45 protein-coding genes, 1 pseudogene and 1 other annotated feature are annotated in these 57,671 nt (G+C 34.8%); of the genes and pseudogenes, 41 read left to right on the top strand and 5 right to left on the bottom strand.

Translation table 11 applies throughout. From position 1 onward, the window contains the following. Window positions 1-197: 197 nt before the first annotated feature. From ACFQU5_RS04940 to ACFQU5_RS04915, 6 genes are all read left to right on the top strand, one after another. On the top strand, window positions 198-827 hold the full coding sequence (locus ACFQU5_RS04940; RefSeq protein WP_390285348.1) for a TetR/AcrR family transcriptional regulator: 630 nt from the start codon (window positions 198-200) through the stop codon (window positions 825-827). A 125-nt stretch (window positions 828-952) separates the two neighbouring features. Further along, a complete protein-coding gene (locus tag ACFQU5_RS04935; protein WP_390285346.1) occupies window positions 953-3,175 on the top strand; it encodes an EAL domain-containing protein in 2,223 nt (740 codons plus the stop codon). 357 nt (window positions 3,176-3,532) lie between these two features. Continuing rightward, the gene (locus ACFQU5_RS04930; protein WP_390285344.1) at window positions 3,533-4,294 is read left to right on the top strand and encodes a tyrosine-protein phosphatase; all 762 of its coding nucleotides are present in this window, start codon (window positions 3,533-3,535) and stop codon (window positions 4,292-4,294) included. Between the two features lie 487 nt (window positions 4,295-4,781). Beyond that, window positions 4,782-6,074: a glucose-6-phosphate isomerase gene (locus ACFQU5_RS04925; protein WP_390285342.1), complete on the top strand. Its 1,293-nt coding sequence runs from the start codon at window positions 4,782-4,784 to the stop codon at window positions 6,072-6,074. 23 nt (window positions 6,075-6,097) lie between these two features. After that, window positions 6,098-6,982: a UTP--glucose-1-phosphate uridylyltransferase GalU gene (gene galU, locus ACFQU5_RS04920; RefSeq protein WP_390285340.1), complete on the top strand. Its 885-nt coding sequence runs from the start codon at window positions 6,098-6,100 to the stop codon at window positions 6,980-6,982. A 1,088-nt stretch (window positions 6,983-8,070) separates the two neighbouring features. Further along, window positions 8,071-8,220: a hypothetical protein gene (locus ACFQU5_RS04915; RefSeq protein ID WP_390285338.1), complete on the top strand. Its 150-nt coding sequence runs from the start codon at window positions 8,071-8,073 to the stop codon at window positions 8,218-8,220. Window positions 8,221-8,288: 68 nt separating this feature from the next. Here the strand turns inward: ACFQU5_RS04915 and ACFQU5_RS04910 are convergent, their stop codons facing one another. The 3 genes from ACFQU5_RS04910 to ACFQU5_RS04900 all read right to left on the bottom strand — a co-directional run bounded on the left by ACFQU5_RS04910 (window position 8,289) and on the right by ACFQU5_RS04900 (window position 9,948). Then, a complete protein-coding gene (locus tag ACFQU5_RS04910) occupies window positions 8,289-8,672 on the bottom strand; it encodes a hypothetical protein (protein ID WP_390285336.1) in 384 nt (127 codons plus the stop codon). A gap of 333 nt (window positions 8,673-9,005) precedes the next feature. Further along, a complete protein-coding gene (locus tag ACFQU5_RS04905) occupies window positions 9,006-9,353 on the bottom strand; it encodes a hypothetical protein (protein WP_390285334.1) in 348 nt (115 codons plus the stop codon). A 94-nt stretch (window positions 9,354-9,447) separates the two neighbouring features. Beyond that, a complete protein-coding gene (locus ACFQU5_RS04900; RefSeq protein ID WP_390285332.1) occupies window positions 9,448-9,948 on the bottom strand; it encodes a sigma-70 family RNA polymerase sigma factor in 501 nt (166 codons plus the stop codon). 378 nt (window positions 9,949-10,326) lie between these two features. Between ACFQU5_RS04900 and ACFQU5_RS04895 the strand changes: the two genes are divergently transcribed. The 5 genes from ACFQU5_RS04895 to ACFQU5_RS04875 all read left to right on the top strand — a co-directional run bounded on the left by ACFQU5_RS04895 (window position 10,327) and on the right by ACFQU5_RS04875 (window position 16,581). Then, entirely contained in the window at window positions 10,327-10,839 is a 513-nt protein-coding gene (locus ACFQU5_RS04895; RefSeq protein WP_390285330.1) for a competence protein ComK, read from the top strand. Between the two features lie 356 nt (window positions 10,840-11,195). Beyond that, a complete protein-coding gene (locus ACFQU5_RS04890; protein WP_390285328.1) occupies window positions 11,196-13,412 on the top strand; it encodes a YcdB/YcdC domain-containing protein in 2,217 nt (738 codons plus the stop codon). Between the two features lie 322 nt (window positions 13,413-13,734). Then, window positions 13,735-14,235 carry a hypothetical protein gene (locus tag ACFQU5_RS04885; protein ID WP_390285326.1) on the top strand — a complete coding sequence of 167 codons (501 nt, stop codon included), beginning with the start codon at window positions 13,735-13,737 and terminating at the stop codon, window positions 14,233-14,235. A 166-nt stretch (window positions 14,236-14,401) separates the two neighbouring features. Further along, window positions 14,402-15,328: a hypothetical protein gene (locus tag ACFQU5_RS04880; protein WP_390285324.1), complete on the top strand. Its 927-nt coding sequence runs from the start codon at window positions 14,402-14,404 to the stop codon at window positions 15,326-15,328. A 425-nt stretch (window positions 15,329-15,753) separates the two neighbouring features. Beyond that, window positions 15,754-16,581, top strand: coding sequence for a hypothetical protein (locus ACFQU5_RS04875; RefSeq protein WP_390285322.1), 828 nt, complete (start codon window positions 15,754-15,756; stop codon window positions 16,579-16,581). Between the two features lie 1,062 nt (window positions 16,582-17,643). Here the strand turns inward: ACFQU5_RS04875 and ACFQU5_RS04870 are convergent. Next, on the bottom strand, window positions 17,644-19,323 hold the full coding sequence (locus tag ACFQU5_RS04870; RefSeq protein ID WP_390285320.1) for an S-layer homology domain-containing protein: 1,680 nt from the start codon (window positions 19,321-19,323) through the stop codon (window positions 17,644-17,646). A 1,108-nt stretch (window positions 19,324-20,431) separates the two neighbouring features. Here ACFQU5_RS04870 and ACFQU5_RS04865 point away from each other — a divergent pair. From ACFQU5_RS04865 to ACFQU5_RS04840, 6 genes are all read left to right on the top strand, one after another. Continuing rightward, window positions 20,432-24,028, top strand: coding sequence for a family 78 glycoside hydrolase catalytic domain (locus ACFQU5_RS04865; RefSeq protein ID WP_390285318.1), 3,597 nt, complete (start codon window positions 20,432-20,434; stop codon window positions 24,026-24,028). A gap of 548 nt (window positions 24,029-24,576) precedes the next feature. Then, complete coding sequence (locus ACFQU5_RS04860; protein WP_390285316.1) at window positions 24,577-24,804, top strand: hypothetical protein; 228 nt, start codon at window positions 24,577-24,579, stop codon at window positions 24,802-24,804. Window positions 24,805-25,193: 389 nt separating this feature from the next. Beyond that, on the top strand, window positions 25,194-25,691 hold the full coding sequence (locus tag ACFQU5_RS04855; RefSeq protein WP_390285313.1) for a P-loop nucleotide/nucleoside kinase family protein: 498 nt from the start codon (window positions 25,194-25,196) through the stop codon (window positions 25,689-25,691). A gap of 270 nt (window positions 25,692-25,961) precedes the next feature. Further along, on the top strand, window positions 25,962-26,501 hold the full coding sequence (locus ACFQU5_RS04850) for an SF0329 family protein (RefSeq protein ID WP_390285311.1): 540 nt from the start codon (window positions 25,962-25,964) through the stop codon (window positions 26,499-26,501). 186 nt (window positions 26,502-26,687) lie between these two features. Further along, window positions 26,688-26,921: a binding site (T-box leader), on the top strand. A gap of 42 nt (window positions 26,922-26,963) precedes the next feature. After that, complete coding sequence (locus ACFQU5_RS04845; RefSeq protein ID WP_390285309.1) at window positions 26,964-27,509, top strand: GNAT family N-acetyltransferase; 546 nt, start codon at window positions 26,964-26,966, stop codon at window positions 27,507-27,509. Window positions 27,510-27,570: 61 nt separating this feature from the next. Beyond that, window positions 27,571-28,050, top strand: coding sequence for a GNAT family N-acetyltransferase (locus ACFQU5_RS04840; RefSeq protein WP_390285307.1), 480 nt, complete (start codon window positions 27,571-27,573; stop codon window positions 28,048-28,050). A gap of 639 nt (window positions 28,051-28,689) precedes the next feature. Here the strand turns inward: ACFQU5_RS04840 and ACFQU5_RS04835 are convergent. Further along, window positions 28,690-29,106, bottom strand: a complete 417-nt coding sequence (locus tag ACFQU5_RS04835; protein WP_390285305.1) for a DUF3888 domain-containing protein — start codon at window positions 29,104-29,106, stop codon at window positions 28,690-28,692. A gap of 214 nt (window positions 29,107-29,320) precedes the next feature. Between ACFQU5_RS04835 and ACFQU5_RS04830 the strand changes: the two genes are divergently transcribed. From ACFQU5_RS04830 to ACFQU5_RS04715, 24 genes and pseudogenes are all read left to right on the top strand, one after another. Then, window positions 29,321-29,653: an MmcQ/YjbR family DNA-binding protein gene (locus ACFQU5_RS04830; protein ID WP_390285303.1), complete on the top strand. Its 333-nt coding sequence runs from the start codon at window positions 29,321-29,323 to the stop codon at window positions 29,651-29,653. A 357-nt stretch (window positions 29,654-30,010) separates the two neighbouring features. Next, window positions 30,011-30,856, top strand: coding sequence for a hypothetical protein (locus ACFQU5_RS04825; protein ID WP_390285301.1), 846 nt, complete (start codon window positions 30,011-30,013; stop codon window positions 30,854-30,856). 49 nt (window positions 30,857-30,905) lie between these two features. Beyond that, a complete protein-coding gene (locus ACFQU5_RS04820) occupies window positions 30,906-31,526 on the top strand; it encodes a hypothetical protein (protein ID WP_390285299.1) in 621 nt (206 codons plus the stop codon). A 641-nt stretch (window positions 31,527-32,167) separates the two neighbouring features. Further along, on the top strand, window positions 32,168-33,394 hold the full coding sequence (locus ACFQU5_RS04815; RefSeq protein ID WP_390285297.1) for a GNAT family N-acetyltransferase: 1,227 nt from the start codon (window positions 32,168-32,170) through the stop codon (window positions 33,392-33,394). A 180-nt stretch (window positions 33,395-33,574) separates the two neighbouring features. Further along, window positions 33,575-34,534, top strand: a complete 960-nt coding sequence (locus ACFQU5_RS04810; RefSeq protein ID WP_390285295.1) for an LCP family glycopolymer transferase — start codon at window positions 33,575-33,577, stop codon at window positions 34,532-34,534. Between the two features lie 285 nt (window positions 34,535-34,819). After that, window positions 34,820-36,508 carry a phospho-sugar mutase gene (locus ACFQU5_RS04805; protein WP_390285293.1) on the top strand — a complete coding sequence of 563 codons (1,689 nt, stop codon included), beginning with the start codon at window positions 34,820-34,822 and terminating at the stop codon, window positions 36,506-36,508. A gap of 188 nt (window positions 36,509-36,696) precedes the next feature. Further along, window positions 36,697-36,963, top strand: a complete 267-nt coding sequence (locus ACFQU5_RS04800; RefSeq protein ID WP_390285291.1) for a hypothetical protein — start codon at window positions 36,697-36,699, stop codon at window positions 36,961-36,963. 1,337 nt (window positions 36,964-38,300) lie between these two features. After that, window positions 38,301-40,136 (top strand): polysaccharide biosynthesis protein, encoded by a 1,836-nt coding sequence (locus ACFQU5_RS04795; RefSeq protein ID WP_390285289.1) that lies wholly within the window; start codon window positions 38,301-38,303, stop codon window positions 40,134-40,136. 103 nt (window positions 40,137-40,239) lie between these two features. Then, window positions 40,240-41,322, top strand: a complete 1,083-nt coding sequence (locus ACFQU5_RS04790) for a DegT/DnrJ/EryC1/StrS family aminotransferase (protein ID WP_390286513.1) — start codon at window positions 40,240-40,242, stop codon at window positions 41,320-41,322. Next, a pseudogene (locus tag ACFQU5_RS04785) lies at window positions 41,319-41,657 on the top strand (sugar transferase); the annotation flags it as partial. The gene ACFQU5_RS04790 and the pseudogene ACFQU5_RS04785, both read left to right, overlap by 4 nt. 47 nt (window positions 41,658-41,704) lie before the next feature. Continuing rightward, window positions 41,705-42,949 (top strand): carboxylate--amine ligase, encoded by a 1,245-nt coding sequence (locus tag ACFQU5_RS04780; protein WP_390285287.1) that lies wholly within the window; start codon window positions 41,705-41,707, stop codon window positions 42,947-42,949. Window positions 42,950-43,365: 416 nt separating this feature from the next. Beyond that, window positions 43,366-43,995, top strand: a complete 630-nt coding sequence (locus ACFQU5_RS04775; protein ID WP_390285285.1) for a sugar transferase — start codon at window positions 43,366-43,368, stop codon at window positions 43,993-43,995. Window positions 43,996-44,041: 46 nt separating this feature from the next. Further along, the gene (locus tag ACFQU5_RS04770; protein ID WP_390285283.1) at window positions 44,042-45,004 is read left to right on the top strand and encodes an ATP-grasp domain-containing protein; all 963 of its coding nucleotides are present in this window, start codon (window positions 44,042-44,044) and stop codon (window positions 45,002-45,004) included. 18 nt (window positions 45,005-45,022) lie between these two features. Beyond that, on the top strand, window positions 45,023-46,246 hold the full coding sequence (locus tag ACFQU5_RS04765; RefSeq protein WP_390285281.1) for a glycosyltransferase: 1,224 nt from the start codon (window positions 45,023-45,025) through the stop codon (window positions 46,244-46,246). Then, window positions 46,243-47,028, top strand: coding sequence for a glycosyltransferase (locus tag ACFQU5_RS04760; RefSeq protein ID WP_390285279.1), 786 nt, complete (start codon window positions 46,243-46,245; stop codon window positions 47,026-47,028). Before ACFQU5_RS04765 ends, ACFQU5_RS04760 begins: the two co-directional genes overlap by 4 nt. Before the next feature lie 40 nt (window positions 47,029-47,068). Continuing rightward, window positions 47,069-48,256, top strand: coding sequence for a glycosyltransferase (locus ACFQU5_RS04755; protein WP_390285277.1), 1,188 nt, complete (start codon window positions 47,069-47,071; stop codon window positions 48,254-48,256). 1 nt (window position 48,257) lies between these two features. Continuing rightward, a complete protein-coding gene (locus ACFQU5_RS04750) occupies window positions 48,258-49,580 on the top strand; it encodes a hypothetical protein (protein WP_390285275.1) in 1,323 nt (440 codons plus the stop codon). 90 nt (window positions 49,581-49,670) lie between these two features. Beyond that, window positions 49,671-51,134 (top strand): lipopolysaccharide biosynthesis protein, encoded by a 1,464-nt coding sequence (locus ACFQU5_RS04745; protein ID WP_390285273.1) that lies wholly within the window; start codon window positions 49,671-49,673, stop codon window positions 51,132-51,134. A gap of 20 nt (window positions 51,135-51,154) precedes the next feature. Beyond that, on the top strand, window positions 51,155-52,354 hold the full coding sequence (locus ACFQU5_RS04740; protein ID WP_390285271.1) for an ATP-grasp domain-containing protein: 1,200 nt from the start codon (window positions 51,155-51,157) through the stop codon (window positions 52,352-52,354). Between the two features lie 74 nt (window positions 52,355-52,428). Then, window positions 52,429-53,166 (top strand): YveK family protein, encoded by a 738-nt coding sequence (locus ACFQU5_RS04735; protein ID WP_390285269.1) that lies wholly within the window; start codon window positions 52,429-52,431, stop codon window positions 53,164-53,166. Continuing rightward, on the top strand, window positions 53,163-53,849 hold the full coding sequence (locus tag ACFQU5_RS04730; protein ID WP_390285267.1) for a CpsD/CapB family tyrosine-protein kinase: 687 nt from the start codon (window positions 53,163-53,165) through the stop codon (window positions 53,847-53,849). The genes ACFQU5_RS04735 and ACFQU5_RS04730 overlap by 4 nt, the downstream gene beginning before the upstream one ends. 217 nt (window positions 53,850-54,066) lie before the next feature. Then, window positions 54,067-55,062, top strand: a complete 996-nt coding sequence (gene galE / locus ACFQU5_RS04725) for a UDP-glucose 4-epimerase GalE (protein ID WP_390285265.1) — start codon at window positions 54,067-54,069, stop codon at window positions 55,060-55,062. Between the two features lie 557 nt (window positions 55,063-55,619). Next, window positions 55,620-56,417 carry a TIGR00282 family metallophosphoesterase gene (locus tag ACFQU5_RS04720; protein ID WP_390285263.1) on the top strand — a complete coding sequence of 266 codons (798 nt, stop codon included), beginning with the start codon at window positions 55,620-55,622 and terminating at the stop codon, window positions 56,415-56,417. Window positions 56,418-56,524: 107 nt separating this feature from the next. Then, window positions 56,525-57,409, top strand: a complete 885-nt coding sequence (locus tag ACFQU5_RS04715; protein WP_390285261.1) for a DUF4886 domain-containing protein — start codon at window positions 56,525-56,527, stop codon at window positions 57,407-57,409. The last annotated feature ends 262 nt before the right edge of the window (window positions 57,410-57,671 follow it).

The following is a 57,671-nucleotide window of genomic DNA, read 5'->3' as shown; positions in this document are numbered from 1 at the left end:
CGTCAACCCCCTCCCCAAAGTAACGAAAACGTTTTCAACTTGAAAAAAAGTAATTTCATAGACTATAGTCTAAATAATAAAACATCGAGAAATTAAAAGTCAATACTATTCTGAAAATTCGGATAAGTCCAAAACGTAGCCGTATTTTGTACGAAAATTTACCTAATCTAAACACTCTATTGGAAATGGGGGAAGCTATGAGGAAAGGAATTCGACAATTACAGGCAGAGAAAACGAAGCAGCGGATTTTTGAAACGGCCTTGGAGTTATTTCGGAAAAAAGGGTTTGATCAGGTCACGGTAGATGAAATTGTCAGAAAGAGTAAAAGTTCCAAGGGTGCGTTTTATGGTCACTTTGATTCAAAATATGGCATCTTCTTGGAGAAATTTAAGGAAATCGATACTTTTTATGAAACCTTTGTAAAAACAATAGCTGATGAAGACTCGCTGAAAGAGAAAATACTAAAGTTATTTCAAGGTCAGATGCATTATTTGGAGCATGAACTTGGCAAAGATTTAATGAGATCCGTCTATACAAATGGACTCATTGAAAGCGAGGAACATTTTTTTGCCAATACGGAACGTAGCCTCTATAAAATTTTATTTCAATTCATTAACAGAGCGGTTGAAAGAGGAGAATTAGTGCAGGATGCAGACCCGGAAAGAATTGCGATGTACATCACACGGTGTATGCGCGGGAATCTGTATGACTGGATTGCGTTCGGCAAGGACTTTCAGCTTCAAAAGGAGAGCGAACAATTTATCGCTATTTTTATGGACGGCATAAGCATACAGTTTGGAAAAGATGGGGAAAATAGTTCATTATAGTAAGTTATATTTGAAGTATTAAGGGTATTTTAAAATAATAAATATCTGCTAAGAATGTTGCAATACTATTAAGTTAAACTAAACTTTCTGAATGGAATTGTTTGTTTTGAAGGGAGTCCGACAACGTGAATAGTCCAAAAGTTGATTTTCAACTCTATCTTGCAGAATCCCAAAAACGTTGTGAAATGATTGGAATGGACCCAAACGAGTTTCCAGCATCCCAATACATTAGTGATGAAAAATTGAATAAGAAATTACTTGATTTTAATAAGTTATTTGATGTATTGGATTTTTTTGCCAACCAGCTTTTTCAAATGGTAGAGGGCATCCCGTTTCTTCTGCTTGTCACAGATGAGGAAGGGACGCTATTAGAAATAAAAGGTGATGACAAACTCAATAAAAACTTCGAGAAATTAGGAATCAAACCAGGCATCAAATGTACCGAAGAAGATTACGGAACGAACGCCATTACGTCTGCACTCACATTAAACCAACCCGTTCAAGTAGTGGGTATGCAGCATTATAAAACTTTTCTTCAAGGAATCGCGTGCTATACAGTGCCGCTGACATTTGAATCAGAAGGACAAAAAACCGGGACAATGACCATCATCACGTTAGTTGAGTTCCAAAGTCCTCTTCTTTTAACGATGCTGTATTCGGTTGTTCATTCCATTGAACGAGAAATTCTTCTAAAAGAAACCAATACACGATTAAACATACTCAATCAAGTGGTCATCAAATCTTCGAAAAATGGCATTATTGAACTTAATAACAAAGGTGTTATTACAGAAATAAATGGGCTTGCACAATCCCTGACAGGTTGGGGAAGAGGTACTGTAATTGATGAGAAAAGCTATTTTGGCGCTTATTTGAAAGGGATTTTACAAGGAAAAGATTTCTCGAATATTGAAATCAAGATTATGAATGAACAGACTGGGAAGCAAAAGATTACACTATTTGATGGAATTCCTCTCTATAAGCGCACGGGTGAACTAATTGGGGCCTTTGCCCAATTAAGAGATATTACAGAACGACATCATGCAAAGGAACAAATCCGTTATTTAGCCTTTCATGATGAGTTAACGGGTCTTCCAAATCGGAGAAGCTTCCAGCAATCCTTAGATAAAAACTTGAGTCAATTAAATAAAGGAAGCGGGACGTTAGCGCTCTTTTTGCTAGATTTGGATCGTTTCAAATTTATCAACGATACATTAGGCCATGAAAAAGGGGATTGGCTCCTGATTGAAGTGAGCAAGCGGTTACGTGACTTTTTACCCGACAATGCAGAACTTTTCCGTATGGGTGGCGATGAATTTACCATCCTGTTAAGGGATTTTAAGGATCAGGATGAGATTACCTCTATTGCAGAAGGCATCATTGACTTATTGCAACAAAGCTTTGTCATCGAGAGTTATGAATTTCACATGAGTACAAGCATTGGCGTCTCAATCCATCAAGGCAGGGAGAAGGGAACGATTCCTTTGTTCCGAAGAGCAGATACGGCGATGTATCGGGCAAAGGAAAAGGGAAAAAACAATTACGTCATGTATGATTCCAACATGGAGCACCGCTTTTTTGAGAAGTTAACCTTTGAGCAAGAGCTGCGTCAGGCGATACGACAAAATCAACTAGAATTGTTTTATCAACCGCAATTCAATCTTTGCACACAGGAAATTATCGGATTGGAAGCGTTAATCCGCTGGAACCATCCAAAATTCGGTTTGATTATGCCAGGTGATATTATTCCATTAGCGGAGGAACTAGGTATCGCCACGCTACTTGGTGATTTTGTCTTAGACGAAGCTTGTTCCCAGCTAAGGAATTGGACAGAGCGTGGGCTGCCACCAATTAAGGTAGCGATCAATTTATCGCCTCAAGATTTCTTGAGTCATACCATCGTTGAGAAAGTCCAGCAATCCCTAACCCGCTGCAATATCGAACCGAGCAATCTAGAATTGGAAATTACCGAATCGATGGCCATGGATGTGACCAATGCCATTTCGATTATGAAGGAATTAAATCAGCTCGGCGTTCAAATTGCAATTGATGATTTCGGGAAAGGCTTTAGCTCGCTAAACTATTTAAAAAACTTCCCGATTCACCGACTAAAAATTGATCGCTCATTTGTCAATGACATCTTAAAAAATCAAAATGATGCCAAAATTATTAGTGCCATTATCCATCTAGCCCATTCCTTAAACCTGGGAGTGATTGCAGAAGGCGTCGAAACAAAAGAACAAGCAGAGTTCTTAAACAGTTTAAGGTGTGATGAAGCGCAAGGGTTCTACTACGGGAAGCCATTGCCTTTGGGTGAAGTTGAAGCGATGTTGTTTGAAAATAGTAATTAAGCATGGGACAAAGTCAGAAAAACCATTTTTCTTGATGAGAAAAATGGTTTTTTTCGTGAAATGCTGGGATGCTTTCCGGGGCACTGGTCGTACATGTAAATCTCTCTCTTATGCTATTCACTTAGCACTCACCCCTTTACTCCGATCAATTTATATTCTAAATATGATTTTCCTATTTTTCTTTTTATATCTACTAATATTCCACCCTCTTTCTTAATACTTTAGATTAGAAACAAATCTAGTAGATTTTTCGAAAACTAGATGAGGAATGGACTTCCATATCGAAAAAGATCATTATTATGGAACTTCGTGTGAGTAATAGACAATTCCATAAATGAAAGAAAAGGGGGAAAAAGGATGATTGATATGCATAGTCATTTTTTGTGGAATGTCGATGACGGTCCAAAGACATTTGAAGAGTCTATCGAATTACTGAAGCAAGCTGCAAAGGAAGGCATTACAGACCTCATTTCGACCTCTCATAGTCAACATCCTCAATATAATGCAAAATTCGACACCGTGAATGACCAAATACAACAATTACAAATAGAACTGACGAACCGCAATATCCCACTTACCTTATACCGAGGACATGAAGTTCGTTTAAATGAAAAGTTAATTTCCTTACTCCAGGAAGGCCAGATTCATAAATTAGCGAATTCAAATTACGTATTATTAGAATTACCCTCAAGTCATGTCCCGAACTATGCAAAGAACATTATCCATCAATTATCAATCCAAGGATTAACGGCTATCATTGCTCATCCTGAAAGAAATAAAGGAATTGCTGAAAAGCCCGAAAGGTTGGAATGCCTCATACGCGAAGGGGCCGTCGCGCAAATTACGGCGGGTAGTCTGGCAGGACACTTTGGAAAAAGTGTTCAAAAACTATCTCTAGACCTAGTAAGTGCCAATCTTGTCCATACATACGGATCGGATGTGCATAACCTCACAACAAGACCTTTTCTTTTTGAAAAAGGATTAGCCTACTTAGAAAAAAAGAAAAGATTAGATGCGGTGGATTTATTATTGAAAAATAATAAAAGTATAATTAGGAATGAACCGTTAGTACTTTTTGAACCAGAAACGGTCAAGAAACGGAAATGGTTGAGTTTGTAATAAATATTAAATAATTGTTAATATTTATCGTGCCAAATATATAAAAAAGCTACATATGATAAATTTTAGCTATGACAATCCTTGATGCTGCCTCTACTAATCAGAAGCAGGGACTCTTAACGAGGTTGCGAAGTATTTGTTCTCGATAAGGGTGAACCTGTCAAAATTGTGGTCTTAGCACAGAACTGAATACGTCTTTCTAGATTTTCAAAAGAAGAAGTTCAGATTGAATGCTCAGGCATACTCATGGTGAGAAGAATTATTAAAGAAATTCAAGAAGAGCACATCTATCCAAAAATCCATCTAGGCAAAGCTAATGCAGTTAGAACCGAAGCTCTCCAAGAATTACTCGTAAAATTGCAGTCTCATGAAATAGACGACATAAAAGAAGAATAAGATTTCGTAGTCAAGAAAAAATGGCAAATAAATTAGCAACATGCCGTGAAAGTAACGGTCTAACTCTAGAATTTTGAAAAGAGGGAAGAATGTGTCAACGCAATTACTGCAAACAACGATTTTGAATGAACAATTTTTAAAGATTGACTATTCACAATACAATTCTTCTGTAGCAACCATTCACCGACATTTAGAAGAGTCAAAGGATGAATTAACAGGATGGATTAATGCTCCTTTAGAAGACAATCAAGAACTCATCCATTCTATTCAAACGATTGCCGAAGAAATTAAAGCAAATGCAGATTTACTAGTAGTCATAGGAATTGGCGGCTCGTACTTAGGAGCGAAAGCCATTCAAGATTCGTTAACACCTTACTTCGGACAGCAAACGGACGGAATTGAAGTAATTTATGCTGGTCAAAACATGAGTGGCGCCTATATCAATCAACTATTAAACAGTCTTGCAGAAAAAGAGGTTTACATCAACGTCATTTCAAAATCCGGGTCCACCATGGAGCCTGCATTGGCCTTCCGTGTGCTGCGTCAATATATGGAGAAACGCTATGGAGAAGAGGCTAGTGAGCGAATCGTTGTAACGACGGATCCCGAAATCGGCTTATTAAGAGAAATCGCAGCGTTTCATCATTATCGACAATTTGTCATTCCCCCTAATATTGGGGGTAGATATTCAGTGCTAACGCCAGTGGGTCTATTACCAATTGCAGTTGCAGGTGTAGATATCAAGGAACTACTTGAAGGTGCAAAAGAAGCGGCAATGCTATTAAAAGAAGGAAACTTAGAACACAATGAAGCTTATCGCTATGCAGTGATTCGTCACGCACTATATACACTTGGCTATAAAGTGGAATTGCTCGCTTCCTTCGAGCCAGCGCTAGCAAACTTCCATGATTGGTGGAAGCAATTATTTGGTGAAAGTGAAGGAAAAGACCAAAAAGGATTATTCCCGGCTACTGTAAATTATTCAACAGATTTACATGCTATTGGACAATTTATTCAGGATGGAAGCCCCATCCTCTTTGAAACATTGCTTCATTTTCATGAGATAAAGGATGATTACCAAGTACCATACGATGCGAGAGATGAGGATCGATTAAATTATTTAGCCAATCGCAGCTTCAATAAAATTAATACAACCTCCAAACAAGGAACGGCGATTGCTCATGCAGAAGGCGGCGTTCCAGTTATACAACTGGAATTGGCAAAACTAGATGCCTTTCACTTTGGTTATTTAATCTACTTTTTTATGAAGGCATGTGCCATGAGTGCTTATTTAATAGATGTCAATCCATTCGACCAACCGGGTGTGGAAGCGTACAAAACTAAAATGCTCCAATTATTAACTGCAGAAGACATCAAAAAATAGACTAGAGAGGATGACCTTTTCGTATGAAGAAAGTCAAAAAAGCCATTATTCCTGCAGCGGGACTAGGGACGCGATTCCTGCCAGCAACAAAAGCGATGCCAAAGGAAATGCTACCAATTGTAGACCGACCAACAATCGAATATATCGTCGAAGAAGCCATTGCATCTGGAATTGAAGATATTATTATCGTAACAGGTAAAGGGAAGCGTGCCATTGAAGATCATTTCGATCGTAATTTCGAGTTGGAAGCCAATCTAATAGAAAAAGGGAAGCTGGAGCTACTAGAAAAAGTCAATCAATCCTCTAAGGTAGAAATTCACTATATCCGACAAAAGGAACCGAAAGGCTTAGGGCATGCCGTTTGGTGTGCACGTAATTTTATTGGTGATGAACCTTTTGCAGTATTATTGGGTGATGATATTGTTCAAGCACAAAATCCATGTACGAAACAATTGATCGACCAATACAACAAAACAGGTTCATCGGTCATCGGTGTTCAAACGGTTCCAAGTGATGAAACGCACCGTTATGGCATTATTGATCCAATTTCGGCTAATGAAAGGCTGTATGAAGTAAGTAACTTTGTAGAGAAACCAAAACAAGGAACAGCCACATCCAATCTGGCCATTATGGGTCGCTATGTCCTTACATCTGAGATTTTTGAATTCTTAAGCCTACAAGAAACTGGGGCAGGTGGAGAAATCCAACTAACCGATGCCATTCAGAAACTAAACGAAAGCCAAAAAGTATACGCTTATGACTTTGAGGGGAAAAGATATGATGTCGGAGAAAAAATTGGCTTTGTGAAAACTACGATTGATATGGCACTAGAAAATGAAGAAATTCGGGATGAGCTATTGGAGTATCTAATGGAGAAGGTTAATGAAATAAATTTAACGGTAAAATAGATATTCAATTTTAGGATACTGCCGCCTTATCTTTGGAGGCAGTATCTTCGTAAATAAAGGTGAAAACAGATACAATGAAGCGCTAAACCAAATTAATAAGTAAACAAACATGAATATCACCTCTTAGGTGGGGGTTCTTCTTGCCAACTCAATTGAGGGCAATTCCACAGAAATCTTTGAATATAAGTTAACAAAGAAAGTCTTTACTCTAACTTTAAATATCCTCAAGTAACATTGTCATACCCCTTCCTAATGAATTCAACCTATAAGAAATCTGAAGATAGCACACTGGAAACGTAAAAAGGGTTATGAACAGGAGTTGCAACAAAAATTAAGGAAGCTTGATTTGTTTATGCTTATTTTCAGTGCAAATTTCTCCCTTTCATCTCCTCAAGTACAACTTTTAATGCCAAATAAAATAGAATAAATAAGTGAATGTAATTTTCCTATTATTTGGGTTTGGTAGGAGCATATAGATTAATTCTAGAATTTGAGTGAAGCATACCGTTAGTTGTACGATTGTCTCTATCATATGCATGGGGAATAGGTCAGGAGTTTTTCGCATCTTGTAATCCATAACTATTGACTGTAATTATTCTATGTTATTGGTATCCTTTTTAAGTGACTCCATTGGTGATCCTTATGCTGTTGCACCATTGTTAAATATCAGTGATATTCTGTTCGGCCATTGATGGTCAATACGCTAGATAACTAGTTAAATTGAAGTTTGCTGTTATTAAATAATAAGTAAGTTTTCGAACCGCTTTGTTAATCCAGATTCCGCATCATTTCTTACATTCCAATTTTTCAATCTCCTGAAGTTTTATGTGAAAAACTCTTGAGTATGATGGTCTAACTAATTAAATGATTACCTATATACTTAACTCTGTTCGGAAAATGGGAGTCTATGAATTTGAATATAATTCATAATTTTATAAAATATTTAATCCTGTAATAAGATGGTCCGTTACTTTTGAAATAGAAATTTCCAAATATTGTAGTTAAAAGAGTAGAATCTCTCAAGTTTCGCAATATAATAAGGTTGGGTAATTATTTAGAAATAGCAAACTTCTTTGGGAGGTATTGTCTTGGAACGGCCGGAGATACAGGAAGAATTTAAACAAATTTTAGAGTTATCCATTCAACGCGGGAATGAAAATCTCGGAATGACCCTTGATGAATTTATGAGCGAACTTACTAGCCAACTCAGGCTCTTACTAGAAAAAACCAATACTTAGGGATTGTCTCAAATTTTGGACAATCCCTTTACCGTTTAAGGGGTAGGGGGCTAAGATGCTCGTTGTTTTTATATGAGCTGTTCTGTCTTGCCGTAGTCAATTCGGTACCATTTTATTTTATCGTTAAGCGTGTTGTTAAATTTGGTTCTGGAAATGATATAGCCGTTCTTCTCGAGTTTTTTAATGGTCCGTTCGATGGTCTTGGTTGACCAGAAGGGGAAGTGTGCGTGCCAATGCTGATAAGACTGTTTACACCAATTGTGCCCTTCCATTGAAATGGCTGATGTTTGCAGCAGCCTGTCTAATTTAGCTAATACAATCGCTTCGTTGATTCCTATAGCGACTGCTAATGTTGGGTAGAGCTCCAGCGTTGGTTCGTTAATTAGTAGATTGTCCGGATTGCCAACTTTCGAAAAGTTAATAGGCTGTTCAGTAGTGTCCTTCATGTTCATCTTCATCTCCTCCTTTTGGTCATTCTTCTCTCAATCATGGTCCAAATTTATCCTGTCATCCTTTATATATCGTTTAGCCGCCTAAAAAGAGACATTGTATTCTGATCAAACGTTTTTATGGGCATGATTTGGATGGTCTTTTGCTGTTTCTTTTCTTCTCTTTCTGAATCAAAAAAAGAAAAAACACAATATGTTTTATTTTATTCTTTTAAGTAATCTATGTTGTAATCTCTGGTAATGGTTCCTGCATTCTGCTGAAATGGATTTCCGCATTTTGCAGAAATGCTTGTTGACAAATTTGGGGGTAGGATACGTTTAATTTGTCAATTCCATCTAGCCGATTTGGCATGGTTTTTCATGAAGATGGTTTTTGATCATGGCATAATTGACACGATACCATTTCGTGCGGTCGGCTTTCATAAGGTTATACACACCGACGACGATGAGCTGCTGTTCTTCGAGTCTTTTCAATGTCCGTTCAATTGTACTTTTTGACCAAAAAGGAAATTCCACATGCCATTCCTCTACGGTTTTATACACCCATGTATGACCTTCCCGATTGTTTTTGGATATCCCGTTCCAAAAGTGAATTTGCTGCAGGATAATGGCTTCATTTAGCCCTACTTTTTTAGCCAGGGTAGGAAGTATTAAAAGGGGTGATTCGTCGATTAATCGTTTCAATGTAATGTTCTCCTTTTTTAAGTGCCCGGCACACACACAATTGCTAAAAGGTTCAAAATCGTTCCGGAGTATGAATGCCTGGCATTCGTTCAATTTAATAATTCTCTCTTTTTAACTGAATGCGAAGCTTCTTCAGGATGCGGTCGCGCCGTTTCTTTAGTGCGGCCACTGAGGCGATGTATTTGTGCGAGAGCTCCTCGTATTTATACTGGTGGTAGTATAGATCTTTGAGTAATTCAAATTCGTCCTCTGTTAGATATTCGGCTACGGTTTCAAGTGTTGCAAAAGCGCTGGATGGCATGTTTTTCAGGTCGGCATATTGGGCAACGGTTGTGAGCTTGTCTTTTTCATACGGAATTTGACTTTCCGAATACTGGTTATCCTTTCTCATCGCTGTGTACAAGGACGTCAGCATCATCCGATGGGCATAAGGCGTAAAACTGCCCTTTGTTGGGTCGTAGTGTTGCCATGCTTGCCAAAGGGCAATGATAGCTACTTGACGGAAGTGGTCACGGTTTTTATAAATGCGTGCTTTTCTTAAAACACTTGAAATCATGGGTTCATATTGGTCCAAAACTTGTTCAAAATTATCCATATCAATTGCACCTAGCGACCTGTGCACAGATCAATTATTCCCGGGTACCTTTATCGTAAGAGTTTGCTTGGAAGGAATCGAATGGAGGATTTGTATCAAAACCCAGGAGAATGGAGTGAATTTTCCAGTAAAATTCAATGAATTTTATGAGATAATATGTAAAATTTCACCATATTTACACATTTTTCTTCTAGAATGTCTTTCAAAATAATTCACTTTATTTTAGAATATTCTTGAAACAGGGTTTAGGAGTTTTGTAATAGTTAAAATGAATTAGGGAAAGGGTTGATGTGGACAAACAATCCGATTTGTCGTGGTTTTTAATGCTTTTTTAGGATTTGGGAGTTTACCATATACCAATTAACAGGAGAGAACATTATGACAAAATTTGAAGAAATGATTTTCAAGAAGCACCGTATTTTAGCGATTGCCCCTCATTATCATGAAAGCTATGCATCCGTGATCTATACGCCTCAAGAGGAATTCTACTCGATTCATCATGTCAAAAAGAATATGGAAACTTACTGTTTACTCAATGGTTCCAGTTTGGATGGCCGCAAATCTTCCTCGCGTAAACGTTTTAATGATGTTAAAAATCCTTCTATTCTCATATCGGAACTTGATGGCATCGCCGCTTTTCAAGTACCGGGTGCCGAGCGCCTCGATACGATCTGGATTACGGATGTCGTCAATGTATTCATTGAAAGTCTGCCAAACAACCATACAGAAATTACTCTAAGTAATAGGGTAAAGCTGACCACCCCGCTAGCATCGAACTTAGTCGACAAAAGAATCGAAAAAGCCTTGCGTTTACTCCATGAAACTGCCTTCATTTATATTCGCAACAAATTCATCATCAATATTACCAATGACATAAATCCCAAAGAATAAGTGATTACATAATCCAGCAGACTGCATTAGAAGGGTGTTTTTTCAAAATAGAATAAGTGACACAAAAGATAGGGTTGTTCATTTGCTGCGCAGAAGATGGACAATCCTTTTCGCTATTGGCATAAGTATTGGTATTCCAGCTCTATGCAATGTCGCTACAGATGGACGCGCATCCTTCGCTTGAGCCTCCAGTTAGAATGCTAGTGAGATCTCCTGGTAAACAGTAGAGTAAGAAATATCAATGATTTTGTCTTTATAGAATTTGTGAATCAAGATTATTATGGTGAATTTAATACCCAATTCTGTTAAAATTTGGTATAGTATTTACTAGATTACTAAATATTAGGAGTGAGGTATTGAAGAATTTAAGAACGTTAGGGATCTTAACATTGTCTACTGGCCTATCATTTGGAGTACTAGCACCAGCAGTTTCTGCAAATGAGCAAAATGAAATGGTTCAAATTAGAACTGCTTCGGTGGAATCTGTTGTGACAAAGAGTGAGCTCATTAAAAGATTTAAGGAATTGTTCCCGAATAAATTTGATTTCTTAAAAGATGGTGATTTCCATATGGGTAGTGGTCATCACTTTCCTGATGATGATACGATTCGTTATAACTTAAGCTTTCACAAAGAAATAAATGGGAAGCAAGTTCATGGTGGGATTGGATTTGTTGGGGAAGAATTAGAGATTGAGAATTTTTACTATCAACCAGCAAACAGCGTAGATGCTCTATTTCCAGCAAAAATAACAAAAGCCGAGGCTGAAAAGGCTGCCCTTGCCTTTTTAAAAAAATTACCGGGAGTAAGTGAGTATCAATTAGATACTAGTCATGACTATTACCCAGGTAATCAAACTCTTACAGAACCGATCCGTTATTCGTTCACGTTTGTTCGTACGGAAAATCAATTACCTATTTCAGATCAATTTCTACAAGTAACCGTCCTGGGGAATGGGGAAATCGTTGACTTTTATCGCAGTCCAATAAATATGGATGCACATACGTTTGATGATAGTACAAAAGTGATACCCGAGAATGAGATTTTAGCGAAGGTAAAAGAGAATCTTTCCATCGATTTACAGTATAGTATCGATTTCGATTATCAAACAGGTGATAGAACTGTACAACTTGTCTATCAACCAACGAATGCATTTCTTGGAGTCCATGCTCTTTCTGGGGAATGGCAAACAGTAAACGGTTTCTCTCCTGATGTACCTGAAGAACAAGAAATCGAATTCATTACAGCCCAACCGATTCAACCAAAACAAACCGACTTCTCTTTAGAAAAGGCGAAAGCGTTTGCTCAGGAATTTCTATCGATTGATTCGGATAAAGTAAAGCTAACCATAGAATCGATTGATGAAAGAAAAAATCACAATGGGCAGGAAGTCATTGCCATTCAGTATATGTATTATTATGGAAACAGTGGGCATGGCACAGAGCTTCAACTCGATCAACAGACGGGTGAAATTATCCAATATACGGATATCAAGAGTGATGTACTTAGAGAAATGGGCGAAAGCACAGAAAATAGTCAGCCGATTTCCAATGAAGAAGCTCTTAACCTAGCAGTGGAGTATTTAAAAGAGTTCTCGCCCTCCCATATTCATAACTATGCAAAACGATTAGGAGAAGCCCAATTTGATAGGGATAGAGGCGTTTATTATCTTACCTTTCCGAGAGTTGTAGATGGCATTCTTGTAACGGGTGACGCAATTTCTGTGAATGTATCTGCTGATGGTTCTTTACTTGGTCTCAATGTAAATTATCAAGATGTAGAAAATTGGCCATCAGTTGAAGAAGTTATTACCGAAGAAGAAGCAAAAACGAAATTTTTGGAGCAATTAAGCTTGGAGCTGCAATATGTAAAAGCAGGATTTGCAGATGATGACCATTATCAACTTGCTTATGCCCCTGTATTTAATGAAAATCAATTTAGTTTCCTAGATGCAAACACGGGTGAATGGAATAGTCTGATGGAAGAAAGTGAACGCCAGGGTATTGAGCACCCTTGGGCAGAAGATGAGCTTAATTTCTTAATGAATGCTCGAATTTTAGACGTTGAGGATGTAACTACATTTGATGCAGATGTGCAGCTTACAAAAGGCGACGCACTTGCAGTGATCATGAAGTCCCTTACTCATTTCTATGAAGGCGGTTATTATCCAGGTCAAGAGAATACGAGTCAGTCATTTGAAAATATTGATCCGGAGCACCCTTTATATCAAATAGTTGAACGTGCAGTCTCGATGGACATTCTTGATACAGAAAGTGCCATTTTAGATCTGGATGCACACCTTACGAAAGAAGAATTATCCGTTTGGTATATCCGTGCATTAGGACTCGGGCAGGCAGCTAAACAAGGCAGTATCTATCAATTGGACTTTGCGGATGCAGACGATGTACAGGATGAATACATCGGTCATGTTGCCTTAGCAAACTCATTGGGATTATTGACAGCAAATCAAAATCAGTTCAATCCCGACCAAGAAGTAACCTATGCACAATTAGCGGTATCCGTTGTTCGTTTAGCGCATGAAGCATACGAAAGAAACCCGGACATGTATCGCTAAATTTTGAGAAAAGGGGCGTTGCTGACACGCCTTATGTAAAATGGAAAAGTTCTAGTAGAGCCACTAGAACTTTTTTGTTGTTGTGATTATAAACACAACAAGGTTGAAGTAGTTGAACGCCTTTTAGTATGGGCAAACCAGCTAATAGAAGATGATCGCTATTCCACGATTGGGCGCAATTCTAGAATATAATTAGGCCTATTTCAGCGATAGGGTCATATTATTAAATAATCATAATTAATTGGATTTAGCGAAGAAATAGTTTATAAAGGGACAGAACTTTTTAGGGAAAAAAATTAAAAAATTGTTATGGGGGTATTTTTTGAAGCCTACATCTTTGGGACTAATTTTAGTTTGTATGCTTTTTCTGGTTTTGGGTTGCTCTAAAAATGAAACAGATGAAAATAAGTTGAATTTACCTGAAAATCTACCAAAGTTTGTTGAAGAAAGTGATTTTGAGAAAGTTGACTGGAATAAAAAGGCGGTAATGTTTAATGGGAATATGATGGGCAATGAATATAAGTCGGGTGTTATTGGTGCTAATATGCCAAGCTTAAACAACAATCAAAAGTGGATGTGGCATCTTTGGGGGATTGAAAGTATAGGACAAACTAAACTAACGGCAGTTGGTCTTCACAGAGAAAGGAATAGTATCCACCAAATCCTAACATCCGGTTGGACGATTGATCTCGGAGGGGAGAATAATGGGGCAGATGCACACGTACCTTCCAGTGTGAACTTTCCAAATCCGGGAGAATGGGCAATCTTGCTTTATACTGATGAAAAATTATTTGATATATTGGTTTTCCAAATGAATGAATAATGATTTAGTTGAATAGTAATCCTCCGCAATCTGGCGCGTTTCTTTAACAAGGAATGCGTCTTTATTCATTAAAAGGTGATTTAGAAGCAGCTAAACTTAACAGAGATTACTTACAATAAGAATAATGTAAAAAGGTGGGCATACCCTTTTACTAGGAGGCGGTATTTTGAAAAAAATACTAGTATGCTTTGTAGTGTTATTAATAATAGTTATTGCTTTTATGTTAATTAGAAATAATGCAGACGAATCGGCATCTGTACATACGGAAGAAGAAATAGAAAATGCCTTAGTTAAAAGTATGGAAGAAACGAAAAGAGAACAAAAGAAGTTAGAGGAATTCTTGACAAAGACCTCGCAAGAACTAAATGATAATGGATATGAACCAGTTGCATTAAGTTATTCAGACCAGAACTTAACTGTGCAAGTACAGGACAAGGCGTTCTTAGAAGCCAATAAAATGAACATCGAAAAGATTATTCATAACGCTGCAAAAGAGATTGGATTTCCAGATCTTAAAGTAGATTATCTCACTTTGGATAGCCTTCCTGCATTAAGTGAAGAAGAGGAAAAGGAAAGGGAATCCATAGAGAGAGTTTATGAAGAGATTTCGGCTTTACTAAGCGAAAATGGTTACCTTTATTACTCAATCTCGACTAATCCGAACAATGAAGTCATTATCGAGATTGAAGGAACGAAGGAAGAGTTAAAGAAAAGCAAGGAAATTGAACAACTCATCGCTCAAACAATTCTCTCTAAAACAAATCTGGAACTAGACATTAAATTACGGAAAAGAAGCGAAAGTGCAATACTAGACCAAGAATGGGGACCAGTACTTAATGCGATAAGTGTAGAGACCGAAAAGGAATTCGAAGATTATCGAGGATTTGCCTATTCGTTTCACCCCGAACCACTACAAATTATTATTAAAACGAACATCGATTCACCTAAATGGTTCGGCAATTCTGATAGAAAGATAGATCAAATTACAAAGTATGTGGACAAGATTATCGAGTTGAAAAGGGAAGAGCATTCGGTTGAAGAAATTCCATATGAAATTATTATTAGGGATAAAAATGATAAGAAAATTAATTAGTTAGATTGTGGGGCTAGTATTTCCAAACTAGAATGAGGGCTTTAATTTTTTGTTATTCAACTATCAGGCGCAATTTGGTAGTGACCCCTTAAAGTTTTGCAGAAAAGGGAAAAATATGAAAATACTTTATTAATGAACAATATGAACAAATTTAATTTATCCTTCCTAAATACAAGAAAAAGTTTTATATACGAAGAGCAAAAATAATTTAAGGTTTGCGAAGCAGCACGGTGCCATAATGACGAGCACTTTGATAGGCATCACATACTGCTAATCCATATTTTCATCTTATTCCTCGTTTTTTATTAGAATTTCCCATTGTTCTTTAGATAATTACAGTAAGTGATGAATACATCCAAACTATTTTAGGAAAACTTTCTGTATACGAAAGATTTTTCAAAATATAATGAAATTGAGTGAAATACATGCGAACTGTTATTACATTCATTCTTTTAACTACCTTGTTCATTAACTGTTCCACTGTTTTAGCGAAAGATGAAAGTGTGGGCATTCAGATTGAAATGCTCCCTTGGGAAAAAGTGTATGGGATTTTGCCAAAGTACAGCAAGTTTACAGTATTGGATGTGGAAACAGGGAAAAGGTTTAAGGTGCAGAGACGTGCAGGAAACCGCCATGCCGACGTTCAGCCTTTAACTTCGAAAGATACGAAAATAATGAAAGAGATTTATGGCGGCAAATGGAGCTGGAAACGAAGAGCGATTATTGTCATTCATCGCGATCAATGGATTGCGGCTTCAATGCATGGGATGCCACATGGTGCGGGTGCATTAGAAAATAATTTTCCTGGTCATTTTTGCATCCATTTTTACGGAAGTAAGACCCACAGCACAAACTCCATGGATTTATCACATAAACTAATGATTTTAAAAGCTGCAGGCAAACTTCAAGAGTATGTTGCCAGCGCAGACCCGTATGAACTAATTAATGCATATTTAGCTGGATTAAAGCAGCAGGATGCCCGGATACTTTCAACCATTTCCCTTCAGCCAATTGACTGGAAAGAGCATATTCAATCGATTGAAAATATAAATTTGAAACATATCTCTCTTTTTCCTGTTGAAGACCTAGTAACTAATATAAGTCTTCAAGTGCCAGTTGAAATCGAATGGGTAAGTATTAATTCGGAAAAAAAATACTTTAAAGGGGATATTTATTTATTCCGTTTTTCCCCCGCCGATGCATGGAAAATAGATAGTGTCCGTTTTTTAAAAGATAGTCGTATTAAGGATTAAAGTAATTTAAAAATAAAAAAATTTTGGAGCAATCTCTATTGATAAGGATGATTTTTCAAAGATACTTGTTTAAATAGAAAATACGCTGATGAATGTCTCATCCCCAGAGTATTTCCACACTATTATAAACAACAGGAGCTTATTCGAGAATCGAAGCACAATTCTTGAAAAAGAATTGTGCCTTTTTCAGAATCGGGCCAGGAAAGTTAGTCAATATTTATATATAATGTGTTTCTGGTTGTAAAAAATTGCACTTAACTATAAGGAAGAGTTTTGTTGTGAAGGGATTAAAAAATATTTAGAGAATCCACATCATTTTTTTTATTTTTTTTGTACCAGTGTACTAAAATTAAACTATGAGTAAAAAAATAATCCCACTAATCAAAGAGAAATGTCATTTATCGAAAAAGCCTGTAGAACTCAAATTGCAAGGGTAATGGCATTAACAATAGAAATGCTATTGATGGATTTACCATTGAATTAATGAGAAATTCCCATTTTGATTTACAGGAGTATACTACGAACTGGTTCCAATTTTTGAGAGTGCAACTAAAAAGTAATGTGTGATTAGGAGGAGAACTATGTTTACTATGAGATAGTTTGTAGTAGCTGTAGACGGGAATTCAAACTGTATGAAGGTTCACTAAGATATAAACTATTCAAGGAAAGAACGAATTTGATTTTCCGTTGTGAAGCGTGTGAATCCAAGATACGCATGGATGCTATAAAAAACTTCTTAAGATAGTTTTTGGGAGAGTCCTTAATAGATTGCTTAAAAATGCACTTAAAGTAACCGGTTCTTAGTATAATAAAGATGAAGGTACAAATCACTCACTATCTGGATATTCCATTATCGGGCGCGTTTCTTTTAGAAATGTGTCTGTTTTCATTAAGCCAATTATTGGAGGAAGGTTCATGTTAACGTTTAATTAAGTTTGTGGAGTGTTTTTAGTTATTATTTACTTTGATCATTCAACTAAAGCACAATGGAACTTTAAGTACAATCTTTCAGAAGCTTAAATTAAATAAAAACGACCATGTTTTTACATGATCGTTTTCGACTTAATATTTTTTGTCCAACATTCGCTGTAAAAAAGCAGAGAATTGTTCTCTTGTAACAGGATCGTTAGGCATATATTTCCCATATGCTCCAACTGTAATGCCGTTACTTGCTAGGATTTGAATATCATTATAAAAAATATTCGATGACTTTACGTCTTTAAAAGGGATTTCATTTCCGTTCATTTTCAACTTAAACGTATTCACTAAAATTTTTGCTAGTTCTCCTCGCGTTACATTTAGATTTGGACTCATATAGATTCCATAGCCACTGATAATACCCGCTTCATAAAACTTCTTAATCTCCGTGTAAAAAGGATGACTGGTACTCACGTCTGCAAAGGATTTCATATTACGGATTTTAGGAATATTCAGTCCTTCTATACGATTGATGAAGGCAAAAACGTGTTGCCGCTGAACGTAATCTTTCGGGTGAAAGCTTCCATCGGGATAGCCTTTGTTAATACCTATTTGTGCAAGTGCTTCAATTGATTCATAATAGGGATGCATTGCAGGTACGTCTGTAAACCTTTGGATACGTATCGTTAAATCGTATTCTTCATAGCCATCAATGCCATATCTCGGGAGAAAATTCACATAATATGTACCTGCTTTTAACTGTTTTGTTTCTATGATTTGACTTGAATCGCTTGTTACATAGCCACCAGAGAATAATTGTGCACCACTTGCTTCATCTTCAAAGGAGAGTGCTCCAAAACCTTCACGGTAATTGGCGATAAATGTCACTTTTTCATCCTTCTCTAAAGTAAACTTATAATAATCACGTGACTGATCGTAGCTATAGTTCCCCCCAAATAAAAAGCCTCTTACCGTTTTATTATTTTGAATTACATCGGCAGACTTTTTAGCTGTATTTCGGCCACTCTCCCACACATCCTTGTCTAATGGCTCAAGTTGCGTTGATAATGAGTAATTGACAATTGGTGTATTCTCGGCTGCAATACCTATAGTAAAATAGTAAGTACCAGGTTGCATTAACACGTCAATTTCACTTAGCTCATTATAACTTTTAACGGTGAATATTTTTTCCCTTTTTTCATTAACTACTTCTAGTTTTAGATGATCACTTTTACGGACGTCCGTTTGTTGAAATATCACTTTTAATCTACCGAAAGTCGGAACCTCTACTTTGTATATATCAAGATCATAAGAACTCGTTGTACCATAAATCGTACCTTTTAATATTGTACCTATCTTATATGAATTCGCTGCTATATTTTCATTATTGGGCTCAACATCTTGCCCTTCAATAGGACTTATTTCATAGCTAACTTCATAGTTTCCCTTAGATATGAATCCATCAGAAACACTGATCTGATATGTACCCTTTCTTAAATTAATGGACTTAACCGTCTTTTCCTTATCTCCATCTTCTAAATCTGTTATTGCGCTTGCAATTCGATTCCCACTACTATCCTTCAAAAGGAGATGATAATAATTGGGATATTTGTCTTCTGGATTAAGATCAACGCTATCCTTTAATGTAAAGGTCACTTTTGCATCTTCTTTTAGCTCTAAAGTATATTCATCATCCTCGGTGGTAAAAGAATAGAAACCCTTGATCACTTCACCTTCTAGCCAATTGGAGTCAGCTGCATTTGCATTAATGATTGGTATTGAAAGAGAAAGCAAGAGTAAAACTAAAAATGTCACTTTTTTCATAATTACACCTCCTATAATTTCAATTATTACCATTGTAATAGTAAGAGAGATCGATAAATAGTGGTATATATTGGGCAACAATTGGCTACCATTTTTCCTCTTTTGGAGCTATGGGTATTAGTTATTCAACAATCTGCGCGACTGTTGAATAAGGAGAAACATCCATACTTAAACAATCTATCTTAAATTAAAGGGGATGGACCAGGCAGCAGAAAGGAACACCTTGCAATAATACTTAACGAAACAAATAACTATAGAATGCCTCCGCTTACTTTATGATAAATACTTCCACTGAACTTTTAGGAACACTTATTACTAGGAGGTTGTTTAACTTTTGAAAACAACCGAGAAATCTCTCCCCCCTACCCGAAGATTCTCCCCTTTTCGTAAGGAAGCTGAAAGAGTAACCTGTTTGTAAGCGGATACAACATAGCGGTGTCTGTCTGAAAAACGGCAATATTATGGGAAATGCCGGTAAAATATAATCTCGGGAATAAGGAATCGTTGCTTTGTTGACGGAGCACAATCATGATGGCCACCTTTTCAAGTCAGATAGAACAACATCGCTGAGTGGAACGAGGTTTATTAAAATTTATACTTATGAATAACTTAATGAAAACCTGCTGAATCAAAATATAGGAATGTAGACTACTATATTATGATTCGTTTAATAGAAAAAAGTAATCTCCTAATTACAATCTACAATTTTTGAAATTTACCCACTAATCATTCAACCCAGACCTTTCCATATAAAAATTCAACGAAGGAATTTATCAAAATAAAAAACTATTCTTTTCAAACTGCTACAACACAGTTACATCACTGTTTTGTATATAAATTTGATGTGGGGAGGGACAGTAAAAGGGTTCAAGCAAACCGCTAAAAAAGGGGGAAAACGGAGAAGGGGGAGATTAGTCTAAAGTAATAATAGAAAAAATGAACCTACTATATCTATTATAAATATCTATTATTACAACTAAAATAGAATGATTTATTAATTTGAATAAGCGTTGTATCCCAAGTTTAAGTGTTAAATGCGTAGAAAGCATCGCCAGCTTCATCTTAAAGACGAACTATAAAACTTCTAAAAGCTAGGAGGTAAAAAAATATGAAAGTACGAAAATCTCCGTATCTATTATTATGCCTAATGACAGTTCTAACTTTATTACTGACATCTGTAATACCCACAAATGTCCCTAGTGCGGCAAATATCAAGGAAACAACTGAAGTAATGAATTTAAAGGTAAATTATCAGGATAATCCTATAGGGGTGGAATCAGATGGTCTCAATTTTAGCTGGATGCTTTCCTCAAATCTTGTAGGTCTAAGCCAAGAAGCATACCAGCTTGTTGTGACTGATTCAAAAGGGAAAAAAGTATGGGACAGTGGTGAAGTAAAAAGTTCAAAATCGGTGGGAATTAAATATGACGGTCCAGAACTTGAACTAGAATCGCGTTATTACTGGAAGGTGAAAGTTACTCCTTCAAATGGGAAGAAAGTCGAATCGAAATCGGCTTACTTTGAAACCGGCACAGACTTTGGCAATGCAGAGTGGATCTATCATAAAGAGACTGTCAAAGACTCCTATACAGACAATATAAGGATTTCTCTTAATGCAACAGTAGTTCAGAGCGGTTTTACTTTGAATTGGGGAATGAAAAATAAAACCAATGGATATGTATGGAGTTTTAATGGCACAAAACTTACTCAGAGTGTTATGAAAAAGGGGGTAGCCAAACAGCTGGGAACCGTAGATTTGGAGGGAAAGATCTCATTAAATCAAGCTTTTGATTTGGAAGTTTCTGCGGACTCCGATACGATAACTACTTCCATTAATGGCGCAGTAGTCAATAGTCTCACTAAGACCTACGCCATTGAGGGACCATACATCGCTCTAGCTGCAAATCCGGAATCCAGAGATACTCCTGCACAGAAGGCGTACTTCAAAAATGTTGTACTAACTGTAGACGGGAAACAAGAGTCAGTGACAGAGTTTGATGGGGCGAAACTTAATGACTCTGGAGTTTTAGAATTTAGTGGTGTTACAGCTTATCAGAAAAACTATCAAGGAAAAGCGGTAAAATACATAGATGATCCTACATCTATGCCTCTATTCCGTACAGAAAAAAAACTTGAAGGAAAAGGGAAAATTGCTTCTGCCCGGTTGTATATGACCTCATTAGGTGTATACGATGCTTACATTAATGGCAAAGAAGTCATGGTTACAAAGGAAGATGGTACAAAGCTAAATGACATTTTCAATCCAGGCTGGACAGATTACTATAAATATATTAATTACCAGTCCTATGATGTAACGGATTATATTACAGGAGACAGTGTAGCACTTGGTGTCATGCTGGGGACCGGTTGGTATGGAGGTGAAGCTGGAAGCAATGGCGGCGGAAACCTTTACTATAAAATTGGTGATGAACTAGAAAAGGAACTGGCACTCTTATCAAAGCTTGTCATCACATATACGAACGGCAAGAAAGAGGTCATTACTTCGAATACCAAGGATTGGAAAGTATCAACAGAGGGACCGGTACAGCTTAATGATTTATTTATAGGTGAGGTTTATGATGCGCGTCTTGAGGAAAAAGTAGCAGGTTGGAACAATGCTGGTTTTGACGATTCTCGCTGGAATGGGGTCAATAAACTTGATTATGCAGGGGACCTTGTAGCAAGTAGTGAGGCTGCCGCTTATATGCTTGAAGAAGACAGAGTTTACCCAAAATCTGGAGAAAATACGTTTATCTTTGATCCAACTGATATAGACTATTCTAATGAAAATTTGGTATTAGGTGAAGTGAAACGTACACTGGTGGATCCAACTGGTGATATCCACCTTCCAAATGGAAAAACACTTTTGATTAATCTCGGTCAGAATATCGCGGGTGTACCGAGTATTTCCGTCTCAGGCGATGAGGGAACAACTGTTCATATGCGCGGGGCTGAAATGCTTAATGATGGAAGAGATCACGCCAATAGTAGTTTTGGAAGTGATGGACCAAAAGGAACTCTTTATTGGTCAGGTCTTACACGTGGTAGAGCCAAAGATCAAACTTGGTATACGGATCACTACACACTGAATGAAAAATCAGTACAGGATTACCGTCCAAGTTTTACTTACCACGGATTCCAGTACTTGGAAATTACAGCATCAGATGATATCGTCATTCACGATGTATATGGACAGCCAATCACATCTTCTGTTGATCAAACTTTATCAATTAAAACAAACAATGAAAATGTTAACAAATTATTTAGCAATACGCTTTGGAGTCAGAAAGGTAATTTCTTATCCATACCTACGGATACTCCAGGACGCTCGGAGCGTTTGGGCTGGACAGGAGATATACAGGTATTCGGTGATACAGCACTCTACAATTTTGACTCTGTAGCGTTCCTAAATAACTATGTAGAGATTCTCAAGGACTATGCAGAGGATAACAATGGCTACATTGCCGATTATTTGCCTACAATTAACAAAACGACGAATTCGAACGCTGGTTGGTCGGATGTAATTATAACGTTGCCATGGGACATCTACCAGCATACAGGCGATATCTCTGTTCTTGAAGAAACCTACGAGATCATGAAGGTTTATATGAATAATGTCATGGCAAACGGTATGAGGGCTGGTTATGGGGATTGGGTCGCCATGGAGGGTACAGCTCCGCAATTTATGGCCGCAATGTACCAAGCGCTGGATGCTTCCAGGATGGCAAAGATTGCGAAATTGCTTGGACATACTGCGGATGTGGATAGGTATACCCAAGAATCCAAACGTGTAATTGAGTTGGCAAAAGAAAAATATGTGGACGAAAATGATAACCTTATTTCTGTAAGCGCAGATAATTTTTCAAGAGCTTTCTTAATTAATTTGTTTAAGGACAATTCTCAGACGAGTATCCTTTGGGCACTTAAAATGGGCATGTACGATTCTGAAGAGCAAAAACAAAAATTCATTGATAACCTGATGGTCAATATTGCCAACGAAAATGGAACAGAGCGGGTTAATTCAGGTGAAAACACCATGTCTACAGGCTTTTTGGGTGGAAATGAATTATTACCGGTGTTAACGGAAAATAAGCTTTCCAATAAAGCCTATGACTTACTTCTTCAAGATGAAATGCCTTCATGGTTGAATGAAGTAAAACTTGGTGCAACAACAACATGGGAGCGTTGGAATGCATATACCTCTGAATACGGTTTTGATGATTATGGCATGAATTCCTTTAACCATTATGCATATGGTTCAGTCGTTGAATGGATGGTTGAGAATATGGCTGGAATTGAAAAGGATGAAGAAAATCCAGGATTTAAGCACATTATATTACAGCCGACCATGGATACCGGAAATCAGTATAATAATCAAGAACGTATAAATTCTGTGAAAGGCGAGTTTGATTCCTATTATGGGAAAATTATATCCAATTGGACATCAAGCGAAGGCGAACTCAAAACATATGAAGCAGTTGTTCCAGCAAATACTTCAGCAACACTTTATTTACCAATCGGAAGTGCAAGCGTAACCGAAAATATTCCAGGCGTTACGTATAAAGGTAGTTTGGAACGCAATGGAGTCATGGTAGCCCAATTCGAATTACAGTCGGGTGGGTATACATTCAGTGTGGATAATGGTGTGCTTGGTACCAAACTAATGGATGGTTATTTAATGGATAATGGAAAAAAAGTAAAGTAAAGCACAAAGGAAAAATGGGGGCAATTTTTGTCCTCATTTTTTTAATTGCGCTGGTAACAGATTAGTCAGCAGAGCAATAAAACTTGGGGCAAGGACCCTATGGAACACATGACTGACATCCACCTCATGGAAGGTTGGAGGAAAAAATTTGAGAACAAAGACTCTGTGAGACATGGAAGAGTTAACCTCCATGAGAAATGTGGACATCAACCAGTGCATTCATATTTTGACTCATCCATCATTTTTGTAAGTTGTAGCTAATGAGCTATCAGTCTTTTTGCTTCAAAAATCCAAATGTATCCTTACGAGATAATTCCAATAATAGTATCGAGCTTAAACTCTAAAATTACATTCTATAAAATACCGAGAATATTGGAGAATACGCGAGTTTTCACTTTGTTTATTGAGGGAGTATCGTTGAATAGACCATTTAAGTATAACTATGGAAAAATTAAAGAAACAAGAAGAAGACTAAGAACCTGAGGTTTCCATATAGAGAAGATTTTTTTTATGATGATATTATTAATAGCTTAGCTGAGGATTTATCAATGATTAAGATATACTTCCATTCATTTGAACGACCACAATTTGGTTTAACATACTATGAAACTACAATTATTCCAACTGAGTCATTTTTATTATTTTATGATGTTGTTACATCTTCAGATTATTTTTATAAAAGTCTATTGAACTTAATGGTTTCAACAATTAAACAAGCAATAGAGGAAAGAATTTTGGGATTTAACCTTTGTTTTTACTACGTACGAGGCTACTAATGTCTATTAACGGGGAGATGAACGTATTCACTATTGAAATAATGTAGCAGCATTTCCTCTAATGGTTGAAAAAAATGGCAATAGCTAAGAGATTGTGAACCAAATCGGTCCCTCTTCCACAGATTCAAAGTAACTGTGGCTTTAAACTCATCATTTTCGTTATTTGTACCTGTAAATAATAATATAAAATTAGTTTAACAAGCAAAAATCAGTAACCCTCTCTTCAATCTGGCGCAATTCAGTAGAATTGTGCCTTTTTCAGCAATAGGGCCACATCGGTGAATAAAGGGTAATTTATATAGCTTGAAGAAATATACTTAAGCTAGGTTGTATTATAGTTTGATAAGGTGGGGCAACAACCAATAAAATAAGCGCGGGGGGATAAAAATATGAAGCAATTGGGGACTCTATACTTTTTCTGCGGAAAAATGGGGGCTGGAAAATCAACTAAATCAGAACAATTGGCTAAAGAAAAACAGGCGGTACTGTTATCTGAGGATGAATGGCTTTCATCTCTTTATCCCAATCAGATCACATCCTTTGAGGACTATCTAAAATTCTCAACGCAGCTCAAGCCGATGATGAAAAAGCATGTCCAAAACATTTTAAGTGTCGGTACAGATGTAGTGATGGATTTTCCGGGTAACACCCAAAAACAGCGAAAGTGGTTTCTGGATTTGGCGTCAGAGGTCAATGCAAACCATCAATTAATTTTCCTTAATTTAAAGAACGATCAATGCTTACGACAAATTGAACAAAGGCGTAACGAACAACCCGAAAGAGCAGCTTTTGACACGGAAGCGATGTTTATTCACGTTACTAAATTTTTTGAAGCACCAGAAGCATCCGAGGGGTTAAATATACTAGAGTTTGGTGGAAAAGAATAATAAGAAGTTCAACACAGCGTTATAGAACCAGAAAAATAATTAGTTGATCTAAACCAGCTAATAGAAATCCTTTGGAATTCAACTATCGGGCACAATTCAAGAGTAGAATTGTGTCTTTTCAGCAATAGGGCCATATTGTGGAGTAACTTATTAAGGTAAGCAGATATTAAAGCATAGATAAGAATGTGATGGATTGTACTTAAACTAACGGACAGACAGTTGAAGAAGATTTATAATGATTATATATAAGTTGAAAAGATGGAGTAATTTATGCGATGGACAAAAACTAAATCCTTGATAGAGAATTTAATTTGCGGAAAATTAACAAAGAGATTAAAAGTCAATGCAACAAGATACAATACATCTTTAGGTGAACAAAGAAGAATTTGGATTACTTTAGATAACAAAGAAATTTTTAATGCCTCATCTGCACATTTTTTAAATGAACATGACAAACTTTGGGATGAAATTCGCAATAAATCAAGTAAATCTTTTCCCGAATGTTTGTATGAATGTTTTCCAGAGCTTATTGGAAAAGTGAGCGATTCTGACTATTCTAAGATGATTTTAGAGCAACGTAATATTTTCAATGTCGACAAAGTGTATGATTCTTTAGTTCAATACTCTAATTTATCAATTGAAGATGCCTTGAACTCAGAAGATATTATTGTTCAATCGTTAGCATTGATTGATAAAAGGCTTGGTAAAAGGAGATTAGAAAATTTTAAAAGTCATTCGGATACTCACCCTTTGTTATTAACATTTTTTCACATAAGATGTGAAATAGAAGAGATTTCTACTCCTATTTAATTGAATGATAGTCCTTTATTCACCAATCGGGAGCTTTCCTTGAATAAGGAAAGTGCTTTTTACGTAATCGGGCCATATTATTGAATAACTGACTTATGAAAGATTACCAAATAGCACTTTGGGAATATTTCATAAATAAACACAACTTGAATGGATAGAAATTTTCGTTAAAATAAAATGTATTAATGTATGGCGTTGATAAGGAAGAGTAAGTATTGGAGTTTTCAAGAGAGCTTCTGATGGTGGAAATGAAGTAAAATGAATTTACTGAAATTGACCTTTGAGGTTCGTACCGATATGTAGGCTACGACGAGGCGTGCACTCGTTACAACCGCAGCAGTATGAACATGTACTGGCAAAGGCAAATAGTATGAGCTATTTGTAAATCTAGGTGGTACCACGAAATATTTTGTCCTTATCGATTATTCGATAGGACTTTTTTATTTAAAGGAGGCATAGAAATTGATTTTAGAAACAGAAAGATTATTGTTAAAGCCTTATGAAATTGAATTTGCAGATGATATTTATAAAGTCGTAAAACATAAAGAAATTGCAGATACAATGGTGATGATCCCACATCCATATCCACGTGAAGTTGTTGATAGTTGGATATCCTATTTACAAAAAAGCTTTGAACAAGGAACAGCATATGAATTTGCTGTATTTTTAAAAGCGGATGGTCGTTATATCGGAAATTGTGGGTTAGTTACGATTTCTAAAAATCACAATAATGCTGAGGTAGGTTATTTTATCGACGTATCAGAATGGGGTAAGGGTTATGCAACTGAAGCCTGTAAAAGAATAATTGATTATGGATTCCAAGAACTTCAATTAAACAGAGTGTATAGTCGCTGTATGGTGAGAAATATAGCTTCTAGAAAAGTGATGGAAAAGGCTGGAATGAACTGGGAAGCTCGCCATAAACTAGAATTCCTAAAAGGTGATGTGTATGAAGATATGGATTACCTAGCTATTTTAGCAGAAGATTATTATAAAAATAAGTACTAAATTGCTAAACTATGGCGGTATTTTACTTGGAGAACATTCTATAACAATTGAGGTGTTTATAATGAAAATCGACGCAATTGAGAATTTACCGAAACATAAAATAATTGAATTTTTTAAGTTGCATTGGGGATGTCCAGAAATGGTTATTTCCAGTGGAGTTTATGATTGCAGTACATTAGATGGTTTTACTGTTATAAATGAAGAAGATGAAATCATTGGTTTAATTACTTACATAATTAAAGATAATGAATGCGAAATCATATCATTAGATAGTATTGAAGAAGGTAAAGGAATAGGTTCCTCGTTAGTTCAAGAAGTAGAGAGTCTTGCTATCAAGAAAAAGTGTAGACTCCTTAAACTTATTACAACGAACGATAATTTATTAGCATTAAGGTTTTATCAAAAACGAGGTTTTATGCTGTCCAAAATTCTAATTAATGCAGTTCAAAAAGCAAGAAAGTTAAAACCAGAGATACCCTTAATTGGTAATGATGGTATTCCAATAAGAGATGAAATTGAATTGATAAAGAAACTGAACTAACGGAGGCTTATGTTAATAAAAGCCAGTATTCATTATTTTGCTTATTCAACAATCCGGCGCTTTTCCGAATAAGGAAAGCGTCTTTCTTCATGAAAAGGGTACACAACTTAAATAATAAGGCTTCCTTTTCTTTTTGAAATAATCTGTCTAGATTAGTTGAAAAGAGGGAATAAAGATACATATAAAGTTAACTCCATATATGAAAATGATTATTCATGAAGCCGTATGAAATAAATAATATGATTATTGATGATGAATTAGATGGTGTAGAATTCGTGACTATTGATTTTACTTACCTAAATAAAGATCATAGCATTACTTTTAAAAAAGCAGACCTTGAATTAATACATGGGTCTTTAAAGATGGTACGTCTCTTCCAGCAGATTTATCGGATAATATTATTGAATTATTAAGAGAAGATTTTAAAAAGAGAATCTAGTCACAAGTACTTATGGTAAGTTAAGAGCCTCAACTAAAACTGGTGATCAACGTAGGAAATGGGATAGACTTTTTTCGATAAACGGGTAGTTTTTCTAAAGAAGTATATTCTTTCGGGAGCAAAATTTATTTACCGATTTTCCACAATCAGGCGCATCCTTCAATAAGGAGCGTCTGATTTAATTGGTCAGATATGAATATTTAGTCTGGTGGATATTCATACGTCTCTAGATGTGTGTGGTTTATCAATTTAACCTCAGGACCATAGGAGATTTTATAGGTCATTCGGTCTTTTCCAACTGGAATATGGTGTCCACCATCTGTAGGTTCAATTTCAAATGTAATTTCCAAATCAAAACCTCGGAAACCATTTACTCGTCTTGTTTCAACCACTGCAATTTTCCGAGGAGTAACGTGGGGTGATAAATCCTTTAAAATCTTAGGATAATAATAGCTATTCAAATCCTTTTCAATATATGGAGCAAGCATATTCATTAACATATCCTGCAGTCTAAGCTCTCCAGAGTCTTGAGTTTCTTTAGCTGATAAAACGGTTGTGGGTTGAAAAGAAGGGAGCGACACAAGGGATAGTATAAAAACGATTAGCATCTTTTTCATTATCTTCAGTACACCTCGTACAATTTTTCTGAATCAATGTATTGTTGCCTCTTCGGAAATAATTATGTATTTATTTAACCATCGGGCGCCATTCTTTAACAAGGATTGTGTCTTTTTCTGTTATAGGGCTATATTGTTGAACTAAATCTTTCACGTAGGATACAATTTCGGATGATAAGTACCGGGGAGATTTCTTTGGGAAGGGAAGGAAAAAATGAAAACTAGAAAAGATGCTATTAATTACTGTTTGAAATTAGAAAATACATATGAAGATTATCCGTTTCGAGATAAAAATTGGACGCTAATCAGACACAAAGGAAACAAGAAAGTTTTTGCATGGATTTTTGAGAAAGATAAACATATTTGGATTAATGTAAAGTGTGAACCTGGTTTACTAGATTTATGGCGCCAAATTTATAATTCTGTTGTTCCAGCATATCACCTAAATAAAAACCATTGGAACTCAATAATTCTAGACGGTACCATTTCAGAGGAGGATATTTATAAAATGATTTGTGACAGTTATCATTTAACAAAAGCAAAATAATGAATAATGGTGTTCTACCTTTTTCAGTAATCGGGCCAGATTGTGGAGGTAGAGTGGATGAGTTCATCAATTAATTAAGAAGTGATTTTTTTAGATTGATGATGAGAGAGGTCGGTAATACATTTGGGATTGCCTAAAAAATTACAGCTAAAGAAGATGATCGCTATTCAATAATCGCGCCACATACGCCTTAGTACACTAGAAATTACAAATGAGATTTTTCGTCCTTCAGTTTTACATTAAGTTTTTTTCATTAGCGAAAAAACTTTAATTTCTTCACGATATTTTTATCTTACAATTTTAAAAAAAGATAATGATATCAATTCTAATATCAGTTTAACAGCGGAGGAAATATCAATGAAAAATCAATTGCTGCGCATTAGCTCCATCATCGTACTTGGATTATTGGTATACATAAATGCTTATGAAAAAGATGAATTGGGATTAACAGCTTTTTTCGCCTATTTTGAAATGCTCTTTTTTGCTTTTCTCATCGGTATCCCGATAATCTTTATCCGTAACAAAATTAGACTCTGGAGTAAAATCGGCTTATTGTTTTTAAGTACATTCATCATCGCACTAATTCCCCCTTTGGGCTTTGGGAACTTGAAATATGTACTTGAAGATAATCTCCTTGAAAATGATGTTGAAAAAATTGAAAATCTATTCAACGTCGATTTGCAAAAAGATAGTGTTTATTTAACTTTTGACAACCATCTTTTGGTCACAAAATACAAAGAAATAGGTGGAATCACGGACGAATCACTAATGGTCTATGATTCATCAGGGAAAATAATAAATCAACTAAGCGTATCGGAGTTAGCAAAAGCTGTCTTACCATATTTGCCACTTACTGAGAAAGAAAAGGAAACAACTTATTTTGATGGGATGTATACATCTATAAATAATTATGACTTATTTAAAAAAATAGGGGATAACAAAATCACATTTGGCTACAGATATGTCACACACGAAGTTCCAGAAAATTTCATACCGGAACCTGATATGCCAAGCGATGTAAAGGATCTTAAGTTTCACTACAACATTACCTATTCACCTTCGTTAGATGCTAGCGGGAATTTTGTTTTTGATTCAGATACGATTGACGCAGATGATGATGATCCGCTTGCTAGCTATGTAGCCGAAGGAATAGAAGCCATAGTTGCACCTAATACCGCGGTATTAGTGAGCGAAATTAAATAAAAGTCTTGTTAAAGCTTATTTATCAATAATTTTATTTGGAGTGAAACATATGAAGAAATACTTGGAAGCTATTCCGATAATAATTCTTTTACCCTTGGTTGCAGGCATAGGCCTGTACTTTGCTGATAGTACGGATGGACAAAAAGTTGATAAGTATATAAAAGAAAAATATGGATTTAAAATAGGCATAGAAGAGATAATTGAAAAGGGAATTGCTTCTCATCCTACGTTTGTGGTATTTCCGGTAAAACATCCGGATATTATATTCAAAGCAACCCTGAATCCTTCGACAGAAACGGTTATTGATGATTATCCTGAAGCATTGAAAGCCGACAAAGCTTTGCATAAATTAGAGAAAGTGATTCCAGCGATTGAACAACTGGGATTTGAAAGTTACAATGAAGAATTTAAAGTAAGTTATACAGGTTCCAAAATCCGTACGCTTAATTTATATTCTACCACGCCGATCGAAACGGCTTCGTTTAAAGAAGAACAATTGGAACGTTTCTTTGAATTGCAGCAATTGATTAAAGAAAGCGGCGCCAGTATTAAACATGTGATGGTAGAAGACAATCGTGAACCAGTAGAAAGCAATACCATTTATTTCGCAATGGCAGATATGAAAGAGGCGAAAAAAAAGGAAGAAGTCTTGAAGTTTTTAGCCAAATAAAAGTGAATTTAATAGTAATGGCATATTACGAAGAAAACAGGAATTGAGCACCGAGAATAGAAAAGCAATCATAAAGGATAGAAAATGATTGAACGGTTTTTTATGTTTTAAAATGTTAAATACAAAGCTGTATAGTTTTTAATTTTACATTTGTTATATAGGTTAATGATCGCTATGAACAAAAAATGGATAACCAAAAGTTGGTGATGTTTTGAAAAATGAATGGGAGCAATACATAAGGGAAACTTTCCGACTATGCAAAGAAAATTCCTCCATTTTCACGTTTTTCGAGTCGATAGGCGGAAGTTCTCCGTCTATCCATACTACTCCGCTAAGATGAAAAAGAATTTAAAATAACTTCAACGATCGAGCGCTTACATTGAATAACAAAATGCTTTATATACAAGATTTATTAAAAACTAAATTGTGCATAAAGCCTTGATTTCTATGCAGAATACAAAAACCCATAAACATTAGATTTTATTAGCCAAATACAGCCGCAGCCGAAACTACACTCGCATATTCCTCTTTGCATTTCTAAAAAATGTACCTATTTATAATGAAATTAACGCACTTTTGAAAAAATCCCATGCACTATACATATACTTGGTAGTACAAATACATGCAAATAGGTGATAGATGTGAATCAACGGAAAGGCTTAGTAATGCGGGAGATTCGAATGGCGGAAATGGCGCAATCGATTGATTTGCTCAATTATGTGTTTCAAATGTCGATGTCGATGAAAAAGGACCGTCGCTTTGTCAGTGAGAAAAGCCGACAGTTCAATGTGGGGCATGCGTTGGGCTGGTTTGATGGCAATCAGTTAGTTTCACAAATCTTGAGTTTGCCGTTTCAGGTGAATGTCTATGGGGTGACGTATGAAATGGGCGGCATCACAGCGATTGGAACATACCCGGAATACTCGAAGCAAGGGCTGATCGATAGCCTCATTAAAAAGACGCTCGCCGTCATGCGGGAAGAAGGACGTTATATTTCGTATTTATTCCCTTTTTCGATTCCTTATTATCGGAAAAAAGGATGGGAAATCATGAGTGATATCGTGGAATTTCAGGTGAAGGACACACAGTTCCCAAACTATGCCGAAGTATCCGGGAAGATCCGTCGGGTCGACACACGAGACGAGGATTTGGTCAGTGTCTACGAAAAATACGCCTCCCGAACCCATGGCGCCATGATACGCAATACCATTGCCTGGAATGAAAAGTTCCATGAAGACTTCTGGGAGGAAAAGTTCGTCGACACCGATGTCCAACTGCAGGCAGCTGTTTACTATGATGAAGAAGATGAGCCCCAAGGCTATTTGTTTTACCGTGTGATGGAAGAAAATTTTTATATTGATGAAATCGTCTATTTACAGGAAGAGGCTCGAAAAGGCTTGTGGAACTTCGTTTCCGCCCACAAATCCATGGTCTATAATGCGTATGGCAAAACAGCCGGAAACGAACCCGTTGCATTCTTGCTCGAAGACAGCGAAATCATTCAAAAGGTCTCGCCGTATTTTATGGCCCGTATTGTGGATGTGGAGAAATTTTTACAAACCTATCCATTTGATGAACCGAATTTCCACGTTCGTTTTAAAGTGACAGATCGGCTGGTTGACTGGAATAACGGAATCTATGACATTCAATCGACGGATTGGAAAGTGACAATTACGAAGTTGGAGACAGTGGAAGAGGATGACCTGACTGTGCAAATGACCATTCAAACGTTGGCCACCATGCTGCTAGGCTACAAACGTCCCAAATACCTCGATCAAATTGAACGTTTAAAAGGAAAAGGAGAAACCATCGCGGTATTGGAAGACATTTTGCCGGTTGGTAATCCTACTTTTATAGATTACTTTTAAAAAATATCGTTTAAAAAGTCTCGTTGGGAGACTTTTTTCATATATAAATAGGACATATGATTCCATTATTGCACCAATAGCCGATGATCGGTGTATCACAAAATGATGTTTTATGTAATCATATAGTCCTGTTAATCATTTAAATAAACAAACACTCGCTTAAACAAGAGGTGGTCAATAATGAATACAAGCACCACGAATATTAAAGAGAGCAAACGGTCATCAAAAAAACGCAAATTTGTAATGTGGGGTGGCATAATCGTCAGCCTTTTGGTTTTAGCAACCGTTGGGATAGCTGCAAAACTATACACTGATACAAAAAACACAGTTGAAGTTTTATATGAAGAAATTGAGAAATCTGAACTAAGAGAAGAAGTTGTCAGTATCGAAAAAAAAGAACCGATTTCGATCTTAATGCTAGGTGTTGACGAACGAGAAGGGGACGTTGGTCGTTCCGATACGATGATTGTCTTGACGATTAACCCTGAAACAAAGGATACGAAAATGCTAAGTATCCCGCGAGATACTCGAACAGAAATTGTAGGTCATGATACGACAGATAAAATCAACCATGCCTATGCCTTTGGTGGCATTGAAATGTCTCGTCAAACGGTTGAGAACCTGCTCGAAATTCCAATTGACTATGTCGTACAGGTGAACATGGAAAGCTTTAAAGATATTGTCGATATCGTTGGTGGGATTACCATCCAAAATGATTTGGAGTTTGCAGCTGCTGGCACTGAATTTCCAGTAGGAATGATTACTTTAAATGGTGAAGAAGCGTTAGGGTATGTACGGATGCGCTATGAAGATCCAGATGGTGACTTTGGACGCCAAAACCGCCAGAAAAAAGTCATTCAAGCCATTTCACAATCTGCCGTAAGTGTCGATACAGCCCTCAATTACAAATCAATCTTCGCCACACTTGAGGATAATGTAAGACTGAATGCTTCCTTTGATGAATTAAGAACGATTCAAAAAGGATACCAAGAAAGCTTTAACTCCATCGAACAGCTCTATATGAACAATGGACAAGGGACCATGATTGACGGGATTTACTACTATATCCCCGATGAAACCGAAATGGAAACAATTAAATCCTCATTGAAAACACATTTAAGTGTCGAAGAAATCCATTAAGCAATAAGCTAATTAAATAACCAAAACACGAAGAAAGGAAAGTGAGCTTTCTTCGTGTTTTTATTATAAAGAGTAAATGATAGTAGATTCCAAAAATATATTCTTCTAATAAACTAATGGCATAATTTGTTATTGATTAGCTAGTTGTGGGATAGTAGATAATGATATATTTAATTGGCAAACTCTATTAAATTTTAGTTTGAAAGGATATTATTAATGAAATGAAGTAAATAGAATTTATGCTTATTTTACCTTTATCAGCTTGAAAGGATAGGTGAATTCCAAGTGCAATCTACATATTCAAATTGGCAAAAAAAACAGATCCCTGAAAATTTACGAGATGAACTAATTTTTATTTCTGAGGACGAAAAACTCATAGAAGATTGCTTCTACCAATATGTTTCCTTTGGTACTGGCGGAATGCGTGGCTTACTTGGAGTGGGGACAAACCGTATCAATATTTATACGATTCGCAGAGTTTCTGAGGGGCTTGCCCGTTATATTGAGTCGAAAGGGGAAGAAGAGAAACGGCGAGGCGTTGTAATAGCTTATGATACACGCCATTTCTCAAAAGAATTTGCTATGGAAACGGCCAGTGTGCTGGGTGCCCATGGTATTACTTCCTATATCTTTAAGGAATCACGTCCAACTCCACAGTTATCTTTTGCAGTTCGTGATCTCAATGCCTTTGCAGGTGTTGTGATTACCGCTTCCCACAATCCAAAACAATACAATGGCTTCAAAGTGTATGGGGAAGATGGAGCACAGCTTGTTCCAGCAGGAGCGAATGCGATTGTTGCACATATGGACGAGATTGAAGACATTTTCGAAATTGAAACTCGGAACATAAACGAGTTGGAGTTACAAGGAATTGCTCACTGGATTTTAGAAGAATTGGATACGAGCTACTTAAATGAACTTTTATCATTAAAAGAAAATGCCCATATTGATTTACATTTGAGTATCGTTTATACTCCTCTTCATGGTTCTGGTTTAGTTCCTGTTAGTGTAGGATTACGCCAATTTGGATTTAGTAATGTACATGTAGTGGACGAACAAACTGTTCAAGATGGTTCTTTCCCAACAGTTTCCTATCCAAATCCTGAGGAAGCGGAAGCCTTTAAGCTTTCGATAGAGCTTGGAAAACGAGTAGGAGCTGATTTATTATTGGCTACAGACCCAGATGCCGACCGTTTAGGTGTGGCTGTTCGAAATGGTCAGAGCTATGAATTATTAACAGGCAATCAGTTAGGTTCTTTATTGTTAGATTATCTTTTAAAAATTCAGCTAGAAAATGGGGAATTGCCTTCAAATGGTGCGATTATTAAGACCATAGTAACAGGGGAACTTGGTGCTAAAATAGCTGCCAAATATAATATTGCTACGGTTAATACGCTTACAGGATTTAAATATATTGCTGAAAAAATTGCAGAGTATGAGGAATCTGGAGAATATTCATATCTATTTGGCTATGAAGAAAGCTATGGGTATTTAATCAAAACCTTTGCACGCGATAAGGATGCGGTGCAAGTAGCTTTAAAAGTCGCTGAAATGACTGCCTATTATGCTCAACAAGGTAAATCTCTCATAGATGTGCTCAATGAATTATACAAAGAATTTGGTTACCATAAAGATGCACTTGTTTCGTTAACATTTGAAGGAAAAGACGGTCAGGAGAAAATGGCAGCTATTTTAAGTCATTTACGTGAGATGCTTCCATCTGAGCTTGCTGGGATTTCAGTAATTCGAATAGAAGATTATTTAACTCGGGGGGCAATCTTAGCTGACGGTACAGTAGAAGATATACTTCTTCCGCAAGAAAACGTATTGAAATTTGTTTTAGAGAATGGTTCATGGGTCGCCATCCGTCCATCGGGTACCGAACCAAAATGCAAATACTATTTTGGAATAGTGGCAGATTCCCAGGAAGAAGCAGAGAACCTATTAGCTGATTTGAAAAGTGCTTTTCTATAGTTAACCTTAAAAACCTTCCGTAATGGAAGGTTTTTTATTGCTATTAATTAATTCATCGCGTAAAGAATGAATCATACCTCTCCATTTCCCCACCTTCTATAAAATACTTTGATGTTTTTCATTCCAATAAATGGTATAATTCCGTTGGATTTAATATTAAAGAATTTATTTAAATAGGAAACGGCTAAGTGAAACAAAAGACAACCATAATTTTATTAATTTCCTTTACATTATTTTTAATTTTTAGCCTTTATGCTAAGGACTATTTAGTAGTCAATGAAGACCCTCTAAAATCAGATGTAATAGTTGCATTGAGCGGATACAGTGGTCGATTAGAAAACGGGACTACTAAAGAAGAGGCTATTGAATTTGGAAATTCCAAAGAGTTACATATTATTGAAGAACAGGCAACTAGTACTTATACGAATGCTGTTATGCAAAAGAAGAAATGGTGAAGTATCATTTAGATTCTGCTTTTGTTTTTACTTCAGATTTATCAAAAAAACGACGAGCAAAGTTAATTTTTGAATGAGTATATAAAGGGACTGGAATTGAGCTAACCTATGTTTCAACAGCATCTGGTGAAGCGATTGGAGATTTTTCTATGAGCATGACTTTTAGGGAATATGTGAAGTTATTTGGCTATTTAATAGGATTATATTATTTAATCGATCTATAATAACAAGCTGTTTCTATTAAGACTTTGTTGTTTGGATTTGAACATCCTAAAAATTCTGCAGAATTTACAGTAGATGGCTATTCAAAAACTTACAACAATGTAACTAGGTTACAAAAGGTCCAAATAATCTTAAAAAGATTGTACGATAAAGGGACTAGCAAAAAATTGTATAACTTGAAGAAATTCTGCTGTTGACATTCCTACGTTTATTGATTATTTTATAGCTATTTCTTTTTGAATAGGTAACTAAAAGGGAGAGCGGAAAATGCTCTTACTTTTAGTTACCTTCTTTTTTACTAATGGAAACTGGAAAACCGCTGACTATTTTATTTAATGAAGTTTCATCTGTAATAATAATCTAGATGAGTGCATTATATTAATTATAGTTTTTCATATTTACTTATGATATTGAAGAAAAAATTTTTCAAGGAATATACTCAATAATTTACACTAATGATTGATTACCGTGAAAGTCGACTAATTACATATTATTTTATTGAGTCTTTAGTTCTAACGAAGCTAGGGCGTAATATAATGGTTTTAAGTGAAGGTTGTTTTGAATTTCCTTTATTAGAATAATATAACGCTTAGGGGAAATAGTCTGAATGGAAGGAGAGTTATCGTGAAAACATAGTATATTATTTTCCATAAAAAAAGAAAATTTTCATAATTTTTATTCATTCTAAATAGTATAAAGTAACTAATATTAAATCTGAGAAAACATTCTTTTAGATTTTGAATCAATACATTTCACATATACAATCTTTAATCACTCTTCGCAATATTTTTCAATAACAGATTGATTACTTCGTAAATAACTCGATTATATCTTGCCAAAATGCTTAGATTCTATTTAACTCACATTAGTAGCAATACAAGATGAAACACTTCAAGATTATATTATAAAAAATAAAAGTGGGAGAATGATGTCGGCATGCATCCGAGTAGTTCAACTAACATTTAGTGGTATTATGGTCGATTCAAAGGGACAAGCTCTGCTTATGAGGTTGCTCGTCACAAGAATGAGTATCTTTATAGCAGGATCAGCACTAACATGCACTATATGTTAGCCCACCACTCATAATGAAGTTTCACTTTTTAAGAGGTGTTATTGTGAATCATACATTAAGGTATTCTATTTTTTTTATTTTAGATTCAGTGATGGTGCTATCTGCAATATTTATTAGCCATTGGTTATTGAATCCTTCAATAAAAGATAATGATACATTAATCATTATTAGTTCGATTGCTTTATTAATTAGTCATCACATAATGGCTTACTTTTGTCGTCTGTATAATCGGGTTTGGAGTGTCGCAACAGTAAAAGAATTACTGCTTATTGGCTATTCGGTAACCATTTGCGTATTCGCCACATGTATTATGCAGTTTTTTGTCAAAGGAGAAATTTATTTTCGAATAATGGCCATTACGTGGCTCCTACATATAGTTCTAATTGGAGGGTCACGTTTTTTAGTGCGATTATTCCATGATTATCGAAATAAAATCCCTCCACAAGAAGAACTGAAAAAAGTGCTCATTGTTGGTGCTGGAGAAGCAGGAATAATACTTATTCGCAGTATAAAAAGAATTCAAAATTCCAAACTTTTAATAGTTGGTATAGTGGATGACAACCCTTATAAGCAGAATTTAACATTAATGGGCATAAAGGTTTGCGGGACAACCAATGAGATTCCAAGAATTGTTCAAGAGAAACAAGTTGACGAAATCATTTTGGCAATTCCCTCTCTAGGGAAAATAGGTATTCGTAAAATTTATAATCTCTGTGCAAATACGAACGCAACAATTAAAACAATGCCAAAAATAGAAGACATCATGATGGGTAAAGTTTCAGTTAATGATATTCAAGAGGTCAAAATAGAACAATTGCTGGGTCGGGACGAAGTAAAGCTAGATATGGAAGCAATTTCGAATAAGTTATTAAACAATGTAATCCTTGTTACAGGTGCAGGTGGATCAATAGGGTCAGAAATTTGTAGACAAGTGATACATTTTGAACCCAAAAAAATTATTTTATTAGGTCATGGCGAGAACTCTATTTACAAAATTCATATGGAGTTGTTAGAAAAATACACCGATAGAAATATTGAGTTAATCCCAATTATAGCTGACATTCAAGATCGAGATAGAATATTTGAAGTTGTCGAACACTTTCAACCAGATGTAATCTACCATGCTGCAGCCCACAAGCATGTTCCTTTAATGGAAGAAAATGCGAGAGAAGCTGTAAAAAACAATATTTTTGGCACAAAAAATGTTGCTGAAGCAGCACATCACTACTGTGTATCTAATTTTGTATTGATTTCAAGTGATAAAGCGGTTAATCCAACAAATGTAATGGGTGCAACGAAACGTATAGCCGAAATGGTCGTACAAAACTTAGCTTCATATAGTGATACCAATTTTACAGCTGTTCGTTTTGGAAATGTACTTGGTTCCCGTGGAAGTGTATTACCACGATTTAAAGCCCAAATTGCATCTGGTGGTCCAGTCACAGTGACACATCCTGAAATGACAAGGTATTTTATGACCATCCCGGAAGCATCAAGACTAGTCATTCAAGCAGGGGTACTTGCTGAAGGTGGGGAAGTCTTTGTGTTAGATATGGGTGAGCCAATTAAAATAGTAGATTTAGCGGAAAATTTAATAAGGTTATCAGGTTTTACGAAAGAAGAAATCCAAATCGAGTTCTCAGGTATTCGCCCTGGGGAGAAGATGTTCGAAGAATTATTAAATGAAGAAGAAATTCAAGAACAAAATGTCTTTCCGAAAATCCACGTTGGGAAAGCCAATACAATGGATAGAGATCTATTACATTTAATCTTGAAAGATTTAGAAATGCTAGAAATCAATGAAATGAAACGAAGGGTAATCAATATCGCTAATGGTAAGTGGGTTAGCTCAAAAATTCAACCGAAAACTACTGCTTGAGGAACTAAAATAAGAAAGAGGTAGGAAATTGAATAAGGATTCTTTGAAAAATACAGGGTATGCGAATTCTTATAAAACTAAAATCTATCTTTCATCCCCTCATATGAGTGAGGAAGGTTTCGAAAGAAATTATATAAAAGAGGCGTTTGATACAAATTGGATTGCTCCTATAGGACCGAATGTAGACGGATTCGAAAAAGAATTCACATCTAAAATAGGCATCAAGTCAGCTGCTGCGCTTTCGTCTGGTACAGCTGCTATCCATATGGCATTAAAGGCTGCTGGAGTTGAGAAAGGAGATCTAGTATTTTGTCCAACGTTAACTTTTTCAGCAACGGCAAATCCAATTATCTATCAAAATGCAATTCCAGTTTTTATTGATAGTGACTTTGAGACATGGAATATGTGCCCACTTGCATTAGAAGAAGCTTTTGAAAAATACCCCAATGTAAAGGCTGTACTCGTCGTTCATCTATATGGTTTATCCGCCAATATGGAGCCAATCATAGAGATATGTAACCGAAAAAATGTCCCGGTTATTGAAGATGCTGCAGAAAGTTTAGGATCCTACTATAAAAGAAGGCATACAGGAACGATTGGAGACTATGGCATTTTTTCTTTTAATGGCAACAAGATTATTACCACTTCAGGTGGAGGCATGCTTGTTTCAAATCATAAAGAGAGTATTGAAAAAGTAAAATTTTGGGCAACTCAATCGAAAGACAAGGCCAAATACTATCAGCATAGTGAATTAGGCTTTAACTATCGAATGAGCAATGTGGTGGCAGGGATTGGCAGAGGCCAATTGATGGTTTTAGATCAACGCGTGCAAAAGAAAAGGTATATTTTTGAGTATTATCATCGAGAGTTAGCTCGACTCGATGAACTTGAATTTATGCCAATCAATCAATGGAATGAACCGAACTATTGGCTAAGTTGTATCACGTTAAAGGAGAACATAAAGCCGCTAGATATGATTGATGCACTAGAAAAAGAAAACATTGAATCCAGGCATCTATGGAAGCCTATGCATCTACAGCCCTACTTTGAAAAATTCGACTTTGTTGGAACAATTGCAGCTCAGAAGTTATTCGAAACCGGTGTTTGTTTACCTTCTGATACGAAAATGACAGATAGAGATTTGGAGAGAGTTGTGGAGACTATTAAAAAGCTGTGGAAAAAATGAATAAAAACAAAGTTGACATTTATAGAAGGTTTATCAAAAGACCACTAGATTTTATATTGGCTTTAGTCGCCTTAATATTTTTTTTCCCATTCCTTCCAATCATTTCGTTTTTAGTGAAAATAAAATTAGGAAGTCCTATCATATTTCAACAGAAAAGTCCGGGTTTAAACGAAAGAATCTTTACCATGTATAAGTTTAGAACCATGAATGGTGAAAGATAGGAGACTGGAGTTTTGAACCACGATATTTTGAGATTAACAAAATTCGGGACATTTCTAAGATCTACAAGTTTGGATGAATTACCCGAATTAATAAATATTATTAAAGGTGATATGTAATTTATTGGAACTCGACCATTATATTAATAAGGAGCTAAAGCGGAATGGAACACACTCATCCTTTTTTACCAATAATAATTGGTACAGATACAAATGCTTATGGAATGTCAAGGGCATTTTATGAAGAGTATGGGATTAAACCTCTTTTATTGGGACACAGAGGAGAGAATCGTGGAATAAAAAGATTAATATTAGGTGAGATTAGTGCGATTGCAACTCAAAACAGTAGAATTGTGAATTTTCAAGAGATTAACAACGATCCAAGTTCTTTTGTTTCTGTACTCGAAAATATTGCAAATCAATTTCCCGAAAAAAAATTAATTCTTCTTGTATGCGGAGAAGAGTATGCAAAACTGGTTATTGAAAACAAAGAAGCCTTGCAAAAACATTTTATTATTCCTTATACAGATAAACAGCAAATGGATAATCTTTTGTTAAAAGAAGATTTTTATAAGCTATGTGAGAAATATAATTTTAAATATCCTAAAACTTATATTGTAACATACAATAACTTTAAAATAACTAACTTCAAATTTGACTATCCTATTATTATTAAAGCTTCAAATTCTATTGAATATTTAAAGTGTGAATTTTCAGGAAAGAAAAAAGTTTTTATTGCAAAGGATGAAAGCGAGAAAGATGAGATTTTAAAAGCAATATATGCTTCATCTTATAGAGATAATATAGTAATCCAGGAATATATTCCTGGGGATGATTCTTATTTGCGTGTTGTCCATGTGTATGTTGGGAAAGATAGAAAAGTAAAATTAATGTACTTAGGAAAACCACTTTTAGCAGATCCTACACCTAGTTCAATTGGTAATTATACAGCATTGATTCCTACATTCGATAAACAGCTTCTGGAGAATTTAAGATTCTTACTAGAGGATATTGGTTATACCGGTTATGCAAATTTTGATATCAAACAAGACCCTCGAGATGAACAGTATAAATTATTAGAAATAAATATTCGTAACGGAGCTTCTAACTACTCAGTAACTTCAAGCGGTTATAATTTTATGAAGTATGTAGTAGATGACTATATATTTGATATCGACCAAAAACTAACATATGTACAAGAAGGAAATTTATGGAGGATTATCCCCAAAAGAGTATTGTTTAAATATTTAAAAAATGAAGAATTAAGGATTGAAGCGAAGAAACTAATTAGAGAAGGAAAAAACACTTCCACCCTCTACTATCATAAAGATATGAATGTGAAAAGATGGATGAAATTAAAACTATTTGATTATTACTATTATTATAAGTACTGGAAATACTCAAATTAGAATTTGTCTTCCAATTTGTAGTCGATAAGATTCATTAAAATAAAGTATCAATAGTGATTAATAATTTTATTCTTTTATACACTGATTAATATACAAGTTCTTGTCAATAAATACTTCTACAAATTTACCCCCTAAACTCCAAAAAAGAACTTAGTTGCAAGTAACCTACCCAGTCTAAAATAAGAAACAACTAACTTTACATTGTTTTAAATATTTTAAAATATTCATATAAGATTATTGTGTTGTAGTGAACAGAATTTAAAATAAGTTACCTTAGAAGTCATAGGACAAATTCAGATTTGTTTCTTAATATCTATTTGGAACAAGTTTGTTTTTGCCTTCTGATACTAATAGGTCAGATGAAATGAGGTATTAAATAGAGTTGTTGAAACAATAAAAAGTTATGGAGTGTGTAAATGAGAATAGTTAAAGGAGAAATTTATAGTAAATACTTTAAACGAATTATGGATTTTCTATTTTCCCTAGTAATTTTAGTAGTTATTAGTCCTATTATGGTGATGGTCGGAATAATGGTGAAAATTAATTTAGGTAGTCCAGTATTTTTTAAACAGAAAAGACCTGGATTAAATGAGGATATATTTTATATTTATAAGTTTCGAACAATGACGAATGAAACAGATGAAAAAGGAAACTTACTTCCTGATCGTCTTAGATTGACATCTTTTGGAAGAGTGCTTAGAAAAACTTCCCTCGATGAACTTCCACAACTCATTAATATAATTAAAGGAGAAATGTCTTTTATTGGACCAAGACCGTTCTTAGTTAAACATCTTAAACTATATAATTTTCAGCAAAGAAGAAGACATGAAGTCAGACCAGGATTATCAGGTTTAGCACAAATAAATGGACGTAACAATCTCTCATGGGAAAAAACACTTGAGCTAGATATTCAGTATGTAGAAAATATTAATTTTTATCATGACTTAAAAATAACTTTTATTACTATATTGAAGGTTATTAAAAGGGAAGGAATTTACCAGGATGAAGAAAAAGTGACAAGACCTTATAAAAGGGATGCGTTGTAGCTAAACAATAATTCACAATGTAAATAAAAAGTGGGGTACTTCTCGAATGAATATATTAATTCTTAGTGGTGGTTCAAGAAATAAGATTGTAGAGTATTTTAAAAATGAACTAAAAACAAAGGGAAAAGTATTTGTAACTGATTGTGATGTATTAGCACCTGCACTGTATAAGGCAGATCAATATTTTATAGTCCCTAGAATTGAAGAAGATGGGTATATAGATTCAATATTTTCAATTTGTAAAGAAAACGTTATTCAGGCAGTATTTTCATTGATTGATCCTGAGCTTAATATACTTGCGAACAATGTACACGATTTTAAAAATATAGGAACAATTCCTGTTGTTTCATCAAGTAAAGTAGTTGATATCTGCTATAACAAATATAAAATGTTTGAATTTCTTAAAAGTAATGGATTCAATACGATTTCCACTTATATTAATAAGGAACAATTTTATTTAGATGTAGAGCTAGGTTTAATTTCTTATCCGGTATTTATTAAACCTATACACGGTAGTGCCAGCATCAATATTAATAAAGTAGAATCAAAAGAGGAGGTAGAGTTACTATTTAGTAAACATGATAAATTAATTATTCAGGAATACATTCAAGGTGTTGAATATGGAGCAGATGTTTATATTGATCTGATTTCAGGAGAACCAGTTTCAATATTTACTAAGAAAAAAATTAAAATGAGAGGGGGTGAAACAGATAAATCTGTTTCAATTAAAGATAAAAAATTATTTGAATTAATTTGGGGTTTTGTGAAACTAGCTGGTTTTAAAGGAATTATTGATATTGATATTTTTGAAGTAAACGATGTATATTACATTTCAGAAGTAAATCCAAGATTTGGTGGAGGCTACCCACATGCTTATGAAAGTGGTGTGAATTTCCCAAAAATGTTAATTAATAATTTACAAGGGAATGTGAATAAGGTTGAAATTGGGGATTATGAAGAAGGCATATACATGATGAAATATGGCGAAGTGTATACAGGCAAAATTTAATTGGGGGAAGATAAAAAAATGCTTGATCTTTTAATAATTGCAAATTATACACAAGCTCCTGGTGAAGATAATATCAATAGATTTAACTATATAGCACAAAAGATTAGTAAAGAGAATTTAAATATTGAAATTGTTACAAGTAGTTTTTCACATACATTAAAAAAACAAAGAAATGTAAAGGAAGAGCAAAGAAAAAGAGTTCAATATAAATATACAATGCTCTATGAACCAGGTTATGAAAAAAATGTTTCTGTAAAGAGAATTTATAGCCATTTTATCCTAGGGAAAAGACTTAAAAAGTATATGAAAACAAGAAAAAAGCCAGATATCATTTATTGCGCAGTACCTTCTTTGGCATTAGCTAAAGTTGCTGCAAAATATGCAAAGAAGAATAATATTAAATTTATTATTGATATTCAGGACTTATGGCCAGAAGCATTCAAAATGGTAATAAAATCACCTTTCCTAAGGAGGATTCTTTTTTATTCGATTGAAAAAAAAGCAAATTATATTTATTCTGCTGCTAACGATGTGGTTGCAGTGTCCCAAACTTATTTAGATAGAGTTATGAAAGTAAATAAAAAATTGAGTAATCATTTAAGTGTATTTTTGGGAACTGAGTTAATGTATTTTGATAAAATGGCACAAGAAAATAGAATCACTGTAAAACCGAAAGATGAAATATGGTTAGGTTATATAGGAACATTAGGACATAGTTATGATATAAAACTTGTAATTGATGCCCTAAAGATATTAGAAGATCGTGGTTATAGAAAATATAAGTTTATTATTATGGGTAATGGACCTCTACGTCACGAATTTGAAGAATATGGGAAAGCATTAGACGTAGGCGATAAATTATTATTTACCGGATTATTGGATTATGGAGAAATGATCGGAATGTTAAAAGCATGTGATATAGCCGTTAATCCTATTACTAAAGGTTCTGTAGCTAGCATAATTAATAAACATTGTGATTATGCTGCGGCAGGATTGCCAATTATTAATACACAAGAAAATATTGAATATAGGAATTTAGTGGTGGATTACGAGATGGGATATAATTGCTTAACTAGTCAAGATGTAGCTAATAAATTAATGATAATGTTTGAAGATCCTATTCTCAGAGGAAGAATGGGTAATAATAGCCGAAAGCTAGCTGAAGAAAAATTTGACCGTTCACACACTTATAAAAATATTTTTAGATTGCTAAGTAAAGATAATGTAAAGGGGATCGAATGAAGTTACAAGTGTTACTCTCAACAATGAGTCAAAATGATACTAGTATTCTAAGCAAAATGAATATTCAATCAGATATCATTATTGTTAATCAATGTGATAGAAATCATTTTGACCAGTACACCTATAATGGTAATAGTGTTAAGTGTCTTTCACTAGCTGAACGTGGAATCGGTATAAGCAGGAATACGGCCTTGATGCGGGCAACTGCAGACATATGTTTATTTGCAGATGATGATGTTAGTTATGTGGATAATTATGCAAGCATAATAGTTGAAGAGTTTAATAAATATTTGAATGCAGATATTTTATTATTTAACGTATGTAGTACTAATCCTAAAAGATCGTTGTATAACATTCAAAGAAGGAGCAGAGTTAGATTTTTTAATTGTTTAAGATATGGAGCAGTTATGATGGCCATTAGAACCGAAAAAGTACGTAAGGCAAATGTATATTTTTCCTTATTATTCGGAGGCGGTGCAAAATATAGTGCTGGAGAAGATAGTTTATTTTTAGCAGAGTGTATACGTAAGGGGTTAAAAGTTTACGCAATTCCTAAAAGAATTGGGTATGTTAGCCAAGAAGAATCAACATGGTTTAATGGTTATACTGAAAAATACTTTATAGATAAGGGAGTTTTTTATTCCAATTTGTCTAATCGATGGGCAAGTCTACTATGCTTTCAGTTTGCTGTTCGACATAAAAAGATGTTTAGCCAAGAAAAGAATGTACTTGAAGTATTGAGATTAATGAGAAAAGGTAGAGATATTTTTAAATATTCCTAATAGTTATTTGATTTGGAAATTGAAAATAGGAGCATTTAAATTGAATAAAAAAATAAATATTATAATAGTCAATAATAATTTTGATACAGGTGGGGTTCAAAAAGCCTTAGTAAATCTTATAGATGAAATAAAAGATTATTACGACATTACTCTTTATTTATTTAGTATAAATAATGAAGTGAGGAAAAATATCCCAAATCAAGTAAAGATAATTGAGGCAAACAAATTAATAAAATTATTAGGAATTTCTCAAGAACGATCAAGGGAGGAAGGGGTATTTTTATCCTTCATAAGAGCTTTGTTAGTAGTGTGGACAAAAATTTTTACTAATTCATGGCCTTTTAAACTATTGTTTTCCAGTCAAAAAACTCTAGGCAAATTTGATATTGCCATTTCTTATTTGCATAATTCACATGAACGATTATTTTACGGTGGATGTAATGAATTTGTGTTAAGTAAAATTAAAGCTGATCAAAAAATAACTTATCTTCATTGTGATTATATAAAATCTGGTGGAAATACATGTAGAAATAAAAAGATTTATTTGAAATTTGATAAAGTGATAGCTGTTTCGGAAGGATGTAGACAAAGTTTTTCGAATGCAATACCCGAGATGAACAATAGATTATTCACTGCAATAAATTTACATAATTACAATAGTATTAGACGGCAAGCGAATGACTTACCTATTGTATATTCTTCTAGATATTTCAATATAGTTACTGTATCACGATTAAGTCATGAAAAAGGGATTATGAGAACGATAGAAAGTATAAGTTGTCTCGTAAAGCAGGGATATCAAATATGTTGGCATATAGTGGGTGATGGATACCAGAGAAAAGATATTGAAATATTGATAAATTTAGCTAATTTACATGATAATATTTTGCTCTATGGAAATCAAGCGAACCCATATCGTTATATGAAAAATGCTGATTTATTTTTATTACCTTCATTCCACGAAGCTGCTCCAATGGTAATAGATGAAGCGAAATGTATTGGATTACCAATTTTAGCAACCAACAATTCATCCTCAAAAGAAATGATTATAGATTGCCGAGCGGGTTGGGTTTGTGACAACTCAGCTGACGGTATCACATCCACATTAAAGCATATATTAAATCACCCGGAGGAACTAAAAGAAGTTCGTGAATATATTTTAGAAACGGATTTTAATAACAAACTTGCTCTTGAACAATTTCACTATGCATTAAATGAGGGGAATTGATATGGCTGGAAAGAGTATCGATAAAATAGCATTATTTATATCTGTTATTGGAATATTGGTAATTACTTTAGGACATTCACTAAATTTAGACATTGTTATTTTAATTGGATTGATTATATTTTTTGCATTAATCCTTTATTGCCCTATTTCACTTTTTTTACCTATTATGCTATTTTATTTACCTTGGTCACCCGTAATGAAAATGAATGCAGGGAATTACACTTTTTATACAATCGGAATTGTATTGTTCTTTCTATTATTAATAATAAAAAAAGAGATAGCTAGCAAAGGTATATTTACATTAAGTAATTTAATATTAGGGATCTTCTTTATAGCATATACTTCAACGATCAAATTAACCCTAGGCTATAATTTTTCATTTGATTATTTTATGTTTGTTTTATTGTTAATATTAATCCCTGTATATCTCTATAATTTTCATAACACTATCTTATTTGAAACTTGTATATTATTTTTTTCAATAGGTATTATCACATCAGGTTTTTTCTCAAAGCTTTTAGTGAAATTTCCCCATATGTTAGTGTATATAGATGTCTATAAGTGGGAAAAAGTTGGATTAACTAGGTTAAGTGGATTTTACGGAGATGCTAATTTTTATTCTGCCCATATTTTAGTAGCTGTGTCTGGACTTTTATTAATTGTCATAAATAAAAATGTTATCAATTTGATAAAATACTTTGTGCTTATCCTGCTCTTAATCTATTTAGGGTTTTTATCAGTGTCAAAAATGTTTTTATTAGTTTTAATAATGGTAGTTAGTATTTGGTTTTTAGCAGTATATATAAGAAAAGGGAGCATATCCTCCAAAGTTATTATTTCGGTTATTTTTGTATGTGGGGTATTTGTCATATTAGTCTCTAATGTATTTTCAGAGTCACTAAATATGTATATGTTCCGTTTTGGAATAGTAGATAATGCGTCATCCTTCACAACAGGTAGAAGTGATATTTTGTTAGACTATTTGGAATACCTCAAGAACAATGAAACGTTATTTTTATTCGGGCAAGGATTTACCGGTCTAAGCGCAATAGATAGAGCGGCTCATAACTCAATAATTCAAGCAATTTATCAATTGGGTGCTATTGGTTGTATTTTGCTTGTTGCATGGTTAGTTCAACTATTCAATGTTACAAAAACAATAAAAATAGATATTAGAAGTAAAAATACTTTATTTGTTTTCTCTTTTGCAATAGCTTGTTTTGTACCCTGGTTGGCATTAGATATTCTTTTTTTCGATGAATTTTTCTTTATCTTTATTTTATTTTTAATAGGGAAAAAGTACATCTTAAATATGGTTCAGTAAAGGTTAATAAGAGATTTCACTGTTTGTTATTTTGTAAAGATAAGAATATTCATTAAAATAATATCAATTTAGGGAAAAGGAAGTAGATTATTGAACTACCAAGTCACTAAAAACAAGGTACTTACTTCATTAGTTTGGAAGTTTATGGAGCGTGGGGGAACACAAACTGTTCAAATAATTGTAACAATTACATTAGCACGATTACTGTTACCAGAAGAGTTTGGACTTATTGCTCTAATTTCGATATTTATTTCTTTAGCGAGTATTTTTGTTCAAAGTGGTTTCACTACTTCTCTTATTCAGAAAAAAGTGATTGATGAGCTTGATTTTTCATCCATCTTATTATTTTCTCTTTTTGTTGCTGCAATTCTCTATTTTTTACTATTTTTTACTGCCCCATTATTAAGTGTATTTTTTTTACAACCAAATCTTACACCTATAATTAGGATTTTATCTATTACATTATTTCTATGTGCTGTAAATTCAGTACTGAATGCAGTTATTGCGAGAAAAATGGAATATAAAAAATTATTTGTTGGTAGTTTAATAGCAAATAGTATATCTGGTGTAATCGGAATCTTTTTAGCTTTCCATAATTTCGGTGTTTGGGCATTGGTTTGGCAACAATTGTCAAATCAGTTTATTAATACGATATTTTTATGGTTTTCATTGAAATGGCGACCGCATTTCAAATTCTCTTTTGCTAGGATTGTTTCTCACTTAAGTTTTGGATGGAAGTTGTTAGCATCAACTTTATTAGACACACTCTATTATAATTTAATTGGTGTTCTGATTACAAAAATTTTTAGTCCAACGCTTTTAGGGTATTACAATAAAGGATCACTTTTTCCAGAAATAATTGTTAATAATTTTAATGGATCCATTCAATCAATTATGCTTCCTACACTAGCATCATACCAAGATGATAAATCAAGAATGAAAATGATTGTACGTAGAGCAATTATGACAAGTTCTTATATTACTTTTCCAATGATGGCAGGATTAGCAGTGATTGCTGAATCATTAGTAAAAGTAATATTGACTGATAGATGGGTGCCTGCAGTTCCATTTTTACAAATATTTTGCGCAATATGCGCATTGAAACCAATTCATACTGCAAATTTACAACTAATTAATGCAATAGGACGCAGTGATATTATCCTCAAATTAGAAGTGATAAAAAGTATTATTGGGATAATTATCTTAATAATAACTATTCCATATGGGATTCAAACCCTTGTTTTAGGAAATTTCCTTAATGGATTAATTTTTTGTATTATCTATGCTTTCCCAAATATTAAATTTGTGAATTATAGCTTATTAGAACAATTAAAAGATATTCTACCTTCATTTGTATTGTCAGTTGTTATGGGTTTCATTGTATATCAAATTAAATGGTTTGAATGGCCTTTAGTTTTAACCTTAGTTATACAAATATTTTTCGGTGCAATTTTATATATTGGAATGTCACTTATTTTTAAATTAGAAAGTTTTACTTATATATTATCATCTATAAAGGAAATATTTAATAATAAAAGATTAATAATGAAATAATTTCCGATGGGGTGTAATTTTTGAAAAGAATATTAATGCTAGGTGGAGCATATTCTCAAATAATTGCAATTAAAAAAGCGAGAGAAATGGGACATTATGTGATTGTTTGCGATTTTGTAAATGATAATCCTGGCCGAAGATTTGCAAATGAATTTTATAAGATTAGTACGACTGATCAAGAAGCAGTCTTAAAGTTGGCAGAATCATTAAAAATTGACGGTATTGTTTGTTATAAAGCTGATTCTGGTGCTCCAACAGTAGCCTTTGTATCAGAAAAATTGAATATTCCTTCTAACCCATATGAATCTATAGAAATTCTTACTAGAAAAGATTTATTTAGGGAATTTCAAAAAAATAATAATTTTAATGTACCAAGAGCAAGGGATTACGCTTCATTAGAAGAAGCGAAAGAGGACTTCCATAATTTTAAGTTGCCCGTAATGATAAAACCAGTTGATTCGGCAGGGAGCATAGGTGTTTCAAGAATAGATTCAATAGAACAATTGGATGAAAAAGTAATAAATGCTCTAAAGTACTCAAGGGTTAGCCGATTTATTATGGAAGAATATATTGAAAATTTTGGTCCTCATGTTGGAGGAGATGGCTTTTCGGTAAACGGTAATTTGGTATTTCGATGTTTTTCAAATGAAGAATTTTCAACAGAATATATCAATCCATTTGTATCCATCAAAGCAAGTTTGCCAAATTTATTCCCAGTCCATTTACAAAACAAAATTCATGCAGAAATCCAAAGAGTTCTCAAATTATTGAAGATAAAAAATACGGCACTGAATTTTGATATTAGAATTGATGAAAAAGAAAATGTTTATTTACTAGAGATTGCTCCGCGTAATGGAGGTGGCTGTAATTCTAAAATTATAGAGTATGCAACTGGAGTCGATTTAGTAGAATATACAATTAAGTCAGCTTTAGGAGAAAACTGTAGTGATTTAAAGATGATAGAACCAGAAGGATTTTGGTCAGACTATTTAATAGTTAGTCAGACTAGTGGAGAATTTGATGGTATTGAAATTGACGAGGAACTTAAAATAAATATTGTAGAATGTGAATTATTTGTAAAACTTGGTGATTACATTTCTGCCTTGACTATCGGAAATGAAAAGGTAGGGGCATTAATCTTGAATTTTAGCTCTTTGGATGAAATGCAACAAAAAATGAATCGTATTAAAAATCTGGTAAAAGTGAATATTCGAGAATAAATCAAGAACATATTAATAGTTTAAGTAGGAATGAACTAATTATTTATTTTTTTGCTCTATGGGAGGTTAATAAGGTGGAGGAAACATTTAGTTTAATAACTATTGTTAAAATGATAAGGAAGCGGATCTTATTAATAATTAGCCTTATTATTTTTTGTACAGGAGCTTCGGCGATCTTCAGTTATTATGTTCTCCCTAATATTTTCGATGCGCAAACACAAATTTTAGTTAATCAAAAAAATACTGGTCAAGAAGGGTACTCTTGGACAATATTAGAAATGGATTTACAATTAATAGAAACGTACAATGTCATTATTAAAAGCCCTGTAATATTAAATAAAGTAATAGAAACATTGGATTTAGAAACAACGCCAGAAAATTTATCAGGACAAATTTTTGTATCGAACGAAAATAATTCGAAAGTTGTTAACATTCGGGTGGAGGACCAAAATCATAAGCAAGCAGTTGAAATTGCAAACACAGTTGCAGAGGTCTTTAAAGATGAAATACCAAAATTAATGAATGTTGATAATATTAGTATTTTGTCAGTTGCTAAATTAAAAGAAAATCCTAGTCCTGTAAAACCTAGTAGGTTATTAAATATTGCAATTGGTGGTGCCATCGGGTTAATGCTAGGCATTGGATTTGCATTGTTATTGGTTGTTCTTGACAATACAATGAAAAGTGAACAAGACATAGATGAAATTTTGGAATTGCCTATTATGGGAATCGTTAGTTCGATATCTAAAAAGGACCTTGAACAGGATATTTCGGTAGCATCCAATCAACGAGGAGGAAGTAGAAGACGTTGAAAAAAAAGAAAAGGGCAGACCGATTGCAAGTTGGAAGAAAATTAATTGCGGATTCAAATCCGAAATCCATCATTTCCGAACAGTTCCGAACAATACGAACGAATATCAAATTTTCAATACCGGATCAACAAATACAAACTATTTTAGTTACTTCATCTATTCCTGGCGAAGGTAAAACAACGAATGCTGCCAACTTAGGGATTGTTTTTGCTCAAGAAGGTAAAAAAGTGTTAATTATCGATGCAGATATGAGAAAACCGACATTACATCATACTTTTGAAGTTTTTAATATTGTGGGTTTATCGAATGTATTAGCAAAACATAGTAGTTTACACGTCACGATTCAAAATAGTTCCATTGAAAATCTACATATTATTCCGAGCGGACCAATTCCACCAAACCCTTCTGAATTACTATCTTCAAAAACACTGAGTGAATTTATAGATGAAGTGAAAAAAGAATTTGAAATCGTAATATTTGATGCTCCCCCATTACTGTCTGTAACGGATGCACAAATTTTATCTGCGAAATGTGATGGGACTTTGTTTATTGTGAATTCCGGTACTGTTCAAAAAGCGGAAGTTCTAAAAGCAAAAGCAAATCTTGAAGCAGTCCGAGCGCGAATACTAGGGGTCGTGTTAAACAACTATAAACTCCCACGCAATAATTATGAGTATTACTGATTTGTGAATCATTATATGAAAATTAAATCACGATTTTATAAATAAAAAGTGCCCTTTTAAATAAACAAGAGTTAATATCCTTGTCGATTTTGTCATCAAATTTATGATATAAATCCACTTTTTACATTAAAAAAATATTTTAATTTCCACTATTCTCAAAAATTAAATTTAGTAATAATAGACCGAATAATTTAGAGGAAAAGTGAGTGAAGAATTTTTGAACATATTAGTTACTGGAGGAGCGGGTTATATCGGCTCTCATACCTGTATTGCTCTTGTGAAGGCGGGACATTCAGTCATTATCGCTGATAATCTTTCTAACAGTAAGAGTAAGACGGTTATGAAAATCATGGATATAGTTGAAGAAGGAGTTAATTTTCACAAAATTGATGTAACTGAGGAAGTAGCTGTTGAAATGATTTTCAGAAATTACAATATTGATGGGGTTATTCATTTCGCTGGACTGAAGGCAGCAGGTGAGTCTGTGGAAAAGCCTATTGAATATTATTACAATAACCTTGTTAGCACTATGGTCCTTACAAAAGTCTGTCAGAAATATGGGGTAAATCGGTTCGTTTTTAGCTCATCAGCAACGGTATATGGGGATAATAATGTACCATTTGTAGAGAACATGGAGCTTTTGCCAACAACAAATCCATATGGTGAAACAAAAGCAATGAGTGAGCGGATTTTAACAGATATTGCAAATGCAAATCCTTTATTCTCTGTAGCTCTCCTTCGCTATTTCAATCCGGTAGGTGCTCATGAGAGTGGATTAATTGGTGAATCCCCTAATGGTATCCCTAATAATCTTATGCCATATGTAACTCAAGTGGCAAAAGGTAAACTTGAGACATTAAGAGTTTTTGGGAATGACTATCCAACGGTGGATGGCACCGGCGTTCGAGATTATATTCATGTGTTGGATCTTGCTGAGGGCCATGTTGCTGCACTTGTGAATTTAACCAAGGGGGTACATGTTTATAACTTGGGAACAGGAAAGGGTACTAGTGTATTAGAACTAGTGAATGCTTTTGAACTAGCAAATGGAGTTGGAATTCCTTATGAAATTGTTGAACGTAGACATGGAGATATTGCTTCGTGCTATGCAGATGCTACAAAAGCAAAACGGGAACTAGGATGGGTGGCAAAGCGAGACCTAATTACTATGTGTCGGGATGCTTGGCGGTTTGAGAAAAATTACAAAGAATAAGTTATTATTAAAAGACAATTTTCTCTTAGGCTAAAATATAGTACTTTGGAATTATGGAGTAGAATTATTGGCGGAAAAGCAGGTGCTCCTCAGGAATGCTTTTCTTTGTACGTCAATTCATTAGTTCAAAATATGTGATACCTATATAGAAAATAATTATTGTTGTAGGGTTAAAAGAAAAGTTTAAAGATAAACTCTGCTTCATATACACTAGAAAATTTATTTTCTAACTCGAGGAAATAGGTTTTTAGGGTCTTATCATGGCCTCTTTCTTGTGATTAATTTTCTTACTAATTGGAAACGATTAGTAAAAAAGGGTTTGAGCGTATGGAAGAGGAAGGAAACTTTTTCAAAGGAATCTTTATTGCCTTCTTGCTATCGATTCCATTATGGATGATTTTCTTTGGATGGATTACGATGATCAGTCGTTTGTTGAAGTCATGAGTCACTAGATGCCTTGTTGCACTAGTGATTTTATTATTTTTGGAGTTGTTTTGCCCAAATTCAGGCGAAGTGTTACAATGAAAAGACTGATTGTTAGAAAGAGTGATTAATTAATGAAAGTAATTTTTATTGGCGATATTGTTGGGTCGATTGGCCGTGAAGCGGTTGAAAAATATCTGCCCCGTTTAAAAAGAAAATACGCAGCTGATGTCGTAATTGCCAATGGCGAGAACGCAGCAGCGGGCCGGGGGATTACACAAAAAATTTACCAACAACTGCTGCAAGTTGGTGTGGATGTCATTACGATGGGGAACCACACTTGGGATAATAAGGACATTTTCGATTTTATCGACGACGCGGATTATTTAATTCGCCCGGCTAACTTTTCGGAAGAAGCACCAGGAAAAGGGATGGTCCAAATCTCGAAGAATGGTGTGACGTTGTCGGTTATTAATTTACATGGCCGTGTCTTCTTGCCACCACACGAAGATCCATTTGCAGTTGCCGACCAGCTAGTTGAAGAAGCACGCAAAACTTCTCCATTAGTGTTTGTTGATTTTCATGCAGAAGTAACAAGTGAAAAGATTGCATTAGGATGGCATTTGGACGGCCGCGTTTCTGCAGTCGTTGGTACACATACACATGTCCAAACTGCCGATAGCCGCATTTATCCAGGCGGAACAGCATATATCACTGACGTGGGAATGACAGGTCCGTACGATGAAATTTTAGGGATGCAAAAAGAAAGCGTCATCTACAAATTCCAAACAAACATGCCATCCCGTTTCGAAGTTCCGAAAGAAGGACGCGAAGTATTAAGCGGTTTCTTTGTTGAGATTGATGATAAAACAGGAAAAGCGCTTCGTTGTGAACGAATTTATATTAATGCAGATTATCCGTTCCAGGGGTAGTTTGCTTACAGGGCCAGATCAACTTGTTGATTTGGCCATTTTTTTCATTCCTCAAAAAGGTTTGAAAAAGCAAGGAACGGATAATATAAAAAGCGGGGGTGAGATTGTTGTATAAAATTAGTTTATTTTCACTAATGATTTTATTTCTTTTCTTAAAGCCGGCAATGGCCGATGCAGAAACAATCAAAATTTTATCGATCGGCAATTCATTCTCCCAGGATATACAATCCGAAATCGAAGAAATTGCGCATTCAGCCGGAGTGGATCTCATTGTAGGAAATCTATACCGCAGTGGAGAATCGTTGGAGGGTCATTGGAAACAGGCGGCCAATTCAAGAAAATCGTATCAATACCAGAAAAAGTCTATTTTCAATGGCGAGTGGAACATTCAAGATCGGAAACGTGTCTCGCTAAAAGATGGGTTGGTGGATGAAGAATGGGATTACATAACACTTCAGCAAACCTCAGGGAAATCGGGAATTTATCGAACATATAATCCGTATTTGGGGAAATTGATGGAATATATCGGCTCACATGGTAAAAATCCGGATGCCACATTGGCCTTACATATGCCATGGGCTTATTCCAAAAATTCAACCAACAAATTCTTCCCTTACTATGGAAGGAATCAAACGACCATGTATCGTGCCATTGTCGCGGCTTCTCAAAAGGTGATGAATAATCACAACTTTTCAATTGTGCTTCCAACAGGAACGGCGATCCAGAATGCCCGCTCGCATGCACAAATGAACAGCTTTGACGATGAATTAACGGCAGATGGCTATCATTTGGGCGTTCTTGGCGATTATATTGGAGGATTGGTTTTATTTCAAACATTCATTGCAGAGGCCAATGATAAGGATCTTTTCAAGGATGTGACCTATAAACCGGAAGAGATTACGGAAGAACAAGCTTATTTGGCGAAATTGGCTGCGAAGGAAGCGGTTAAAAATCCATTTCAAGTAACCGATATCGAATTTCTGGAGAAATAAGGCTTGAAATGCACCCCATTGTGTAGACATGGAGGTGTTTTTTTATTGCCGTTTTGGATGTGATTTTTTCGCCTTTTTGGAAACGTCGTGAAACCGGGGTAAAAGAAATGCAAAAAACCAGAAAAATATATTCGTTTTGCGCTTCAATATGGATGCCTAGTGATTCTATTTTGTTCTTTAGCATCATAAACTGAGATACGGACACTAAGTTGAAGTCCTTTGAATGAACGCCCACTTAATCGAATGCTTCATTCAACATCTA

Source organism: Ureibacillus sp. GCM10028918 (assembly GCF_042666115.1).
GTDB lineage: Bacteria > Bacillota > Bacilli > Bacillales_A > Planococcaceae > Ureibacillus.
The sequence above is the reverse complement of the archived record's forward strand: the minus strand, read 5'-3'. Positions and strand labels throughout refer to the sequence as shown.

What these genes read in the sequence shown, in the direction of transcription:
- ACFQU5_RS04940 (WP_390285348.1), top strand. Translation starts at nt 198, where the DNA reads ATGAGGAAAGGAATTCGACAATTACAGGCAGAGAAAACGAAGCAGCGG.
- ACFQU5_RS04930 (WP_390285344.1), top strand. Translation starts at nt 3,533, where the DNA reads ATGATTGATATGCATAGTCATTTTTTGTGGAATGTCGATGACGGTCCA.
- galU (WP_390285340.1), top strand. Translation starts at nt 6,098, where the DNA reads ATGAAGAAAGTCAAAAAAGCCATTATTCCTGCAGCGGGACTAGGGACG.
- ACFQU5_RS04910 (WP_390285336.1), bottom strand. Translation starts at nt 8,672, where the DNA reads ATGAACATGAAGGACACTACTGAACAGCCTATTAACTTTTCGAAAGTT.
- ACFQU5_RS04900 (WP_390285332.1), bottom strand. Translation starts at nt 9,948, where the DNA reads ATGGATAATTTTGAACAAGTTTTGGACCAATATGAACCCATGATTTCA.
- ACFQU5_RS04895 (WP_390285330.1), top strand. Translation starts at nt 10,327, where the DNA reads ATGACAAAATTTGAAGAAATGATTTTCAAGAAGCACCGTATTTTAGCG.
- ACFQU5_RS04875 (WP_390285322.1), top strand. Translation starts at nt 15,754, where the DNA reads ATGCGAACTGTTATTACATTCATTCTTTTAACTACCTTGTTCATTAAC.
- ACFQU5_RS04870 (WP_390285320.1), bottom strand. Translation starts at nt 19,323, where the DNA reads ATGAAAAAAGTGACATTTTTAGTTTTACTCTTGCTTTCTCTTTCAATA.
- ACFQU5_RS04865 (WP_390285318.1), top strand. Translation starts at nt 20,432, where the DNA reads ATGAAAGTACGAAAATCTCCGTATCTATTATTATGCCTAATGACAGTT.
- ACFQU5_RS04860 (WP_390285316.1), top strand. Translation starts at nt 24,577, where the DNA reads ATGATTAAGATATACTTCCATTCATTTGAACGACCACAATTTGGTTTA.
- ACFQU5_RS04855 (WP_390285313.1), top strand. Translation starts at nt 25,194, where the DNA reads ATGAAGCAATTGGGGACTCTATACTTTTTCTGCGGAAAAATGGGGGCT.
- ACFQU5_RS04850 (WP_390285311.1), top strand. Translation starts at nt 25,962, where the DNA reads ATGCGATGGACAAAAACTAAATCCTTGATAGAGAATTTAATTTGCGGA.
- ACFQU5_RS04840 (WP_390285307.1), top strand. Translation starts at nt 27,571, where the DNA reads ATGAAAATCGACGCAATTGAGAATTTACCGAAACATAAAATAATTGAA.
- ACFQU5_RS04835 (WP_390285305.1), bottom strand. Translation starts at nt 29,106, where the DNA reads ATGAAAAAGATGCTAATCGTTTTTATACTATCCCTTGTGTCGCTCCCT.
- ACFQU5_RS04830 (WP_390285303.1), top strand. Translation starts at nt 29,321, where the DNA reads ATGAAAACTAGAAAAGATGCTATTAATTACTGTTTGAAATTAGAAAAT.
- ACFQU5_RS04825 (WP_390285301.1), top strand. Translation starts at nt 30,011, where the DNA reads ATGAAAAATCAATTGCTGCGCATTAGCTCCATCATCGTACTTGGATTA.
- ACFQU5_RS04820 (WP_390285299.1), top strand. Translation starts at nt 30,906, where the DNA reads ATGAAGAAATACTTGGAAGCTATTCCGATAATAATTCTTTTACCCTTG.
- ACFQU5_RS04810 (WP_390285295.1), top strand. Translation starts at nt 33,575, where the DNA reads ATGAATACAAGCACCACGAATATTAAAGAGAGCAAACGGTCATCAAAA.
- ACFQU5_RS04790 (WP_390286513.1), top strand. Translation starts at nt 40,240, where the DNA reads ATGAGTGAGGAAGGTTTCGAAAGAAATTATATAAAAGAGGCGTTTGAT.
- ACFQU5_RS04780 (WP_390285287.1), top strand. Translation starts at nt 41,705, where the DNA reads ATGGAACACACTCATCCTTTTTTACCAATAATAATTGGTACAGATACA.
- ACFQU5_RS04775 (WP_390285285.1), top strand. Translation starts at nt 43,366, where the DNA reads ATGAGAATAGTTAAAGGAGAAATTTATAGTAAATACTTTAAACGAATT.
- ACFQU5_RS04770 (WP_390285283.1), top strand. Translation starts at nt 44,042, where the DNA reads ATGAATATATTAATTCTTAGTGGTGGTTCAAGAAATAAGATTGTAGAG.
- ACFQU5_RS04765 (WP_390285281.1), top strand. Translation starts at nt 45,023, where the DNA reads ATGCTTGATCTTTTAATAATTGCAAATTATACACAAGCTCCTGGTGAA.
- ACFQU5_RS04760 (WP_390285279.1), top strand. Translation starts at nt 46,243, where the DNA reads ATGAAGTTACAAGTGTTACTCTCAACAATGAGTCAAAATGATACTAGT.
- ACFQU5_RS04750 (WP_390285275.1), top strand. Translation starts at nt 48,258, where the DNA reads ATGGCTGGAAAGAGTATCGATAAAATAGCATTATTTATATCTGTTATT.
- ACFQU5_RS04720 (WP_390285263.1), top strand. Translation starts at nt 55,620, where the DNA reads ATGAAAGTAATTTTTATTGGCGATATTGTTGGGTCGATTGGCCGTGAA.